Origin of the sequence: Gemella haemolysans (assembly GCF_012273215.1) — a bacterium.
GTDB lineage: Bacteria > Bacillota > Bacilli > Staphylococcales > Gemellaceae > Gemella > Gemella haemolysans_A.
In genome coordinates, this window is sequence record NZ_CP050965.1 from 1,149,537 (window position 1) to 1,207,207 (window position 57,671).

Here is a 57,671-nt window from a genome sequence, read left to right on the forward strand (position 1 = left end):
ACAACTACAGAGAAGTTGTTCTTAACAAATGGAATATTTCCAAAGAAGTACCCTACCGATACAAATAATGTACACCAACAAAGACCTCCGAAGAAATCAATAATTCTAAACTTAGAATATTTCATCTTACCAGCTCCTACGATAAATGGAACTATTGTACGAATAATCGGGAAGAATCTAGCTAAGAAAATAGACTTTCCTCCATGTTTTGCCACGAAGTTTTCGGCGTCTTTTATGTTTTCATCAGACACAAACTTTTTAAACCATACTCTACTCTTCAAGTAATCTGAGAAGTTTCTTCCGATAAAATAGTTACAATTATCTCCAATAACAGCAGCACTTATACATAAGAATAATAGTAAAAAGATATTATTGCCTGTTGCTGCCCATAGAGCTCCACTAGCAAATAATAATGAATCACCTGGTAAAAACGGCATGAAAACAACACCAGTTTCGATAAAGATAATTAGAAATATTATCCCATACATCCACCATGGTCCATGTTGCATCATTAATTCACCAAGATGCTTGTCAATATGCAATACAAAATCAATTAAAAATTTAATTGTTTCCAATGTAATCCTCCTAAAATAAATATGTTCTATGAGATTATACCATAGAGAACATAACCTGTCTATTAATCATACAATCTAGAAATTAATCTCTTATAAATTTTTTCATTTCAGCAATGTAGTCAGCATTACTTTCATGTTTTCTAAGATGATTAAGCACTCCAATTGTTGGTTCACTAACATCCTCAAGTTTTCTACGAGTTTGCCATAGTATTTTTACTTCATCTTCTGTTAATAATAAATCTTCTTTTCTTGTAGAACTCTTCAAGAAATCAATAGCTGGATAAACTCTTCTTGAAGCTAATTCTGGTGATAATACTATCTCCATATTCCCAGTTCCTTTGAACTCTTCAAATATTAAGTCATCCATTCTAGAACCAGTATTAATCAAAGCAGTTGCTATAATAGTTAAACTTCCTCCACCTTCAACGTTTCTCGCTGCACCAAAGAATGCTTTTGGTTTGTGAAGGCTCGATGGATCTACCCCTCCGCTTAAGACTTTACCACTACTTGGTTCAACAATATTATAAGCACGAGCAAGTCTTGTAATACTATCCATAAGTATAATTACATCTTGACCAAGTTCTACACGACGTTTAGCATGCTCAATAACCAATTCTGCCACTTTGATATGATTTTCAGAAGTTTCATCAAATGTTGAACTTACAACATCTGCTCCTCTTACAGATCTCTCCATATCAGTAACTTCTTCTGGTCTTTCGTCAATTAAAAGAATAATTAACTTCTTATCAGGATAATTTTTTCTAATAGAATTTGCTATATCCTTTAGTAATGTTGTTTTTCCAACTTTAGGTGGTGCAACAATCAATCCTCGTTGACCGAATCCAATCGGTGCTACCAAATCAACAAATCTTGTAGAAAGTTTTTCTTTAGTAGTCTCTAAAACAATTTTTTGATTTGGATAAATCGGTGTTAAAGCTTGGAAATGTGCTCTACCTTTTGCAACCTCTGCATCAACATCATTGACCTTATCTACCTGTAATATACCTGCAAATCTTTCACCTTCACGTGGTTTACGAACTTTCCCAAATACTTCATCACCTTTTTTAAGTTCAAAACGGCGAATTTGAGAAGCGGAAATATAAATATCTGTTTCTCCTTTTTTATAATCAACAGTTCTTAAGAAACCAAAACCATTTTCTGGGTGAATATCATCTAAAATACCAGAAGCATAGTAATGCTCTTCACTTACTGATTGTTTTTCTAAAATCGCTAATACTAACTCTTTTTTATTTAATGTATAATATCTTGGAACACCAAGTTCTTTAGCCAAAGCTGTAAGTTCTTTAGTATTCATACTTTTATACATTTCATCAAATTTTACGTTACTCATTTTTTTCCTTTCTCCATGTATCACATAGAAAATCATTAAACATCTAAATTAATCGTTGATCTAATTAAACATTATCTTTAAAGTACATCAAGAACCTGAATAAATAACTCACACTAAATGTTATTTTCAAGTTCTTGTTATTTAATATTAATTTTTTTAACAACAATTTATCTCTTACTAAGTACTACCACTGCAGATAAGATAAATGCAGCTCCGATTATATCTATTAGACCAAATGTTGTTCCTAATAATAAGAATGAGAAAACTATTGCTGCTATTGGCTCAAAACATCCGATAATACTTCCTGTAACAGCTCCAATCATTCTTACCCCTTCTAAATACAGTGAAAATGACATTATTGTTCCTACAATAATAACACCAGTTATGCATAAGAAGTCCATAAATGTAAAATTGGAAGGTATATAATTGCTACCTGTACCAAAATACACTACAGATCCTGCAATTAAAAGTCCCCAGGTCATTATCGGCATTACTCCATATTTCTTTGTTAAATTTACTGATGAAATATTATAACTAGCTAGTCCAAAAGCAGAAAATATTCCCCAGAATAATCCCAAAGTGGAGATATTTAATTTACTGAAATCTAAATGCGTAGCCATAAGAACAGTTCCAAATAATGAGGATACTATTGCAACGACTTCACGAGGCAACGGCCATCTTCGACTTATAATACAATAATAAGTCATAATCATTACTGGCCCAGTAAACTGAATAACAGTTGCCATACCTGCATTAGTATACTTAATCGCTAAAAAAAATGTACCTTGACAAATAAGTAATCCTAAAAATGAAAAATTTAATAATCTCAAAATATCTTTTTTATCCGAAAATACATTCATCAGACTTTTCTTATCTTTTAAGAATAAAATAATCACTAGAACTATACCTGAATAAAATAGTCTATTGGAAATTACCCAAGTTGAATCTATCTTAGAAATATTAAGTAAATACTCACCTAACACTCCAGATAATCCCCAACATGTAGCTCCTAACAGAGTAAGAATAGCACCTTTTTTCATAGTACTTTTTTCCATAATTACACACTCCTAATGATCAAACAACTTTAGACTTGAACTTACAATTTTGTTAGATTTTTCTACTACTTCATTATAATTCTCATCCTTAGATAATAAGATACTAGTAAATAGTGTTATCATATTATTTTGAGCTACCATCATGTTTCCACATGTATAAAATTTAGCATCAAGTTTATTGGTAACATAACCAAATGGTGAGTACCAAAAACCATAACCAACTTTATAATTTTCATCAAAAAATTTCTTCGCAACATTCTCAGGATACCCCTTTATTATTGGCATCGGATAAAGAAAGCTAAGAGATTTAATTGCCTTTTGAGAATCTTCAACTTTTGCATTTAAAACTGAGAATACATCAAGTTTTTTCCCCATCAATGTTTTATCATCATATACTCTAAATTCACTTTCAAATTGAGATTCAAAATTCTCTTTATATTCATGAATGATTTCTTCTTCATCAAACATAATTGAGTAATCATTGTTAAATAGATTCTCTTTTTTTAAGTATAAATGTGCTTTTAAATCTTTATCTGTATAATCTAATGAAATTAATGGATTTGTCGTGATGAATAAACTCTTTTTAGATTCAAACGCTATGAAATATCTATTTCTACTTAACAGGTATTTAGTTATTGCACCTAGTGAAGTATTATTTTCTAATAGTATTAAATTTTTTCTTGATAGTACAATACGTTTAAGTTCTTCTTTCTCAATTTGAAGAAGAGCTTTTCTAATGTTTTCTTGCCAAAGTTCCGGATAAATCTCTCTAACTATCGATATTTTAGGATCGTTAGAAATCTCATTATCATTATCAAGCTTGCTTAAAAATGAGATTCTCTCCGTCCATAATTCCGAAAACTCTTTTTCTTCCTTCATATTAAAGAACAATGTTATAAAAACTTCTTCACCTTTAAAAACAGCAAGTATTCCAGGAACTACAAATGATGTATCACTAAAATCTACCCATTCCTGACTGTTTTTATTATTACCGTCTGAAATACCACCATAGATTCCAAAATACTCATCATCATGTTCATCAATTTCTAAAACTGTTACCTGAGCTCTCAACTCTTCAAACCCAGATAAAATACTACTGTTATCAAAACTAGTTAGAAAATCATTAGAATCAAGTAACCATGTTGCTTCATAACCTATACCGATTATAGAAGTTTTAGTATCTGGTGTTCTTATTATAAATCTTTCACCTTTTTTTGGCGAAAACAGACTGATAAACTGATCTTCACTAAATGTTTTCTTTAGTTTGAATTTTACAACAAGTTTATCATCAAGAACCGTATCACTAAAATCATAATCTATAATTCTCTGATAATCATTCATACTTATTACCTATCCTTTTTTTTCTCCTCATTTTGAAGTCTTTCTACACGTTCTTTAATTTCTAATTTTTTTTGTCTTTGTTTTATTAATCTATTTACCTCTTCTTCTGACTTATAACTTGCTTCTTTATCAGTAAAAATAAATAAATTTTTGTGATTATTCAAAATTGAAAGTATCGTTTTATTTTCTGACTCTTCATTTTCAAATAACTCTGCTATATATTTTCTCTTATCGCTACCTAAAACTACAACAAATAAGTTTCTAGCAGACATTAAGTTTTCATATCCAATACTAATTAATTTGTTACCTTTGATTTCCATTCCAGCTTGTTGTAATTGAGATTTTTCTTCTTCTGAAAATTCAACAATATGAAGGTTTTTATTTACCTCATCAGCAAAACGATAATCAAGTATTCCCCCATCAGATCCTAAAAAAACTACTGCAACATCAATTGGATTTTCTTCTAATACTTCTTTATAATTATTTAAATCTTCATCACATTCATTACTATTTAATGCCTGCGGATAATAAATGTTTTTAGCTTCTACATCTAACTTTTTAAATAACTCATGTCTAGCATATCTATATAATCCAAATTTCTCTTCAATATCAATATCAGCAAATTCACGTTGACCTAACATTATAACATGTTTATAGCGATACTTCCCTGTTTGGTTGTCATCAATCATTCTATTCGTAAATTGTGTATTAATAATATTTTCAGGTAAGCAAATAACTGCTCCATCCTCAAGATTTTTTTCAAATTCATCATACATTCTATTTAGAACTGCTGTTTCACTGTTACAAACTATATATTTCATGTTTTCACCTCCATATAGTAATTATTCAAATTACTTTCTATTATATCATATTTATCCCTTACTAACAACGTCATAGATTTTACTCAACTTCTATCAGTTTAGAGAGTACATAAGAATAAACATATGTTTTAATATTTTTTAATTGATAATATTCCGCTACCGCTTCTTTATATATTCTTAGTTGCTCCTTGTGTCTTTCACGTAAAATATCTTCCCCAGTTTTACTAGTCACATAGTCAGTCTTATAATCAACGATAATAGCTTCATCATCAGATATTTTAATAAATAAATCGACTACCCCTTGAAGTATTACATCTATCTCACTATCGCTTTCACTGTATAGTTCTTTAGCTTTTTTCGCAGTGGTAAATGCTATTTCAGTTTGACAAAATTGGCAATTAGAAATAATATTCATTAATTCATTATTAATAAAGTTACTTATTCTTTCTATATCATCTTTATTATTTATATTATCAAACTCTTCTTCTGTTAATATTCTATTCTCTTTAATATTTTTTATTAAACTATCTGTTTTCTTCAAATTATTTAAGTAAACTTCTACATCATTAATTTCAACACCCGATCTCACATCATTAACTATCTTTTCAAAAAGTTTATGAACAATATTCCCCCTAAGTATTGCCTTACTTGTAGATGTTGAGCTCTTCAATGTAGTTAACTCGAGATAGCCTCTTTTTTCTTTCTTAAAGCCAGAATTACTTTCACCGTTAATTTTTTTCAATGCGCTATATGATGTTTTTGTTGGAAATACCTTATGTTTAATAGTATTCTCCTGGATTTCTTCATTGTCTTGTTGTTTTAATTCAAACCTTTCATAAAAATCTGCTAAGTCAAAGTCTAAACCATTTTCCTGTTCTTGAATCAATGGAATAACTTCATGAGCTTCAAATTTTGCCTCACGCTCATTTTCAAAACTAAATCCTTCTTCATAATCACTCAGTAAGTTATTTAGTATAGTTTCAAAGTTATCATCTTCTAAAATAGCTTGGGAAAGTGATTTATCTCTTGCCTTCTCATTATTTAATTCTATTCCACTTGGACTTACAAGATACAGTGTGTTTTTAGCTCGAGTTAGGGCTACATACAGGTTACGAATTTCTTCTTCTCTTTCTCGTAGTTTTATCAAAATACTATTTAACTTATATAATTCGTTTAATTCTGTTAGTCTAGAATTGTTTAGACCGAAATTTTGAGCTATAGTCTCAACATTAAGACTTAACCCAAAAGTCTCTGTGAATAACCCTTCTCCAGTATAACCACTTTTACTAAATGAAGTGTCAAGATCAGCAACAAATACTTCTTTATATTCTAATCCCTTAGAAATATGAATCGTTGATAAGGTAACACTATCGTTTGGTGTTCTTTTCTTAGTTTCAAATACCTCTTCATTTTTTATATTTTTCAACTGCCTAATTAAACCAGATAGTTTATTATCAATTTTCTGATATTCATTTACAACATCTACAAAATTCTCAAAATAATCAATCTCTTCATCATTTACACCTATTGTAACTAAATAATTTTTAAAATCAGTATCTAAAGATATACATTCTATTAAAGTCGGTAAAGAGTTATTCAAACTAAAATTCAACCATTTTTTTAATAGATTTGTAGTCTGACTATCTTTTTTATTTTCACTATTTGTTAACTTCTCAAAAAGATTTTTTCCTTTTTGTAATGATACTCTCAATAATTCATCATTACTATAATCAAAAATCTCAGTATGCAAAATGGCTAATAGACTAGCATCCCTATTAGTGTTATCTAAAAATCTAAGAATATTATATAAAATATTAAAACAATTTGATTCAGTAAAACCAACTTTTTCCTTGAAAAATAATGGTATATTGTACTTGCTAAATATTTCTTTAAAACTAGACATTTTTGTACTATTTCTAACTAAAACAGCATAGTCACTATATTTCTTTCCATTCTTTATCCCTTGCAAAATTTCATATGCAATATTTTCTATAGATTGTTCCCTATAATTTTTTTTATTTTCTACTATTTCTCCTGTATAGTAGTTCACCTTACCATTTATTAACTTAGTTGGCATAATTTCTGTATCTTGGCGCTCTTTTGCTTCTGGATAATAAAGGGCGCTATCTTCATCATAGCTCACACCAGCATTCTTATTTCCCATCAATCTATTGAATACAAAATTACTAGATTTCAATATATTCTCATCACTTCTGAAGTTCTCTTTTAATACTACACAAATACCTTCAGAATCATCTTCAAATGAATATTCCTCATTTACACTATAGTTATCAATTTCCAATTTTCTATAACTATTATACTTTTGTTCAAAAAGATCTGGATTAGAACCCCTAAAACCATAAATTGCTTGCTTAACATCTCCTACTCTAAAGAAGTTCACACCTTCTCCTCTAATCAGGTTTAGAATATATTCTTGCAAATTATTATTATCTTGATATTCATCAACATATATTTCATAAAAATATTCTCTATAATAATTTGCCGCTTCACTTGGGATAATCTCACCATTTTCTTCTTTAGTTAAAGCCTTAATAGCAAGATGATTTAGATCAGAAAAATCTAAGAAATTGTTTTCTCTTTTTCTTTTAATAAAATCATTATGTAAATTCTTAAGAACTTTTGTAATAGTTCTTGATAACTCACTCATTTTATCTATAGTTTTAAAATAATTAATGTAATCATTAAGGTCAGTTTGTATACTTGCTAATGTCGCCGTGTCATAAACACTATCTTCTACTTTTATTTGTTCATTGAGTTTCTCAATAATAACTTCAATTTCCTCAAGATTCTCTTGATTACTCTTTAAGGTTTTTTCATCTTGTTGAAGATATTTTATGATCTTTTCTTTCTTGTCATCTTCTAAATTAACAAGAGAAAGAAAATCTATATCGTTCTGTTTTTTAGAACTTTCTAGATATTTTTTAATATACAAACAAAAATCAGATGCTATTTTTATATTTTCTACTGTAGTTAATTCATCAACTCTATTAAATTTATCAAGAATTTCTTTATTATTAATAGCAAGTTTATCTTCATATAGAGAATTAAATTTTCCAAAATCTTCTTCTAAATATTTTTGAAAATTAGGTATATTTAAAAGCTTATAGTATATATCAATAATAAAAGAACTTATATTTTGTTTAGAGTCAAAAACTGTAAACAATAAATCTGTACTACTAGAATCATCTTTAACCAATTCTTCTAGTACATTTCCTATTGTTTCACTCAATAGTCCTTTACTATTTGCTAATATACCAAAATTAGGTGATAAATATTTAATTTGATTATCAATTTTTTCCTCTACGAGATAATAGAATTTTTTCAATACATTTAGACAAAAGCTGTCAATAGTACTAACATAAGCATCATTCATCAGCATTCTTTGCTTTCTAAGGAATAATAAATCTTCTTCCTTATTTGTAGAAAGCAATCTTTCACTAATTTTATCTTCTATTCTTACTATCATATTTTTAGCAGCAGCAGTGGTAAATGTTAGGACTAATAATCTATCAATATCCCATCTTTTTGTCGCTACTTTTCTTGCTATTCTTTCAGAAAGAACCTCTGTCTTACCACTCCCAGCTGCGGCCGCAACAAGAACATCCGCTCCTGTAATAGCGATAGCTTGCCACTGCGGTGGTGTTGGTGGATACTTCCTAGAAGCGGCTATATTATCAATCTTCTCAATATTTATCATACAAATTTCCTCTAATTTCATATTAATAATCACTTTATATTTTAACATACTTTAAGCATTATGGTATAATGTTTTAAGATAGTAAGACATTTATTTAAAATTATATTTTTATACTGTTTCTACACAGTTGTAATTATAAAATAATATTATAAATAAACATTACTTTTTCTTAAATTTTTATAATAGGTGAAATAGATGAATCGAAAAATTTTGGCACTAGCTCCTATTCTAGTAGCTAGTTCGATAATTAAACAAAATAAAAAACTAAAAGTAACTAAAACTACACTTGATTTTAATAATCTTCCCTATTCTTTTGATAATTTTAAAATTGCTCAAGTGAGTGATATTCACTGTGATAAAGTTGGATTAAGTGACCTAGCATTCTTAAGTAAAATCAGAAAATTCTCACCAGATATTATTGTAATTACTGGAGATATTCTCGATAGTTATAAAAACGACATGGATGTAGCCTATAATATCCTAAGTCAACTTTCTATAATCGCTCCTTGTTATTTTATATCTGGTAATCATGAACTTAGATTACCTAAAGAATATGCTGAGTTAAAAATTATGTTATCAAAACTTAAAATTACTCACTTACACAACGAAAGTATTCTTCTTAATCGTAATCAAGATTTTATAAATCTAGTTGGTGTAGAAGATTATAATTTTTTCAAAAATGAAGATAATTTAAATCACCGTGCGAACTTCAAGAAAACATTAGACAATCTATATTCTTCAGAATATTTTAACATCTTGTTATCACATCGTCCCGAGAAATTTCCAATCTATGTAGAAGCTAAATATGATTTGATTTTTTCAGGGCATGCTCACGGTGGACAATGGAGAATTCCATTTATAGGAGGCATTTTCTCACCTAGTCAAGGATTCTTTCCAGAATACACAAGTGGTTGTTACACAAAAGATAGTTCGACATTAATTGTTTCTCGTGGTCTAGGAAATAGCTCGTTTCCTATAAGAATAAACAATAGAATTGAATTAGTATTAGCTACATTAAAAAAAAGAGAGATTCAAAAATCGTGATTTTTTAAAATCCGATTTTGAATCTTTTATTTTATTTATTAGAAATATAATTTCTCAAATTTTTCTATTTTTTCTTTAAAGTCTTGAAGCGCCAATTCAATTGCATCAGGTTTAGACATATCTACACCAGCATTTTTTAATACTTCTATTGGATAATCAGAGTTTCCTTTTGAAAGGAATTCATCTATATAAACTTTAGCATTTTTACTATCTTCTAGTATTAATTTTGATAATGCTTGTGCTGCAGAATAACCAGTAGCATATTGATATACGTAGTAATTGTAGTAGAAGTGTGGAACTCTTGACCACTCATATTTTATATCTTCATCGTAAGTAAATACATCACCATAGTATTTTTTCACCACATTGAAATATTCAGTATTTAAATATTCTGCTGTTATAGCCCCTCCGTTTTGAAGTTGTTGGTTTATTTTGTGTTCGAACTCTGCAAATTGAGTTTGTCTATATACTGTTCCAACAAATCCACTTAACGCTTGGTTAAGGACACGCAGCATTCCATTTTTGTTACCTTCTTTTTCAAATTTGTTATATAGATATTCTGTTAATAATGCTTCATTACAAGTTGATGCTACTTCTGCAACAAAGATTGAATAACTTCCGTAAACGTATGGTTGGTTTTTTCTAGTGTAGTACGAGTGCATTGAATGCCCTAATTCATGTATAAGTGTATACACATCATTTAATGTTCCATCAAAATTTAATAGAATAAATGGTTTTGTAGTATATCCACCCCATGAATACGCCCCTGAACGTTTTCCTTTATTAGGATAAATATCTATCCAACGTTCTGTAAATGCTTTACTCATATCATTAACATATTCTTCACCCATTGGTTTTACAGCTTCAAGTACTATATCACGAGCTTCTTCAAATGTAAATTTAATTGGCTCTCCTTTTACCATTGATACTGATCTATCATATAATCTAAAATCTTCAAGTCCTTTGGCTCTCTTATGTAACTTATAATATCTTTGCAGTGCTGGAATTTTTTCATTAACTACAGATACTAAATTATCATACACTTCCTCTGGTATTAAGTTGTTAGATAATGCATTATTCCTTGTTGATGTATATTTATAGACATCAGCATAATATTTTTTTCGTTTTAAATTTCCACCTAATGTAGATGCCAACGTATTATTATGTTTTTTGAAATAGTTATATAGAGAATGGAATGTATTTTTTCTAAGAACTCTATCTGTACTTTCCATATAAGTACCATATGTTCCATGCGTTAAAGTATGTTTATTTCCATCTTTATCTTCAACTGGCTCAAATTCAACATCTGCATTATTTAATGCTGAAAAAGTTTCATCACTAGCATTTAGTGCTTCTCCAGCCATTGCTATTATTTTTTCTTGTTCTGGATCTAGAGTATGACGACGTTTTTTATTAATTTTTTCTAATTCAAATCTATAAACTTTTAACTCATCTAATTCTTCTACGTATCCTAATAGTACATCCTCATCAATTGAAAGAAGTTCAGGTTTTAAAAATGACCACTCTGCATAAAACTTAGAATTTAAATTCATCGTTTTAGCATATAATTCACCATATTCAGCATTTGTACTATCTTGGTCTTTTCTAAGAAATGCATAAATTGTTAATTGTTCGACTTTTAACATCATATCTTCTTCAGCTTTAAAAACTTCTAGAAGAGCTTTAGCACCCTCTTTAACCTTACCTTTATAACTTTGTATTTGTGGTATTAATTCTTCCACTTCTTTAAATTGATTCCAAAAATCTTCATTTGTTTTAAAAATTGATTCTAAATCCCATGTATTCTCAACTTTTTGATCTTTTCTTAATAGTTCAACCATATTATTTCTCCTTATGTCTAATACATAATCTTAATTATATCACATATTTCAGCAATTTGGTAATATATATTTTTAAAACTATGTTGAATTTTCAGAAAATAGAAACATTATTTTGTTTTTATTAGATGATCATAATTCTCATGTCCTATATAAATCTCACTATTTTTATAGAATCCATAACTTTCATATAGTTTTCTTGCTCTAATATTCGATTGAGCAACATTTAAACTTAATAAAGTATTACTACTATTAACAAAGCTTGTTAATAGTTTATTCCCAACACCTTCTCCTCTATACTCAGAAAAAACATACAATGTATCTAAATAATACTCTTTTTCCAATACTTCATCATAATCAAATATAATGTCATCTTGTTTTAAATTAAATTTTTTAACGACTTCATTAAACCAGAAATTTTTCATCTTTTCTACTTCATTATAGTGATAAGAAAATGAGAATCCTTTTATTTTACCTTCCTTCTCACAAACTATACAGTTTTTATAACTAAATCTATCATTTTCTGACATAAATACAAATTTTAGAATATCTTGAATTTTTACTGAAGAATAATTCTTTAATATGTCGATTTCTAAAGATTCAATAAATTCCTGTAGTCCTTCTAATACCTTTATATCATCTTTTGTTGCTTTTCTAATCATTACATGTATCCTTCCATGACTTAGTAATTATTAAAGAATCATCTACTATTCAACTTCCCCAACATTAGCATATCTAGCAAATGAAGGCTCATAGTTTCTCACGTTAAATCCTAATTCTTCTAATATTACAGCTACATAAGATGCACGAACTCCAGTAGTACAATATGTAATTTGAAGTTTATTCTTATCTAAACCTTTTTCATTTACATATTTTTCTAATTCTTCTCTAGATTTTACAAATCCTTCTTCATCAACTAAAGAATTAAATGGTAAAGAGATTGCACCAGGAATATGCCCCGCTTTATTTTCACCATAAATTACGCGACCATTATATTCAACTTCTAATCTAGTGTCTAAAATCTGCACATCAGTATTTTCAAGTTTTGATAATAATTCATCTGTAAATATAGCTTTATCGTTTTGAGTTGCTTCACTACGAACTACATCGCTAACATCAATTCGGTCAGATTCTGGTTCATAATTTTTATTAAATCCTAGCTTTTCAACTTGTTTAAAACCACCGTCAACAAATTTAACATTATCAAATCCTGCATAATTAAATGTATAAACTACACGTGCTTCATCTCCAAATCCTTGTTCTGGCATTGTAAAACCATAAACTAACACTTCAGAATCAGCATTAATACCCAGTTTAGAAAAAATTTGTTCATAGTTATCTTTTGATAATAATTTACCTAGATTCTCCCCTCCAAATTCATCTAATAAACTTATATCAGTCCAATCAACAACCGTTGCTTTATCATACATTAAAGCACCTTCTTCAAGCATTCCACCACGTGCATCGATAACTACTAAATTCTCATTAGTTCTATTATTTAATAAATACTCAGCATCAACTAGTTTTTCAAAATCAAATTGTGTCATAAGTACCCTCCTCTAAAATTTAATTTTCAATTTATTATAACATAATTATTATTGAAAAAATATAATTTAATTCGTTATCAAATCGATGTGAATGGGGTTGACCAAAAGTCCTAAAATTTAACAAAGTGTATATGATAACTCATAGACGCAATGGTTTATCGATATCTAAATTCGCTTTATAAAAGCTTTTTAGATATCTAATAACCTGTGCGGAGGTGATTCGACAAAATTGATTTCTACGAAATCACGATTTTTGAGTCACTCCCATTTCCCCAAATATTTTTTACACTTTATAAACCGTAAACATTTTTATTTACAAACTCAGAACACTATGATATAATAAATCGGAATTGTTTTGAATTAAATAATTAAGGAGAAAATAGTATGAACAAGAAAAAAATGATTATTACTAGTGCCTGTGGTTCACTTGTAATCGGACTATCAGCCTTCGCTGGTTACGAATACGGAAAACAGCAAACATTTCAAACAACATCACTAGTACAAAATACAGCACAAGCAAAGAAAATTAATTACTCAGACAAAGTTAGTTCTGTTGTCGTTAGTGAAATCACTGACGATGGATACGTGACACTTCACGGAGATCACAGTCACTATGAAAAAGGATTAGTACCTTATAACGCTAAAATTCTTGATTCATTAGTTTATAAAAATAAGGATTATAAATTGAAAGATGAAGATATTCAATATGAACTTGCAGAAGGTTATGTTATAAAAGTTAATGGTAAATATTACTACTATCCAAAAGAAGGTATAAACCAAAGTAATATTGTCGATGAGAAAACTGCTAAAGAAATTTCAGCTCATGCACATCACCATCATCATGGAGAAGCTAGTGAATCTAAAGAGAGTGGAGATCACTACACATTTAATCCTAAAGATATCGTAAGTGAAACTGCAGATGGTTATGTAGTACGTCATGGAGATCATTTCCACTATATTAAGAAAAGTGAACTATCAAGATCTCAATTATCACAAGCAAGCAAAGTAGAAACTAACAGTTCATTACCAGCATCGACTGCAGGAATAACAACTCCAACAAGTGATGGATATATCTTTAAAGGTGAAAATGATATAATAGGAAAAAACAGTTTTGGATTTATAGTTAAACACGGTAGTCACCAACACATAATACCTTATTCTCAATTAGTAGGTACAAAATGGGAATACTTAGTAAATAACACTAAAGCTCCAGCAGCTACTACAAATACAACAGCTGTGAATATTCCAAAAAACAATACAACAAATAACGAAAAACATGAATCACATAAAAATTCATCAAGTACAGAAGATAATTATACATTTAATCCAAAAGATATTGTAAGTGAAGATGAAAATGGTTATACAGTACGTCATGGTGATCACTTCCACTATATTCCTAAAAACAAAGTAGAAAAACCTGCTGAAGTAGTTAAACCAATACCGGTTGTTCCTACTCCTATTTTACCAAATTTAAATAATGTGGATAAACCTGTAGAGAATGTTAAACCAACTCCAGTTATTCCTACTCCTTCCTTACCTGAAGTGAATAAAGTGGAAAAACCAGTGGAGAATGTTAAACCAACTCCAGTTATTCCTACTCCTTCTTTACCTGAAGTGAATAAAGTAGAAAAAACAGCGGAGAATGTTAAACCAACTCCAGTTATTCCTGCGCCTTCTTCACCTGAAGTGAATAAAGAAGATAATAAAAAAGATAACGTTACAGAAGTAAAACCTAGTGTTTTATCATTCGCTGGAGTTCAATTTAAAACTAGTGATGGTTTTGTATTAGATGAAAATACAGTAGGTACTCCTACATCATTAGGATTAGTCATTGATCACAATGGGCACCAACACTTTGTTTATTATAAACAATTAGTAAATTCTAAATTTGAAAAACTAATTCCTCAAAAATATTTAGAACAAGCTAAAAAAGAATATAAAGAATTAGAAGATAAAGTAACTGAAAAAATAAACTACTTAGCAAGTAAAAATAATATCGATAAAAATACTATTAAATATATCTCTACAGCAAAAGGAGATGCTCTTTCTTACAATGGAACAACTACACTATTAGAAGAAATAAATTCTGAAAACAATAATGTTGTAACTCCACCAAAAGAAACTCCAAAAGTGGAAGATAAAGTAGAAAATAAACAACCCGAAAATAACAATGAAACTTATTCTGAGGAAGTTACTAAAAAAATTAACCATTTAGCAAAAATATTAGGTATCGATCCTAAGTTAATTAAATTAGTAGAAACTGAAAATGGACAAGCATTAACTTACCCTCATGGTGATCACAGCCATACCGTATTACTAAATGCAATTCACGTTGACGAAACTGAAGTAAATATTACGGATGAAATTCAAAAACAAATTAATTATATCGCTGAGGTTTATGGAGTACCAAAAGAAGCTGTTAAAGTTACAAAAGACTTCTTTGTATTTAACGAACCTGCTCATGCATATGACCCAACTCATATTCACCCATACTTAATACCTCGTGATAAATTCCATATTCCTGAGGTTACAGGTGACGATGAAGTTGATTTCGAAAATGAATTACTTGCATTATCAAAACGTACAGGAATTCCTGCTGATAAAATTAAACGAGATGGCGATAAATTTGTAATCCCTCATGGAGATCACGATCATTTCGTTAAAATACTATCTAAAGGAGCAGATATTTACTATAAAAATAGAATTCCTAACATAACTGGAACTTATGTTGCTGGTGATTTCGATAAAGAAGCTGTATTTAAACATATTGATGAACTAAAAGCAAATAATATCGCTAAACACAGTAATGATAAAAAACAAGCAAATCGTGTTAATCGTGCATTAGATCAGTTACGCGCAACAATTGAAGAATTACCAACTAACTCTACTAAAGGTTACCTAGAAATGTTAGATAACTTTGATAAAAAATATATTCAAGAAGAAGCTAATGCTGATACTTCTAAAAATGATGAATTTATTAAAAAATATAATACTCTATTAAATCGTATTAAAGATAACGATATTGAAAAGTACAATCTTTCAAAAGTAGAATTAACTAATGAATTAAACATAGCTAGTGAAAACAAAGATGTTAATACTTTAAACAAAATCAATCACTTATTAGATGAATTACAAAAATTCGAAGACCGTGAAAGTATTACTACAGTAAGTTACATAAAATATTTCTTAGAAAACATTGATAGTGACAAGATTGATAATAAACTACGTGAGGAACTTTCTTCACTTGTAAAAGATTCTTACGAATCTCAAGCATTTATAACTAGAACACCAATGAGAACACTTGTTACAAGATTAATTAATGCGAAAAATGCACTACATTACGCTCTTGAACACAATACAAGTACTAAGGCTGAATTCGGTGAAAACTATAATAAACTTAATAAAAAAGATGAAGATGGTATAACGCTTCGTTCATCAGCAGATCAATTCGCTAAAGAAGCAAATGACCCATCATTCCCACTTGAATTTTCTAACGCAAATTATGATAAAGCTGATTTCGAAAAATATGCAGGTAAAAAAGATGAAACTAATAATTCATCATCAGATAATGAGAGTAATAAAGTAGAAAATAACTCTACAACTAATGAAAATAATAAGGTAGATAGTACACCAAGTGGTGAAACTAATACACCTAAAGATGAGAATACAACAAGTACTGAAAACAACACACCTAAAGATGAAAACACAACAGGTACTGAAAACAATACACCTAAAGATGAGAATACAACAAGTACTGAAAACAGCACATCTGAAGACGAAAGTACAACAGAAACTAAAAAAGTTGAACTTACTCCAGAAGAATCTGCAAAATTAAACTTACTTGCTGGTCTATTTAGACTTTCTCCAGATAGTATGAATGTAATAGAAACACCATATGGAAAAGCTGTAAACTTCAACCTTGGTGGAAAAAATGAAACAATATTAATTAACGATATAGATAAGTTATTAGCTGCCCTAGTTTCAAGTGCTAAACCAAAAGAAACTCCAGAAACAAATAACGAAAATAGTACGACTCTTAACGCAGAAAAAGAAGTTTCAAATTCTGAAAACAACACAACTTCAAATGACAATAAACACAATACTAACGAAGAAACAACAACATCAAAATCAGAAAATACTACAGAGAAAATAACCGAGGAAAAATAAATTAATTTCTAAAAACACTTGACAACAAAGCTTATCATAGAGTAAAATTAATTTAAATAAATATATATAATTTGATTATAGACATGTTTTAATCTAAAAACTTTTCCAGAGAGAGTACATTTGCTGAAAGTGCTTATTGTTTATTTTAAAATTCTACTATAAATAATATCAATAATAATTTTTTTAAGAATCTTTAAGATTGAATTTGGGTGGAACCACGGTATAGAAATTAATCGTCCCTTACGTCTTTGACGTAAGGGATTTTTTATTTTATACTTAATTCAATTTAAAAATAATATACAAAAGGAGAATATAAATATGTTAGATATTAAATTATTTAGAGCAAATCCTGAAATGGTAAAAGCAAAATTAGCTGCTAGAAACTTAGAGACTGATGTAGTTGACTTACTTATCGACTTAGATAAAAAACGTCGTGAACTTCTTGTTCAAGTGGAAGACCTAAAAGCACTTCGTAACAAAAAAAGTGAAGAGATTGCAATCTTAAAAAGAAAACGTGAAGATGCTTCAGATGTAATCGCTGAAATGAAACACGTTTCTGATGAAATAACAACACGCGATATTGAAGTTAAGCAAATTGCTGAAGAAATTAACGAAAAAATCATTAGAATCCCTAACTTAATTTCTGATGAAACTCCAATTGGAGAAAATGAAGATGAAAATATTGAAGTTCGCCGTATTGGTCAAGTTAGAGAATTTGATTTCGAACCAAAAGCTCACTGGGATCTAGTTGAAGAATTAGATATTGCTGACTTTGAACGTGCTGCAAAGATTTCTGGTAGTAGATTTGTGTTCTACAAAAAAGCTGGGGCAATGCTTGAACGTGCATTAATCAACTTTATGATTGATACTCACGTAGTTGAACACGGTTATGAAGAATTTATGGTACCTCAATTAGTAAACAGAACTGCTTTATTCGGTACTGGTCAATTCCCTAAATTCGTTGAAGATGTTTATACTGTTGAATCTGAAGGACTAACTCTTATCCCAACAGCAGAAGTTCCATTAACTAACTACTACAACGGTGAAATCTTAACAGAAGATATGTTACCAAAAGGTGTTACAGCATTCAGTATCTGCTTCAGATCAGAAGCAGGAAGTGCTGGTCGTGATACTCGTGGTCTTATCCGCCTTCACCAATTCAACAAAGTTGAAATGGTACGTTTTGCAAAACCTGAAAATTCTTATGAACAATTAGAAATCATGACTGGTCATGCTGAAAGCATCCTTAAAAAATTAAACTTACCATATCGTGTTATCACTCTATGTTCTGGAGATACTGGATTCTCAAGCGCTAAAACATATGATATAGAAGTATGGTTACCAAGCTATAATGCATATAAAGAAATCAGTTCATGTTCAAACTGTACAGATTTCCAAGCTCGTCGTGCTAATATGAGATTTAAACGTGAAGACACAGGTAAAATTGAATTTGTTCACACTCTAAACGGTTCTGGATTAGCTGTTGGACGTTGTTTAGCTGCAATTATTGAAAACTATCAAAATGAAGATGGTTCAATCACAGTACCAGAAGTTTTACGTCCATACATGCGTGGAATTACAAAAATCGAAAGAGATTAATTTTATTTTAAACTAAAAAATTCCAAGAGATTTATATAAATCCTCTTGGAATTTTTTAATAGCCTAATACATTAAAAATAGTGGATCAAGTTTCCCTTATAAATCCACTACTTTTAATTCTTGTAATATAGAGTTATATATCTATTTGAGTTTTTTCAAATTTGTCTAGAGCTTGTAAATATCCATCTGTTCCTGTTACATGCCATGCTAGACTAACATCTCTGAAATTATTCAGCCAATTTAACACTTTTCTTAATTTAACTGGATTATTAGCTAACATAGTTTGTGCCTTATTTTCTAATTCTGTTAGTCTACTATTAACAACAGCTTCATCAATATTACCATTTACTTTAGGTATTTCTATATAGGGTATTTTATTTTGATTATATAATCTCCATCCTGGACTCTTAATTGGATAATAATGATTATGATCCCCATGATTTACTATCATTTGTCCATCTTGTACTTGAATATGTTCAACAGTTGTATTCATACTACTTGCTAACGCCGTTATTTCTTTTTCAAAATCACCCTCCAAGTCTGAACTCATCACCGGAACAGTTATATCATTGAGTAAAAGACGCTTAACTGAACCGTTATAATTAAATACTAACGCATTATTATCAACTGAAATGTCACTAACATTTATCCCATAGAATAGAGCAATATAATTCTTTTTACTATCTAATGTTGCTTTATCTATAGTTGTTGTAGTTTCTGCTTTCTTAGCTAAAAACTCTTTTGCTTCTTCTAATTGCTTAGCTGATAATTCTGATTTTTTGACAAAGTGATTGTGATCTCCATGTTTTACAATATAGCCATCCCCTTCTTCACTCACTATATTGTTAACATCAAAGACAAATTTATGTTCTTCAACTTCATTATTATTATTATTTTCTTCTGAAGGATGCTCTGCTTCAGCATTAGAGTGTTCTGTAACTGAATCTTCTTTGTTAGTTATCTCAGCAGTTGGTGTTACTAAATTATCTTTAACTTGTTTTCTTATTTCGTTTAATTGTTTTTCTAATTCAATTTGTTTATTTCTACTTTGATCTACACTGTAAGACATATCAAGATAAATAATACGTGCTTTTTGTTTTAACTCATCAGCAACTTCTGGTGCTATTTTTTTCTCATCTTTTAGTTTCAATATCTCTTCTTGTAGTTTTTCTGCTTGTTCTGTAATATAATCAGCAGTTAAAGTATAATTCTCTTTTATATCCCCACCTTCAACTTTTTCAAAATTATTCATTATTCCTTTTGGAATATTTCCACCACTAGGAATTTCTAATTCTTCTTTCGGAATAGTATTGTGACTTATATCTAGATATTCTAACGTTTTATTTTTTTCTCTTAACGTTAATGATGCTACATAATTGTTTGACATTGTTAAGTATTTTAATGCTGTAAGATTATTAACATTTTCCATTGTTCTAATAACATTATTGCTAACTGTTAGATTAATCAGCTTTTCTTGTTTATTAGTTGGAAATTCACTTATCTTATTACCAGTAGCATCTAAATTTTCAAGTGCAGATAGTTTATGAACATTATTAATATCCTCTAGTTTATTATTTTTGATTTCTAAACTAGTAATTGTTTTGTTCTCAAAATCTAAACTATCAATTTTATTATTATTAACTTCTACACTTTCTAAAATTTTAGCATTTTTCAAATGAGATAATGTTGTTATTTTATTATCATTGGCTACTAATTTTTTCAATTTAGGTAGGTTAGATACAACACTTAAATCTCTTATATTAGTATTATTCACCGTCAACTGTTCTAAATTATCATTTTTAAGAGTCGCTAACTCTAAACCTCCATTACTAGATAAGAATAGACGCTCTAATTCATTTTTATTACTTAATGCATCTAACTTTGTAATATTATTATTTTCAAGACTAACTGCTCTTAGATGATTTAAATCTTTTAGAGCTGATATATCCTTAATTTTATTATTATCTAAATTTAACGACTCTAAATTAGTAAGATTTTTTAATACATCGATATTTTCAATGTTATTTCCTGCCGCAGAGACTAATTTTAAGTTTGGATAATCTTTTAAGAACGAAATATCCTGAATGTCATTTTCAGAAAAATCAATTCCTTCTAATGTTGGTATATTTTTTATAAATGAATAATCTTTAATACCTGTTCTTGACACGTATAATTGTTTTAATTTTTTAAATTTATAAACAGGTGTAATATCGTCGATAGATGTATACCCTATTCCAAGAACTTCTATATTCGGCATAAGTTCTAAACCATTTCGTTTAAGTGGATCTTTGTTTTGACCAATATTTAAATACTTAACAGTTTTTAACCACTCTTTCATTTTTTCTACATTTGATTCATGTGCAGGAAAATCAGTGTCTGCAGAAGCATGTTGAATATCATGGATAATATCATCATCAAACCCTAATTTTTTCAGCGTCTCAGCTCCTGAATTATTATGTGGATCTGCTAGAGGTTTAGATATGTCTATATCTTTAACTAATATAGTATGGCTATGATCTCCATGTGGATACACTAATGCTTTCCCTTCTGCTGTCTCTATTAATTTTATAGAACTTTTATCTATATTTAATTGTTTAGCAACATAGTCAATTTTTGCTTCAATTTCTTTTTCTTCAGTATTTTTTTCTTCTCTATGATTGTCATTTTCTACAGTATTTTCTGAAGAATTATTCGCTGTTTCAGTTTTATCAGTAGTAGAATTATTGCTTGTATTATTATTTATAGAATTGCTTTCTACATTAGCAGTACTATTCGAACTATTTGTCTTCGCACCTTCTTTGACGTTTATATCTTTTAATAACTCCGTTTTTCCATTGTAAGAAATTGCATCCCCATTTGGAGTAATAACATAGCTAAATTTATCTTTTCCTATATTATTCTTTTGAGAAAGATAATTAATTTTGTCATTAACTTCTTTTTCCAATTCAGCATACTCTTCTTTAGCCTTATTCAGATACTGATAAGGAATAAGTTTTTCCCACTTAGAATTTACCAATTGTTTATAAAATATAAAGTGTTGATGACCACTATGAGCCACAAGAAGACCTGTTGAAGTAGCCGTGGTTACACTATCATTGGATAATACAAACCCATCACTAGTTTTAAATTGAACTCCAGCGAATGATAAAACACTAGGTTTTACTTCTGTAACGTTATCTTTTTTATTATCTTCTTTATTCACTTCAGGTAAAGAAGGAGTAGGAATAACTGGAGTTGGTTTAACATTCTCCACAGGTTTATCCACATTATTTAAATTTGGTAAAACAGGATTAGGAACAACCGGAGTTGGTTTAACTACCTCAGCAGGTTTTTCTACTTTGTTTTTAGGAATATAGTGGAAGTGATCACCATGACGTACTGTATAACCATTTTCATCTTCACTTACAATATCTTTTGGATTAAATGTATAATTATCTTCTGTACTTGATGAATCTTTATGTAGCTCTTGTTTTTCGTTATTTGTTGTATTGTTTTTTGGAATATTCACAGCTGTTGTATTTGTAGTAGCTGCTGGAGCTTTAGTGTTATTTACTAAGTATTCCCATTTTGTACCTACTAATTGAGAATAAGGTATTATGTGTTGGTGACTACCGTGTTTAACTATAAATCCAAAACTGTTTTTTCCTATTATATCATTTTCACCTTTAAAGATATATCCATCACTTGTTGGAGTTGTTATTCCTACAGTCGATGCTGGTAATGAACTGTTAGTTTCTACTTTGCTTGCTTGTGATAATTGAGATCTTGATAGTTCACTTTTCTTAATATAGTGGAAATGATCTCCATGACGTACTACATAACCATCTGCAGTTTCACTTACAATATCTTTAGGATTAAATGTGTAGTGATCTCCACTCTCTTTAGATTCACTAGTTTCTCCATGATGATGGTGATGTGCATGAGCTGAAATTTCTTTAGCAGTTTTCTCATCGACAATATTACTTTGGTTTATACCTTCTTTTGGATAGTAGTAATATTTACCATTAACTTTTATAACATAACCTTCCGCAAGTTCATATTGAATATCTTCATCTTTCAATTTATAATCCTTATTTTTATAAACTAATGAATCAAGAATTTTAGCGTTATAAGGTACTAATCCTTTTTCATAGTGACTGTGATCTCCGTGAAGTGTCACGTATCCATCGTCAGTGATTTCACTAACGACAATAGAACTAACTTTGTCTGAGTAATTAATTTTCTTTGCTTGTGCTGTATTTTGTACTAGTGATGTTGTTTGGAATGTTTGTTGTTTTCCGTATTCATAACCAGCGAAGGCTGATAGTCCGATTACAAGTGAACCACAGGCACTAGTAATAATAATATTCTTTTTATTCATACATATTCTCCTTAAATATTTAATTCGCAACAATTCCGTTTTATTATAACATAGTGTTTCGGATTTGTAAATAGGAATCTTTACGGTTAATATGCGTAATTACTCTCAACTAAAAAATTTATACTTCTATAAAATTAAAAATAAAGAGTAACAATCAATTTCTAAATCGTTACTCTTTATAGTATCTTAATTATTCTTTTGTTCTCTTCTTATTAATATTGCTGCTAAGATTAACATAACTCCAACTACTTCTAAAGCTAAAGTTTTTATACCAGTTTTTGGTAATGAAGAGACTTTATTCACATTATCTATTTTTTTAGTTAATGTTTCTGGTAATTCTTCCTTCTTAACATCTACAGCTCTTTCGGGAATAATCACCTGTGCTCTTTCTTCAAGATTTTTTGCACCAATTTTTATTCGTTCTACAATTGTAAATTTACTAAAATGGTTAATATTAAACTGTAATTCTCCTTCTGAATATTTACTATTAACTTTTTCAAGAGAGATATCATTCGTAATATGATAAACTTCTAATTCAGTATTATCCTTCTTAGTTATTGCTATTTTTACCGTTCGTTCCTCGTTACTGTCTACCTTTTTATCATCTTTTTCAAAGTGGATTTCGAACGTTTCTATAACTTTATAATCATTACCTAACTTATTTTCAATAGATTTATTTAACTTATTATCATTTAAAGATTCAACATATAATTTATCAGCTGAGATACTTCCTTTTTTATATTCTACTCTTAGATCATGGCCTGATAAATTTGCAACTAACAAATCTTTATTAGGAGTCTTGTTTACATCATGATATTTTTCATTATCCGACATTGCTGGGAACTTATTATCATCATCTTGTTTTACTGGAGTTTTATCTTCTTTCGGTTCTACCAATGGTTTTCTGTCTGGTTCAATAGATGGTTTTTTATCTGGCATAACTGATGGTTTTTCTATTGGCTTTTTTTCTGGTTTCACAGGTGGTTTTCTTACCGGTTTTTCCGCTGGTTTACCTTCCGGTTTCACAGGTGGTTTTCTAACTGGTTTATCAGTCGGCTTCACCGGTGGTTTATTTCCTGATTTTTCTGGTATATTCTCTGGTGGAATAGGTTCAACATCTGGTCGAACACCGTTCTCATCAATTATTACTTTATTATCAGCTGAAATATTAGTATTTGCTGCTGCATTTGTCGTATCAATTTCCCCAGCACTTAACCCAATAATAATACTTGTAACACCGACTATTACTTTTCTAATAGAATATCTATATCTATTTCTCTTCACTTCTATTCTCCTAAAATGATTATAAAATCTATTTAAACTTTCTAACTATTATATTATACATTACCATTTTCATCAAGTAAAAGTCATAAAAAAAGTTTGATTAGAATTCAAATTACTAATCAAACTTTTTTTATTTTTATCTAGATAAAAATGAGAAAAATCCACTTATAATAGCAACATTAAAGAAGTCAATAAATAATGCTCCTACTATTGGCATTACAAAGAATGCTATATGTGAGTGTTTATATTTATCACAAACACTTTGCATATTCGCAATACCGTTTGGTGTTGCTCCAAGTCCAAATCCAACGTGTCCTGCAGATAATACAGCAGCATCATAATTTCCACCCATTACTCTAAATGTAACGAAGTAGATAAATACCCATGCTAATACTGCTTGAGCTAATAATAAAGCAGCAAGTTGTCCTGCGACACTACTTAGTTCCCATAGTTTTAAACTTATCATAGCCATTCCTAAGAATAGATTTAATGAAACATCCTCTAAAATATGAATTTCTTCATAGTGTAAATCAAACTTGCTTGTATGGTCTGTTACATTTCTTAAAATTGCCGCTACAATCATCGGCCCAATATAGTTCGGGAAGTTTAAAAAATGATTTAAAAATGTTGATACATAACTACCGATAAACATTGAAAGTAAAATTAAGAAAAATGCTTTAGCGAAATTCTCACCATCTAATTTCTTAACATCATTATTGAATAAAAATTCATCGTTATGTACTTTTTCATTTTCAACTTCTTCAGCTAATACTTTTAACTTTTTACCATTAATTAGTCTGTTTGCTAATGGTCCTCCAAGACTAGATCCTGCAATCAAACCAAAAGTTGCTGCCGCAATAGCAACACTCTTGGCACCTGTGTGGCCCAATTCCTCAACGATTGGTGCCATCGCAGCCGCAGTCCCATGTCCACCTGTCATTGCAGTCGAACCTGTTAATAATGCTATTAGCGGATCTATTCCAGTTGCATATCCAATTCCTACCGCTACAATGTTTTGAAGAACTACTAAAATTATTGCCATTAATAAGAACATAACAACTTTTCTTCCACCAACTTTTAGTAATCTCCAACTTGCATTAAATCCTATACTTGTAAAGAATACTGTCATAAAGAAACTTTGTAAAGTATTATCAAACTCAAAAATTACTAAGTTTGTTTGTCTTAAGACTAAATTTAATATTGCAAATAAGAATCCTCCGATAACTGGCGATGGTATACAATATGTTTCAAAGAATTTAACTCTACTTCTCAGAAATCTTCCAATAATTAATATTACAACAGCCAATCCTACTGTTTGTATCATATCCATTTTTATATTAAACATATTATCATCCTTTCTATATTTACGTTATATTTTCTAACATATTGTTATAAACTTTATATTTAGAAAGTACATTTTATAAATTTTAATTTTTGAAAAATTTTCAATGTAAATTTGCAAAGTATTATAATTTAATATATTAATATTACACTTTATTTTAATTTTTTTCAAGATTACGTTAGATTTTATTACATTTTAATAACTAACAGTTTTAAAATAAATAAACAGAACGATTAGTTTTAAACAATTTTTAAAATTATTTTTTACAAATTCATTCTGTTTATTATTTTTCAGATTTAATAGTAATCTGAATATAGTTAGAATTAATATGAAGCTAGTATTCTTTTAAACCGCGCTTCATAATTAGAATATTGGTTTTAAAAATTCTGACCAAGTCTCATAATTTTCTTCTGATTTTGCTTCTTCTGCTGACATCCACTTGATAACAAGTGTATCATCTTCTTTTACTTCCACTTTAGTTTTATCAACTTTACACTCATAGATAACACCTACATGGACTTGACCTACTTCTGTTTTATCATCATTTATCAACCCTATAAAGTGTAGATTATTTAATGCCTCTTCTTCAGAAACTCCTACTTCTTCATTCAACTCTCTAGCAGCGTTGATTTTTAACATTTCAAAAATTGTTTTTCCTTCAACCTCGTTCATATGTCCACCAATACCAACAGAAGCTTTACCGTGAAGTCTTGCTTCACCTCCACCTACTAGGCGTTTATATACTAATACATCATTAGTATTCGAATCTTTTAATAGTACGTACCCGATTAATTGTTTATAACTTGGATCTTCTTCCATATCTCCACGACGTTTTACTTCATATAATTCGAATGTATCAATAATTTTTTTTGTTTTTTCATCATTTTTTTCTATAAAACCATAGAAATGATTTTCCTCATTATTAAATAATTCTTTTCTATTTACAACTAAAATTTGTTCATCCCACTTGCTCATCATTTTTTATCCTTTCTCTTTATTTTGCTTGGTATGTTCCTTCTCTTAATTCTTTAGCTATTTTCGCTATTTTTCTAAATCTATGATTAAGACCCGATTTCGATAATTTTCCATCTTCAATCATTTCTGCTATTTCTTTTAATGGATACTCTGGATACTTAAGTCTTGCTTCAGCAACAACTCGAAGTTTCTCATCGATATTATCTAACCCTATTCTTTCCTCAATTATATTAATATCCTCAACCTGCTTCGCAGAGGCATTAACAGTCTTATTCATATTCGCCATGTCGCAATTTTGCATTCTATTTACAGAGTTATTTATATCTCTAACAATTCTTTCATCTTCAAATTGGAACAAAGCTTGAAAAGCTCCTACCAAATTAATAAATTCAGCTATTTTCTCAGATTCCTTAATATAAACAATGAATCCTTTTTTTCTTTCAAGGCTTCTTGCATTCAATTTATAACTATTTAATAGTTCATTTAATTCTCTATTGTGTTCCTCATAAGATGAGAAAATCTCCATATGATAACTAGATGTACGAGGGTTATTTATCGAACCACCTGCTAAAAATGCACCACGTAAATACGCTCGTTTTTTCTCATCCGTATCTATTAATTCTTTAGCAATATCTATTCTCATTGTGTAATTATCATTTAGAATGTAAAGATCAGTCAATATTTCTTTCACATTTTGATCTAAACGACAAATATATACATTATTTTTCTTTAACTTTAATTTTTTACGTACAGAAATATTCACATGTACATCATAAAAATACTTAATTAAAGAAAACATTCTTCGTGCTATTGAGGCATTCTCAGTTTGAAAACTTAAGCTTAACCTACCATTCGATATATTTAATACACCGTTCATTTTTATAAGAGCAGATAACTCAGATAAAAATTCTCTATCTTTTGTTATCTCTATTAAAGTCAACTCTTTTTTCATATCTGAAGCGTATGACATAAATTCCCTCCTATCTTCATTTTTCTATAACCTATATATTTTATCATGATAATAGTAAATTAACAAATTATTTGAGTTGAAAATATAGTTAACATAGTACATTTGCAAATGAATATGAGGCAAAAAAGAGTTAACATACAATGTACATTAACTCATCTTTTCTAATATTCTATTTTTATTAGACTCATTTACCTCTATACGTTCTTTTATACCTTGTTTATCAAAGAAAAGTACTTCGTCAGAGACTTGACATAAAAATTCATAATCGTGGGTAATTATAAATATCACTACATCATCTTTAGCTATTTGCTGGATCAAATAACTTAGTTCTATCATATTTACATAATCTAGTCCACTCGTTGGTTCATCAAATACTAAGATTTTTTTATTAGACAATAAAGCAGATGCTATCGCTACCCTTTGTTTTTCTCCTCCAGATAATGTATTAGGATGACGATTTAAAAATTTCCTAATATTTAATTTATCTACTACTTCATCAAATAACTCTAAATTCTCACTACCTAACTTAATCTCCTTTTCAACAAGGTTAGTAAATAATTGATAATTCACATCTTGCATTACTTGGAATGTACTACGTATTAAATCTTTTTTATTAAGATTTTTTCCATTAAGTGTAACTTTATGTTTAGATTTATGTAGTCCACTTAGAGCATTAGCAAAAGTAGTCTTTCCGCATCCATTAGCACCAATTATAGAATAAATTTTTGATGAAGAAAAACTCTCATTTTTTAAATAAACTTGATGATTATGGACTTCATAATCTAGTTGCTCAATATATAAATAATTCTCTTTATTCTTTCTAGGTTCTTTCCTACCAAGCTCTACTTTTGATAAATCTATTTGTCTAGTTTGACACGCTCTACTATCAAAATCAGAAAGCTGTTCTTTTGTAACTTCGTGAACTAGTCTACCATCTTTAATAATATACATTCTATCGATTAAATTCTTTAAATAGTAAATTCTATGCTCAGCTACAATTATTGTCTTTCCTTTATTTTTCAATGCTTCTATTATTGAAGATATTAGTTTTATAGATTTTAAATCTAGATTACTAGTAATTTCATCAAGAACATAAACATCAGCATCAAGCATCATACTTGCCATAAAAGCCAGTTTTTGTTTTTCGCCACCACTTAATTCTAAGACGTTTCTATCCAATAGATAATCAGCAGCAAACTCATTTACTACTTCATCAATTCTATTTTGAATTTCAGGTTTAGAATAACCATAATTTTCCATACTAAAAGCTAGTTCGCTAGTAGAGTCTAAATTGAAAAACTGATTCTTAGGATTTTGAAATACACTTCCTACTACTTTAGAGAAATCTTTTAATCTATCTCCTATACTTAGATGTGCAACTTTAAATTCTCCACTAAAACCACCATCAAAAAATTCAGGAGCTAGACCATTTAATACCCTCATAATTGTTGTTTTTCCACAGCCACTTGCTCCCGTAAACAGAATACATTCACCTTTTTTAATTTCTAGTGACAAATCTTCAATATTTAATTTTTTAGATTCAACATATTTGTAATTAAAATTTTTAAATGTTATCAACTTATCACCTCATAAACATAATAAAACAAAAAATTATAGTAACAGCTACCATGACCAAATAATCAATCTTGTTAAATTTTAATTCAATATAACTAGTTGGTTTTTCTTCATTATCTATACCACGGCACAAACACGAAACAGAAAGTTCATTAGCAATATTTGTACTTATAATTACATAAGGAACAAATATATATTCAAAAAATTTAAATGGATGAAGTAAGTAGTAACCTCTACTTACTCCAATCCCCTTCATTTTTAACGAATTCTTTATTAGTTTGTAGTCAGTAAGTAATACAGGGAAAAATCTGTATAAAACTGCAAGAACTATTATCATTTTCTTTGGTAATCTAATACTTCTTAAAAAACATATCAATTCAGATACTTTTGAACTACTAACTAACGCCATACCCGCACATAATGGGAAATATAACGTTTTAAACATTAGTGCAGTTAGTAATAAAAAGCTATCAACAACTTGAAGCGTTACGGTATGAGCAAAGAAAACTTCATATGCTGTAAAGAAAAGATATATCCCGAAAAATCTAATCATTCTTTTAAAGTTAGAACTTATACCTAAGTATATTGAAAAACAAAGTGCAATAACTAAATGCATGCTAATTGACATCATTTTAAACATTAAAATATTAGCAATGATCAATATAAAAATCTTAGTTCTTATATCTAACTTCAACATACTATATACCTGCTTTATTGAAATTCTTGAAATATAATTTTCTTCCAAGGTATGTTCCAATAATTGAGAAAATAATCGTAAAGATAACTATAAAAATAAATGTCTTCATATCAGAAGAACTCATAACTAAGTTAATTTTTTCTTGAGAATAATTTCTATTTTGAAGATGTTTTACATATGCATCTTTCATAAAGAACATTGGTAATATTAATCCGATATTTCCTAAATTAAAGAATAAGTATGATAAATATTCATTTCCATATCTAAATGCAATCTCCGCTAAAACAGCCGCTCCAATTAGAACAACACCACCTACAACAGAGTGCCCTGATACAGTCATAAAAATACCAATAATTGCTATCATTATAAATATAGCCATATTTTTATTGATTTTATTAAAAATTAAACTATATACACTTCCACAAACTAGAGCAGCTGTAATAGAAGTATAGGTAGCAAAATAGACTTTTCCGCCAAATATCAAGGATGTTAAAAGTGTAGAAATTCCAATTCCCACAGCCATTACAAGAATTAATAAAATAGTATAAAGTCCTAAAGTAATTAAATCTTTAATCTGTAAATTTTTATTTTCTTCTTTATTTATATATTTTAATTCTGTCATCTATTACCCCACTATAATTTCTTCAGTGCATCTAGAGCATTGTTATAGTTTGGCTCTTCACCGATTTCCTCTAACACTTCTTTATAGCGAATAACTCCTTGTTCATCAAGAACAAATACAGCTCGTGATAATAAACCTAATTCTTCAATTAATAATCCATTGTTGTTTTCAAAATCACGATATTTATAGTCAGAAACAGTAATTGCATTGTTAATTTCTTTATCAGCACAGAATCTTCCTAATGCAAATGGTAAGTCTTTTGATACTGTGATTACTACTGTATCAGTTAAATCCCCTACTGCTTTATTAAAGTTAATAGTTTGTAAAGCACATACTCCTGTGTCTACTGATGGGAATGTGTTGACAATTACTTTTTTCCCTTTATAATCTGATAATTCAAACTCTGATAATGTTTTAGTAACAGCTCTAAAATTCGGGAAAACTTCCCCTAAGTTTAGCTTGTCTTCAATAGTAACTGGTGTTCCTTTAAAGCTTATTGTTTTCTTCATAATTAATACCTCTTTTTATTATAATTTATATTGATAAAACTATCTACAACTAATGATAACATATTTCAATTAGAGTTAAAAGTTTTTTACATAATTTAATATGATTTTAAGCGTTTTTTATGTAGTTTTGTTATTATTTTATGATATAATAGAATGGAATATTGTTTGAAAGGATTATTTTTATGTCAAAAGAAGAAAAAGATATAGTAGTTAAAAATGATACTACAGACACGACTGAAGAAAAAGATAACTCTACATCTTTTTTTGGTCGTTTTAAAAAACAAGTTAAGACTCTTAATTTTAAAAATAATGAATCTAAGGAAAATAGTAATTCCCATATTGATGAATCCGCTATTGAAAAAGAACTTCGAGAAAAAGAAAAAGAAGTAAAAAAACAAGAACAAGAATTAAAAAAACGAGCTTTAGAGCTAGAAAAAGCTAAAAAACAATTTGAAGAACAACAACGTAAAATAGAAGAAGAGAAGAAGAAAAATGAACTTGCTCGTGCTGAAAAAGAAAGACTTGAAAAAGAACGTATTGCTCGTGAAAAAGAATTAGAACGTCAACGCATCGAAAAAGAAAAAGCTGAAAAACGTGAACAAGAACGTCTTGAAAAAGAACGTATCGCTCGTGAAAAAGAATTAGAACGTCAACGCATCGAAAAAGAAAAAGCTGAAAAACGTGAACAAGAACGTCTTGAAAAAGAACGTATCGCTCGTGAAAAAGAATTAGAACGTCAACGCATCGAAAAAGAAAAAGCTGAAAAACGTGAACAAGAACGTCTTGAAAAAGAACGTATCGCTCGCGAAAAAGAATTAGAGCGTCAACGTATAGAAAAAGAAAAAGCTGAACAAAGAGAAAAAGAGCGCCTTGAAAAAGAACGTATCGAAAAAGAACAAGAAGAAAAAAGAAAAAGAGAATTTAGACGAAAAGAAAAAGAATTTAAGTTATCAGAAGATAAGAAAAAATTAGAGCTATTACAAAAAGAAAATGAGATGAGAGAACACGAAAACACTCTTCTATCATTACAAACTTCATTAATTTCTCTAGAAGATAAAATAGAAGAAAAGAAACTTACTATCTCTACTCTAAAAAATAGAAAAACTGATAAAGAGAAAATAATGCTAGAAGAAAAAAGACTTAGTGTTTTAAATTCTCAAAGACAAGTTGTGTTAAAAGATATTACAACTGAAAAAAAAGCCATAGAAAAAATTCAAAAAAATCTTGATATTGAATATAAACTAGATGGTCTTAAAAAGGAAATTCACAGTATCAAAAAAGAAGTTGTTAATGAAGATGAAACAGCATTTAAAGTTAAATATATTGACAATAAATCTAAAAATATATTCGTGGTATCTCTTCTAAGTATTAAAGCTTTCATTTCTAAATCTATTTTAAGAAATAAAGTTGAGAATTATGATAAAATACAAAAAGTATCCAAAAATATTAAGGTTAGAATCGCAACTTCAATAATTTTAGCATTATTATTATCAATTTGTTTCTTAGTTACTCTGAAATTCATTTCTTCTGCAAAAGAGCACTATGTAGGATTCGGTGAAACTAACAATAGTGCCGTCGATACTACAGACGAATTGAAAAAACAAAAAGAAGCTGAGGAAAAAGAAAAAATTCTTAAAGCGCAAGAACAAGCCAACGCCGTTCGTATAGATTCAGAAGCGCAAGATGAAGAAATAACTGCAAAATTAGCTGGAACATTCTCATCTTACTCATTCGACGTAGACCGTGAAGTTACAGTTAATAAAAAAATTCATGCATTTAAATCAGCTAGTTGGTCTGAACCTGGAGATGTAATTGAACCTGGAACAAAACTAACAGTAGATAAAATAGTCTCTCCAGCTGGATACATCATGTATCATATTTCATCAGGTAACTTACAAGGGCAATATATTACAGCAAATGAAAAATTTGTTTCTGTAGATAAGAAAAATGATCAACTTGAAAACTTTATCTCTCGTCCAGTAGCAATTAAATTCTTGACTACACAAAATATTTATTCAGACGAGTCTCTAAGCAGCGTCAGATCAACTTATGGTAATGGAGCCCAATTAAATATTACTGGTATTGGTATTTCTAAAAATAATAGATTAATATATCATGTAGCTGATGGATCTTTTGTACCTGTTAATCCAGTTCGTGTAACTGAAACAAACAGAGAAGCACCTAAACAAAAGAATAATGATAATAAAAATACTACTAATTCTCAAAATACCCAAAATCAAAACACTCAAAAAAGAACAACTAGATAATAAACTAATCCACCTTGATTAACCAAGGTGGATTTTCTCATAAAAAAAGAGAACATAGCATTTAGCTATATTCTCTTTTTTTATTATCTAATTTCTGCCCCGTTAGGGATTTCAGAATTAATTTCTACTACTCGTAAAATACCATCTTTTTCAGCTGATAGTATCATACCTTCACTTAATTCACCACATAATTTAACAGGTTTTAAATTAGCTACTACAGCTACTTTTTTACCAACTAATTCTGCTGGATCATAATATTTAGCAATACCAGAAACTATTTGTCTTTGGTGATTACCTAAGTCTAATTTGAATTTTAATAGTTTAGAACTTTTCTTAACTTTTTCACATTCTAATACTTCCGCAACTCTTAATGAAGTCTCAAAGAATTTATCGATTGTAATTTCTTCAGCAAGTTCTACATAAGTATCATCCTGTTCTTCTTTTGATTCAGTTTCTAAGTTTTCTAAAGCCTTAGGAGACATTTGATTTTTAATATACTCTACCTCTACTTCTTTATCAAATCTTGGGAAAATTGGAGTTGGTTTTTCTACAACTTTAACCGTTCCATCAAATACTCCAAATGTTTTAGCTGATTCAAATACTAATAATTCTTCTTTAACACCTAATTGTTTAGCAATTTCAACAGGAGCTTTTGTTAAAGCTGGCGCTATTAAAATTGTAGCAATACGAAGACTTTCTGCTAAATAGTTCATTACCTTATCTAATTCAGGTTGATTAGCTTCATCTTTCGCTAGAATCCATGGTGTAGTTTGATCGATATATTTATTAGTTCTAGAAATAAATTTCCATACTGATTCTAATGCTTTAGAGAACTGCATATTCTCCATATATTCTTCATATTCTGCAATAACTTCTTTTGATAAAGCTATTAATTCTTTATCAAATTCTGTAGTTGGTTCCACAAATTTTGGAATAATTCCACCACAGTATTTGTTAATCATTGAAATAGTTCTATTTAATAAGTTTCCTAAATCATTTGATAAATCTGAGTTGATTCTATCAATAAAACTTTCAGGAGTGAAGATACCATCTTGTCCAAATGGAACCTCACGTAATAAATAGTAACGAGCTGAATCTAAACCATAACGTTCTATCAACATATATGGATCAACTACATTACCTTTAGATTTACTCATTTTACCATCTTTCATTAATAACCAACCATGAGCAAAAATTTTCTTAGGTAGAGGTAAATCTAATGCCATTAGAAGTATTGGCCAATAAATCACGTGGAAACGTACGATTTCTTTCCCAACAACTTGCACATCTGCAGGCCAATATTTATTAAATAATTCTTCACTATCTCCAGTCGCATATCCTAAAGCTGTAATGTAGTTAACTAAAGCGTCAATCCAAACATATACAACATGTTTTGGATTAGATTTTACTTTTACTCCCCAATCGAAAGTTGTACGAGTAACTGCTAAATCTTCCAATCCTGGCTTAATAAAGTTGTTAAGCATTTCATTTTTTCTGCTTTCAGGTAAAATGAATTCAGGATGCTCATCATAGTATTTCACTAATCTGTCAGCATATTTACTCATTTTGAAGAAATAACATTCTTCACTTACTAATTTAACTTCATTTCCACTTGGTGCGATACCACCAATCATATTCCCCTCTTCATCTCTGAATACTTCTTGAAGTTGTGTTTCTGTGAAATATTCTTCATCACTAATTGAATACCAACCTTTATATTCTCCAAGGTAAATATCACCTTTTTCAACTAATCTATCAAAAATTTCAGAAACAGCTCTCTCATGATAATCATCTGTAGTACGAATAAACTTACTATAGTTGATATCCATTGCTTCCCATAATTTTTTAATATCTTTAATCATTTCATCAACATAAGCTTGTTCTGAAATACCTTTTTCTTGAGCCTTTTGTTGGATTTTTTGACCGTGTTCATCTGTACCTGTTAAAAAGTATGTATCATATCCACTTAATTTTTTATATCTAGTTAATGCATCACAAGCAACCGTTGTGTACGCATGTCCTATGTGTAAGTTACCACTTGGGTAATAAATAGGAGTTGTAACATAAAATGTTTTTTTAGTCATCTTACAACCATCCTCTCTTTCATTTCAATTTTTTAGTTAATATACATTACTATTGTACCATATAACTCGAGTTAATGCATTTTTTTTTATCATTTTTTTCAAATTTCAAAATACTTTTATATAAAAAAGACATCACTCCTTAAGTAAAAAAAATTAAAAGCAAGATTCGTTATAAATCTCGCTTTTGAATTACTCAACTATTAAGTTTCAAATTAATTCACGAACTAATTTCTTCATAATAAACTTAATGCTACTATGATATAGTATATATTATATGATTTCATAAATTATCTTTGACACCATGGAGTTATTTTTTCTACTTTTTTGCTAATTTAGCAATCTCCACTATTGTATCAGCCGCTTTTGACATATGTTCTAAGCAACTAAATTCATATTGTCCATGGAAGTTTTCTCCCCCAACGAAAATATTAGGAGTCGGAATACCCATGTAAGAAATTTTAGAACCATCAGTTCCTCCACGTATTGGAATAATTAATGGTGTTACACCAACATTTTTGATAGCTTGTTCAGCTACATCAACGCAACGTTTATCTTCTTTTATTACATCACCCATATTATAATATTGATCGTAAAGTTCATATTCAACAACATCGCCATATTTTTCATTAATCTTAGTAGCAACTTCTTCTGCGAATTTTTTACGTGCAAGGAATTTTTCTCTATCGTGGTCACGAATAATATAAACCATTTCCGCTTCTTCAATTCTCGCTTGCATATTGTGTAGTAAGTAGAATCCTTCATACCCTTCTGTATGCTCAGGAACTTCTTTTTCTGGGAATAATGAAGCTAGTTCAGCAGCAATCATATTAGCATTTTTCATTTTTCCTTTTGCAGTACCTGGATGTACACTTACTCCTGTAATTTTATATGTAATTTGCGCAGCATTAAAGCTTTCATATTGAAGCTCTCCTAGAACTCCACCATCCATAGTATAAGCATAATCCGTAGCGAATCCTTTTGCATCAAAATGATCAGCACCACGTCCAATTTCTTCATCTGGACCGAATGCGATACGAATATCTCCATGTTCTATTTCAGGATGTTCACTTAGGTATTTAATAGCTTCTACTATTTCAGTAATTCCTGCTTTATCATCAGCACCTAGTAAAGTTGTACCATCTGTAGTAATTAATGTAAGACCTTTATAGTTACTTAAATTAGGAAACTCTTCTTTAGTCATTACAATATTTAATTCTTTATTTAAAACTATATCTTCTCCATCGTAGTTTTCAATAACTTGTGGATTTATTCCTTCTACATTAAAATCAGCTGTATCTACATGTGAAATAAAACCTATTTTGTCATAAGGCTTATCAGTATTAGCTGGTAATGTCGCTGTTAAGAACCAATTTTCTTCATTTAGGACTATATCGCTAAGATTTAGTTCTTCTAGTTGACCTTTTAACATACGTAAGAAATCTTTTTGCTCTGGAGTAGACGGGATTGTTGTACTAGCCGCATTAGATCTAGATTTAAAATTAACATATCCTAAAAAACGTTCTAACATAGTTTCATATTTCATTATTCTTCACCTCATTTGTATTTTATTTTATTATAATATACTTTTTAACAAAATGTAAAGGTTATACTACACTATTTTTTATATAAATATATATGTATCTTTTTTCTAATATTATAAACAATCTTCTTAATAATATTGTTTTTTTATGTTACAATTACATATGTATTCTAATTTTATATTAGACATTAGTAAAATTAAATTTTAAGGAGAACTTTTTCATGCAAGAAGTTATGAATTATAAAGATACTAGGATTGAAAACTTCCATACTATATATCCTAACCATATGAACAGACATGACACATTATTCGGTGGACAAACTCTATACTGGCTTGACGATGTACAAGGTTTAGTAATACGTAGATATACACACCTACCCTTCTTTACAGCAAGTATTGACACATATCAATTTTTAGATGTTGTACATAGACACGAAGCATTAATTATCAATAGTTATATTTCTAGAGTTGGTACTAGAAGTGTGGAGATTTTTGCAGAACTAAGTGCATTTAATCATGAAACTAGACATACTCGTCTAGTTGGAATCTGTTTCTCAACATTCGCTATTAATAGAGACACTGTCCTTGAGAAACCTTTACCAAAAGTAGAATATACTGACGAAATTTCAAAATTTGTTAGCTCTTCATACGCAGATAGACAAAGCGGAAAATTATCAGCTAGACAATTCTGTAAAGAATATCTAAAATATTATAATAAATAGCAAAAAAGGAAGCGAGATTTTTTCTCACTTCCTTTTTTCACTAATTTATTAATCGATTGAGTAAAGTAATTCTAATACTTTTTCTTCAAATTTAACTAATTTTTCTTCAGCAACTTTCTTATCTGCATCTTTAACGTAGATGTAAAGTTTTACTTTTGGCTCAGTTCCACTTGGACGTAAAGTATACCAAGATTCATCTGAATAACTGAATTTAACAGCATCTGTTTTTTCGATTTCAATATCTTTTTCTTCACCAGTTGCTACAGTTTTTTCTTTTTGCACTAAGTAGTCAGTAATAGCTACTACTTCACTTCCAGCAATTTCACGAGCAAAGATTTCACGATATTTTTCCATCATACGTTTAATTCTTTGAGCACCTGCCGCTCCTTCTAAAACGATTGAGATAGTTTTATCTAGGTAATAACCATATTTTTCATAGAATCCATCCAGCACATCTACTAATGTTTTACCTTGTGTTTTGTAGAATGCTGCTGCTTCTACTAATAACATAGCGATAGTAACACCATCTTTATCACGTAAGAATGTACCAACGTTGTATCCGATACTTTCTTCATATCCCATCACATAGTTTTTCTCACCTGTAATATCCCATTCATTTGGTAATGCACAGATGTTTTTGAAACCAGTTAGAACGTCAATTACTTCTACTCCGTATTCTTTACACAGTGGTTCTACCATTTTTGAAGTTACGATAGATTTAACTAATACTGGGTTTTCTGGAAGTTTGTTTTGTTTAGCAAGATTTTCAATAACATATTGAACTAATACCGCTCCAGCTTGGTTACCATTTAGAGAAACTACTTCACCATTGTGAATTACTTCTACAGCAAGACGATCACAGTCGGGGTCAGTTGCTATAATTACATCAGCGTTAACTTCTTTAGCTAGTCTTTCACCATATTCAAATGCTGCAGTGTCCTCTGGGTTTGGATATTCAATTGTTGGGAAAGTTCCATCTGGATCTTTTTGCTCTTCGACAACATGAACATTTTCAAATCCACGGCGTGCAAGAACTGTTGTTACAGCTTTGTATCCTGCACCATTTAATGGTGTATAAACTACAGAAATATTTTTGTCGATATTTTCATCATTAATTGCACAGTTTAAAGATTCTCTATAGAATTCTTCATCAATTTCTTGACCAATGTAAACTAATAATCCTTTTTCTTGAGCTTCTTCTTCTGTTAAAGTAACATAGTTATCAAAGATATCCATTGAGTTAATGTATTCTAAAACTTTATCACTTATATCAGATTTAATTTGAGACCCTTCTTGCCAGTATACTTTATATCCATTATATTCTTTAGGATTGTGACTTGCTGTAATGTTAATACCACTAGCTGTTCCTAAGTAACGAACTGCAAATGATAATTCTGGAGTTGGACGCAAATCTTCGAATAGGTATGCTTTAACTCCGTTACTAGCCATTACTAATGCTGCTAGTTTAGCAAATTCTTTTGAGAAAAGACGTGGATCGTGTGCAATAGCAATACCTTTTTCTTGTAATCCATTGTCGATAATAGTTTGCGCTAACGCTTTTGTAGCACGAGCGATAATGAATCTATTCATTCTATTTGAACCCATACCTACTTTACCACGTAATCCCGCAGTTCCGAATTCTAATTCTTTATAAAATCTATCTTCTTTTTCTACTTCATCATCAGCTACATTTTTTAATTGAAGTTTTTCTTCTTCAGTTAAAGCTGAACTGTTTAACCATTTTTCATATAATTCTTGATAGTTACTCATATAATATTACCTCTAAATTATCTCTTAAATTTAAATTTTATGCTAGACCTAAAGCAATTTCCATCATTTTAGTAAACGCTGTTTGTCTTTCTTCAGGAGTAGTTTCTTCTCCTGTTACTAAAGAGTCACTTACTGTTAAGATTGTTAAAGCATTAACTCCTGCTGCGGTTGCGTTAGCGTATAATGCAGTACTTTCCATTTCAACAGCTAAAACTCCCATTTTAATCCAGTTTTCCATAGCTTTTTCATCAGCATTATAGAAAATCTCACTACATAAAATATTCCCAACGTGTACTTGTTGTCCCATTTCTTGAGCTTTATTGTATGCTTTTAATAATAGATCAAATGAAGCTGTTAAGCTATAGTTTCCTGGGATATTGTATTGGTGCATGTAATTTGAATTTGTAGAAGACCCCATACCTAAGATTACATCGTATAATTTTACTTCTGGTTGTAATGCTCCACAAGTTCCAATTCTAATTAAGTTTTTCACTCCAAATGTATGAATTAATTCATAAGAATAAATACCGATACTAGCTGGTCCCATACCAGTTCCCATTACAGAAATCTTTTTACCTTTGTATGTTCCAGTATATCCTAGCATACCACGCACTTCATTAAAACAAACGGCATCTTCTAAGAAAGTTTCAGCAATAAATTTTGCTCTTAAAGGATCTCCCGGTAAAAGAATCGTTTCAGCGATTTCTACTCCATTTGGTTTAATATGTGGTGTTTGTTTATGTGACATCAGTTAGTCCCCCTGTAAATATATTAATAACTTTATTATACCTTTTTTTCTTATCTTAAACAAGTTATATTAGAAAAATAATTATCTATATTTTCCAACGAATATTCTGAAAACAATAACTCTTACATGATGTTTTCAACAATAATTTCATAATATATAGTAAATATATATAAATATAAACTTTACTTAAAATACAACAATATTTATTCTTTTCAAAAAAAAATTAACACATATTTTTACAGCTTATTAAAGAATTATTAATGGTATTTTGTAATATACAACAATATTTATTGAAAAATAATTAGATAAAAATTGGATATTAATAGTAATTTAATCAATTTTGTTATATAATTAATGTTATAAAAAATAAATTAGAAAGAGGTTTTTTTATGTTACAATTAGCTGTCTTTTTCCCAGTAATTGCGATGTTTTTCATACCTTTCTTAAGAAAAAACTTCAAAAATATTCATACTGGAAAATTTGTTATAATTGTACCATTAATTCTGTTTGGATATTTTGTATCAAATATAAAATATATCTATTCAGGTGGGACAATATATAAAAAATTGGCATTTGTTTCTAATGCAGGACTTGATATTAACCTTAATCTTGACGGTTTATCACTTCTTTTCTCATTACTAATTACAGGAATTGGTACCTTAGTAATCTTATATTCATGTTACTATATGAGTATTTCAGATGAAAAACTACATAAATTTTATATATTTCTATTAATATTCATGTCAGCAATGCTAGGAGTAGTATTATCTGATAATATGCTTAGTATGTACATGTTTTGGGAGTTGACTTCTGTATCTTCTTTCCTACTTATTAGTTATTGGCATGAAAATGATGCTTCAAGAAAAGGTGCTTTAAAATCATTAATAATTACTGTTTTTGGTGGTGTATTAATGCTAGCAGGTATCTTCATTCTAAATAGTATCACTGGTAGTTTTAACGTTAGTGAAATAATTGACTTCACTAATAATCATGGTTACAACAGTAAATATATTATCGCTATGATTCTTATTTTATTTGGTGCATTCACTAAATCAGCTCAATTTCCATTTCATATTTGGTTACCTGATGCAATGGCTGCTCCAACTCCAATTAGTAGTTATCTTCACTCTGCGACAATGGTTAAAGCCGGTATTTATTTATTACTTAGAATTGGAATTGTATTCTCATTCACACCAGCTTTCGGAAATGTCTTAATTGTTTTTGGTACTATTACTATGTTATTAGGATCAATATCTGCAATTTTTTTAAAAGATCTAAAAGGGATTTTAGCATATTCAACAATCAGTCAGCTTGGTATGATGACACTTATGATTGGTGTTGCAAACTTAGGTCTATATAATGATAATCATTATATTTATACTTTTGCATTTTATGCTGTATGTTTCCATATTATTAATCACGCAGCATTTAAAGCTAGCTTGTTTATGATAACTGGTATAATAGATCACTCATTCCATACTAGAGATATTAAACAACTAAGAGGAGTAAGAATGTATATGCCTCTTGGATTTATATTAAGTATAATAGCTGGATTCTCTATGGCAGGAATTCCACCATTAAGTGGATTCTACTCAAAAGAATATTTCTTAACAGCTGTATATGGTTTATTAAATTCTAGTATGTTATACATGATAATTGTTATAGCTGTTGTAATCAGTGCTCTAGGAACAGCAGTATATTCATTAATATTAGCTTTCAAACCATTCCTAGGTACTTTCGATAGTAAAGTACTTGGAGACAAAAAACTTCATTTACCAAAAAATGGAATGTTTATTTCTCCAATAATACTTGTAATCTTCGTTATTATTAACACGTTTATTAAAGATTACATTGTAATTCCAGCTCAACAAGCTGCTCTTGCTGTAAAAACAACAAATAATGAGGTAATAACTCATGTTCATCATGATAGTTTCATATCATCTGAGCTTCTTACTTCTATTTTTGTTATAATCGCAAGCTTTGTAATTTATAAAGTTTTTGCTAGTGGAAATAGTATTTATTCAATGAATCCTAGCATTATTTCTATTCACGGTGCATATAATAATTTAGGTATATTATTACATAAAGTTAGTGGTAGACTTCACGATGCATTCATCACTAATCAACTAAGAAGAAATATGAGTTATATATTCTGTGGCCTATCAGCTACCATTATCAGTGGTTATTTTGCAATTGGTAGACCTATGATAATAAATAACTTCTCTACTATTCATTATATGAATATATTCATTGGACTATGTATTGTCCTTTGTTGTGTTGCTCTAACAAGAGTTTACAATAGATTAGTACTTATAATCCTTTCATCTGGTGTTGGATTTATGATGACTGGTTTATATGTAACTTTCAGAGCACCTGATTTAGCAATGACACAATTCGTCATCGAATCAATTTCTACAATTATCTTCTTAATAGCTTTCATTCTATTAACTGATAAAACAAGACAAGTAGAAAAAAATAGTTTCAAACTTACAAACGCAATTATTGCAACACTGACTGGTGTTAGTTTTATAATTGTAGGACTTGTATCTTATGCATACAAAAATCCATCAGAAATCAGCCAATTTTATTTCGATAACGTTGTAGCATCTGGTGGAGGAAACATAGTAAATGTTATTATCGTTGATTTCAGGGGATTTGATACCTTGTTTGAAATAACAGTTATGACGATGGTAGCTCTAATAATTTATGCTATGTTCAAAATTATTAAAAGAGGAGGACCAAAAGATGAAAACTAATGATGTAATTTTAAAATCATTATCTGCAATTATTTCAGGTTGTATATTTCTACTTTCACTTAGTTTATACTTCGGTGGGCACTTCCTTCCAGGTGGTGGTTTCGTAGGTGGACTCCTTTGTACAATGGCTCTTGCTTTATCTATGTTCACATATGGAATAGACAAAGTTACTAAACTACTTCCAATAAATTACGTTTATGTAACAGCAATCGGCTTACTTTTCTCTATCGGAACAGCTTTTAGTGGAGTTGTTGTTGGAAAAAATTTCTTTAAACATCACTTCACTCATATCCATGTTCCAATTATGGGAGAGATGGAATTACATACAGCTGCGATTTTCGACTTAGGTGTTTACTTCGTAGTTGTTGGTGTATTAATGTCAGTAATATTAGCTTTTGGAAAGGATGGTAAATAATGGAATTTTATATGATTATCTTATGCGGTATTCTTGTTGGTTTTGGTGTTTACCTTATGCTTTCTAAGAGTATGATGCGAATAATTATCGGTGTTGGTCTTTTTGGACATGCTGCTAACCTAATTATTCTTATCGCAGGTGGTCTATATGATGGTGATATCCCCATTATCTCAGAATTAGGAAAAAATTATATAGACCCAATACCAGCAGCACTTATTCTTACTGCTATCGTTATTGGTTTTGCAGTAACTTGTTTATTAATTTCAATTTATATCGCTAACTACAAACTAAAAGGAAGCGATAATGTAATTGATCTTGAAGACGTTGAAAATATGAAGGAGGAGAGAAATAATGCATAGTAATTTACCTGTTATTCCAATATTTATACCCCTTCTATTTGCTGCAATAACAGTATTATTTAGAAAAAGAATAGCCATGCAACGTTTACTAACAACATTAGCTACTCTGTTAGTCTTAGCATTTTCAATCTACAACATCTATCTTGTAGATAAACATAAAATACTAATATTAGAAATGGGTAACTGGGCTAGTCCTTTCGGTATTACATTGACTTTAGATGGACTAAACAGTGTTTTAGTTACAACTTCATCATTAGTATTTTTAGCAACTCTATTATACTCATTTAAAACAATAGATAAAATACGTGAACTTAGCTTCTTCTATCCAGGTTTCTTATTAATAATGGTAGGTATTAACGGAGCATTCACTACAGGAGATATTTTTAACCTTTTTGTTTTCTACGAAATCTTACTTATGTCTTCTTACTTACTATTGTTAGTAGGTATAAATAAAGAACAACTTAAATCTTCTATTAGTTATGTACTAATGAACGTTTTTGCTGGTAGTTTATTTGTTATTAGTATCGGTTATCTTTACACAATTGTTGGTAGTTTGAATATGGCATACATATCACAAACAATTTCTTCTATGTCAGATCGCAGAGGATTATACCTTGTCGGCGCAGTAATGATATTCGTGTTCTGTATGAAAGGAGCATTATTCCCACTATTCACTTGGATGAATAGATCATATGTAGCACCTCCAATTGCTGTCTCAATTATCTTTGGGGCGCTATTAACAAAAGTTGGACTATACTCGATTATTAGAACTTATGGACTATTCTACTACGAGTCAAACTTCATTAAATCATACTTATTAATTTTAGGTGCTATATCTATAATAGCCGGATGTATTGGGGCAATTTACCAAAAAGATTTAAAACAAATAGTAGTATTTAACATTGTAATTTCTCTAGGAGTAATGGTTTGTGGAACAGCTACATTAAATACATTTGGTGTTAAAGGTGCTTTATTCTACGCTGTTAACGACATACTGCTTAAAGCTGCTTTATTCATAATCGTAGGCTTAATAATTTACGTTAGCGGTGTTAAATATATTCAAAAATGTGGATTAATTAACAAATATCCTCTTCTAGGATGGACATACTTTATTGTTGTCTTATCATTAGCAGGAGTACCACCATTTAGCGGATTTTATGGTAAAGCTTTAATAATTAAAGGATTAGTAGCAAACAACAATACATTTATTGCAATACTTGTTGCTTTATCTGGATTAGTTGTGTTTTACTCATTAATTAAAGTTTTCTTAAATGTCTTTTACGATAATATAAATAAGAGTTTAATTTTAAAACCTCTTCCTAAAGGTGTACAAATCCCTCTTATCGCTATCGTAGCAATTGCATTAATTATTGGAGTTAGCACTAACCTATTAGATGGATTCTTCGATAAAGGTATACAAATGGTACTTAATCCTCATCATTATATCGATTTAGTACTTAAGAAAGGAGCATAATTATGGCACTACAATTTTTAATTAACATATTAGTTGGTGTAATATGGATGTTCTTTTCAGGAAGTTATAATTCTGAATATTTTGCAGTTGGATTTTTCTGGGGGATGGTATTATTATTCATCTTCAGAAAAACATTTGTTAAAAATATTTTAGGAGAACAACTATACTACATTTATGTATACAAATGGATAAAATTAATCTTAATGTTTTTAGTTGAATTGCTAAAAGCAGATGTGAATGTTTTAAAATTAATGTTCAAAAAAGATCTTGATGTTAATCCTGTCATTTTTGAATATCCTCTTGAAGTAAAAAAAGCTTGGCAAATTACCCTTTTAGCCAACATGATTACTTTAACACCTGGTACTCTTACGGTGAATATTAGTCATGATAATAAGGTCTTACATATTCACTGTTTAGATACTGATAATATTCCTGGTGAAATTGAAGGTATAAAAAATAGCTTTGAAAAAGCAATATTGGAGGTTGATTTAGATGGATAAAATTGTAGAGTATTCTATTTTATTGGGGATTTTCGCTAGTATTGCTATGATATTTTTCCTACTAATTTATATCGTTAAAAAGCCTAGTATCTTTGATAAATTAATAGCAAGCGACCTTCTTGCTATGCCTCTTATGTGCTTAATAGTTTTAGTAAGTATGTACTATAAAACTTTTTCATATATTTCACTTATACTTATAATAGCTATTATCTGTTTAGTTGGTACTGTAGTTACTGCTAGATTCTTAGCTAAAAAGGAGGTTTTCAGTGATGATACTAAATAATATTTTAGATATTGTTATTATACTTCTAATTTTAGTTTCTATTATAGCTATGTTAGCAACTGTGATTGGATTCATTAGGTTACCTGATGAACTAACTAAAATTCACGCCGCTGGTGTTACTGGTTCATTTGCTGTTGAATTAGTACTTATTGCTGGATTTGTTTATTTCTATAGATATTTACACGTCCTTGAGTTTAAATTCTTTTTAGCAATTGGATTCTTATTCTTAGCCGCTCCAGTTTCAGCTCATATGATTTCTATAAGTGCAATAATATATAATAAGCATGTTTATTCTAAGAACGAGAAAGATGAAGCTAAAAAAGTTCTAGAAGATATTGAAAAATTAAATAAATAATAGTAATATCAATTACTAATATACATATTGATTCATAAATTCAAAAACTCTATATGTCATAAAACCTGAAAGAATAACTCGAAAATAAGATTTTTTACAATCAATTTTCGAGTTGTTTTTTAATATTCTTAATTTCTCTTTTAAATAACGCTTTACATGATATTAATTACTTAATAAAACGCTTAAAACAACCCTAGACCTTGACTTATTTTACTTTATATAGTAATATTCATATAGATTATAATACAAGGAGTCATTTTTTTATGAGAAAATATTTTGGAACAGACGGTATTCGTGGTATCGCAGGAGAATCACTAACTGCCGATTTAAGTTTTAAAGTAGGTAAAGCTCTTGGTAAATTACTTACTGAAAAAAAAGAACATCCAAAAGTAATAATAGGTAGAGATACTAGAATTTCATGTGACATGATTGAACAAGCTTTAACAGCAGGACTAACTAGTACTGGTGTTAATGTTATGACGGTAGGAACTATCCCTACTCCAGCTATTGCATATCTTACTAAAACAATTGAAACAGATAGCGGAATTATGATTTCTGCTTCTCACAATCCATACCAAGACAATGGAATTAAAATTTTTGGACCTGATGGATTCAAACTTACAGACGATCAAGAATTAGAAATTGAACACCTAATCGACAATTCAGACGAAATAAAAAATGCTAGTTTTGAAAAAATCGGAAAATTATATAGTGGAAATGAGCTAACACAAAAATATGTTCAACACATAAAACAATCTATTTCTGGAGATTTATCAGGAATTAAAATTGCTCTTGACTGCGCTAATGGAGCCACGACAGGTGTAGCTCCATTCATCTTCGGTGATTTAGAAGCAGATATTGAAACTATCGGATGTAACCCGAATGGTATCAATATCAACGACAATGTTGGTTCAACAAAAATCAATACAATTGCAAACTTTGTTAAAGAAAATAATGTAGATGTAGGTTTTGCATTCGATGGTGATGGTGATAGAGTGCTTGCTGTTGATTCAAAAGGTAATATCGTTGATGGTGATAAAATAATGTTCATCTTAGCAAAACACCTAAAAGAACAAGGTGAACTGAAAGATAACATGGTAGTATCAACAGTAATGAGTAATATCGGATTCTACAAAGCAATCGAAGAAAATGGATTACAATCGGTAAAAACTGCCGTAGGAGATAGATATGTTGTTGAAGAAATGAGAAATAACGACTACTCACTTGGAGGAGAACAATCTGGTCATATTATTCTTATGAACTATGCGACAACTGGTGATGGTATTCTTACAGCTGTTAAACTGGCTGATATAATTAAATCTTCTGGAAAATCATTAGAAGAACTAGCCAATGAAGTTAGTATTTATCCACAAAAACTAGTCAATATAAAAGTAGTGGATAAAAAATCTGCTATGGAAGATGCAGAAATTCTTGCTGAATGTGAAAAAGTAGAAAAAGAATTAGAAGGAAATGGACGTATCTTATTACGAGCTTCTGGTACCGAAAATTTAATTCGTGTAATGGTAGAAGCTAGTAGCGATGAACTAACAGATAAATATTGCGAACAAGTTGCAAAAATCGTTCGTGAAAAATTTGAAGTAAAATAAATCATAAAAAGAAGTTAGGATTAAAAACTAACTTCTTTTTATATTTTGTATTCTTAAAAGATACAACTGTAATTCCAATAAACCTATAAAATCAATTTACATATTAAAATATCTCACCTTTTTTCTACACATTATCTCAAACATTTTTTTATATTTTTAGTTTTTAAAGCGAAAAATAATAACTTAATATTATATTGATTTTTCTTAAATGACAAATTAGCGTTATTAAAACTCCTACAAATGCCTATTATATTTACATCTTTACAGTAAAATATTTAATACTATTTTTTACTATAATAATAGCATTAGTTGTATTTAATATATAAATAATAATATAAACTATTATCAAAATTTTAATCTTTTTATATAAATCGAGTTTTATTAATATTTTACCAAAATATAACTGAATTATTTTAAAGAAAATTATATTTTCCTCTTGTTTTTTGTATATACTTCTGTTATACTTATAAATGAAGTAATTGTTATATTACTTCAATATGTTCTTTTATTATAAGTCTCCCTAGCTTATAATAAAGACTTTTCATATTTACTCCCTTATTTCTACCTTACAATATTTTTTGTAAGGTAGGTTTTTTTATTTTCATTTTCTGAAATTACAATTAATTTCCACTGTTTTTTCATAAAGTACATATTTTTTTCTCAATACAACAAAATTGTCTTGACTTATTTTCTTTCCTAAGGTAAACTTTAATGTGTAGAGAAAATAAAATAAAGGAGGGACAAGTATGATTAAAATAGAAAATTTAAATGTTACCTATAACCAAACTCCTGCCCTTTCTAATATTAATTTAGAAATTAAAGGGCCTGGTATTACAGGTATAATAGGGCCTAACGGTGCTGGTAAATCTACCTTAATAAAAGCCGTTTTGAATATAATACCTTCTACTGGTATTTCAAAAATTGATGATAAGATTGCAAAGGATAATCTTGATAATGTTGCCTATGTAGAACAAAAAATAAATATAGATTATAATTTTCCAATAAAGGTAAGAGAATGTGTTTCTCTTGGTTTATATTCAAAAATTGGTATTCTTAAAAAATTAAAAAAATCTGATTGGCAAAAAGTTGATGATGCTTTAAAATTAGTTGGTTTAGAAAAATTCTCTAACCGTCAAATCAGTGAACTATCAGGGGGGCAATTCCAACGTGTATTAATAGCTCGTTGTCTTGTACAAGAGGCAAAGTATATATTTTTAGACGAACCCTTTGTTGGTATTGACTCAGTAAGTGAAGAAATAATCATGGAGACATTACGAAATCTTCGAAATATGGGCCATACGATATTAATAGTGCACCATGACTTAAGAAAAGTACATTCTTATTTTGACAATGTTCTTCTTTTAAATAAAGAAATCATTGCTTATGGTAATACTAAAGAAACTTTCACTAGAGAAAATCTAACAAATGCTTATGGTACCGACCTATTCTTTATGGGAGGTGGCGAAAATGATTAAAGAATTTATTGATGGACTTTATAATTTCCATTTCTTACAAAATGCTCTTATTACTGCAATTGTAATAGGTATTGTAGCAGGGGCTGTAGGATGCTTTATAGTTCTTAGAGGAATGTCACTTATGGGAGATGCTATCTCTCACGCAGTACTTCCTGGAGTAGCCCTATCATTTATTCTAGGAATAGATTTTTTCATAGGAGCAATCGTATTCGGGTTATTAGCATCAATTATCATAACATTTATTAAAGGTAATTCTATAATTAAAAGTGATACCGCTATAGGTATTACATTCAGTTCATTCTTAGCATTAGGAGTTATCTTAATCAGTGTTGCGAAAAGTTCAACAGACTTATTCCATATCTTATTCGGGAACATCCTGGCGGTGCAAGATGTAGATATGTATATTACTATTGGAGTTGGAGTTTTTGTATTATTAGTTATCACACTATTCTTCAAAGAATTACTTCTAACTTCATTTGACGAATTATTAGCAAAAGCAATGGGAATGAAAGTTAATTTCTATCACTATTTACTTATGATACTTTTAACTTTAGTATCTGTAACAGCAATGCAAAGTGTTGGTACAATTCTAATTGTAGCAATGCTAATTACACCTGCTGCTACTGCATATTTATATGCTAATAGTTTAAAAACAATGATATTCTTATCATCTACAATCGGTGCATGTTGTTCAGTTCTAGGATTATTTATAGGATACTCATTCAATATAGCAGCAGGATCTAGCATCGTATTAACATCAGCTATTGTTTTTGCAATAAGTTTCTTCATTGCACCAAAACAACGCTTTGTTAAACATAAAAAAAATAATTAAGGTAATAATATACAAAGAATAAACTAGTTTTTATATAAAAATAATTTAATATAATAACCCCTTTAAATAAACTTGTTAAAATATAAAAATACTTCCAAAGTGAGTTTATTTAAAGGTGTTATCAAAAAAGTTTTAATTGATAATGATTATTATTAGTTATGTAAATCTATTTTATTCTCTGTCTTACAAAAAAAAATAATAAAGGAGGCCTATAATATGAAAAAATTAGGTTTAAAAAAATTAAGTTTTCTAGCCCTTATTTTTACTTTAGCAGTTGGACTTTTCGCATGTTCTAGTGCTAAACAAAATTCAGGGTCTAATGATGCTACTAAATTAAAAGTAGTAGCAACTAACTCTATCATCGCTGATATTACTAAAAATATCGCTGGTGATAAAATTGATTTACACAGTATCGTACCTGTTGGACAAGATCCACACGAATACGAACCGCTTCCTGATGATGTTAAAAAAACATCTGAAGCTAATCTTATCTTCTACAACGGTATTAACTTAGAAACTGGTGGTAACGCTTGGTTTACAAAATTAGTTCAAAATGCTAAAAAAGAAGAAAACAAAGATTACTACGCAGTTAGTGAAGGTGTTGATGTAATTTACCTTGAAGGTCAAAGCGAAAAAGGTAAAGAAGACCCACACGCTTGGTTAAATCTTGAAAATGGTATGATCTATGCTAAAAACATTGCAAAACAATTAGAAGCTAAAGATCCTAAAAACAAAGATTTCTACGAAGCAAATCTTAAAACTTACTTAGAAAAACTTTCTAAATTAGACAAAGAAGCTAAAGATAAATTCAACAACATTCCTAAAGAGAAAAAAACTATAGTAACTAGTGAAGGATGCTTCAAATACTTCTCTAAAGCATACAACGTACCATCTGCTTACATTTGGGAAATCAATACTGAAGAAGAAGGAACTCCAGACCAAATCAAAACTCTAGTTGAAAAATTACGTAAAACTAAAGTACCTTCTCTATTTGTAGAAAGTAGTGTTGACGAACGTCCAATGCAAACAGTATCAAAAGATACTAACATTCCTATTTACGAAAAAATCTTCACTGATTCAATCGCTGAACCAGGACAAAACGGAGATAGCTACTACAGCATGATGAAATGGAACTTAGATAAAATTTCTGAAGGATTAGCTAAATAACTACTCCTAAAACAACTCCCTGTATAAATATACAAGGAGTTGTTATTTTTATTCCATCATAATTTTTTTAACATTTAAACCTTTTATCTTATTACTATAGTATAAAATAAAGATTTCATATATTAATACAAATGCTATAAAACTACCAATTACTGAAATTAAATCAAAGTTATATGTTGTTTCGCTATCTAATTTTTTAAATAAAACTTTTAGTAATGCTCTTATTAAAAAATACTGATAAACTGTTCCTATAGCAAAACCTATGTATGCTACTACTCTATAACCTGATAATATTATTCTTGAACATTCACTTTTTGAAAAGCCCATAATATTTAAAATAGATATATTTTTTATATTACTACTAGCAATCACTTCTAATGAAATTAATAATATAGATAACGATAATATCACACCTATTATCATCATCATAATTCTTATTGTTCCATCAACAAAATCTCTCATACCAAATGCCATTTGAATCATTGAAGAAAATGATAATGTAGCAAAAATAACAAAGAATAATAGGGTTTTATTACTAAATAATACTGTTGCTCTTAATTCTTTGAAAAAGTTTTTATATTGTCTAAATCTTCTTTTTCTAAATTTTTTATTTGTTGAATTTATTTGTTTAAGTAAGTTAATCGTTGGTACATTTAAATTAAACAGTACATAAACAATTGATATTACTAAAAACGATAGTGATGGTAATATAACCATTATTAATAAAAGTTGGGGATGAAAGTTCATTGTAAGCTCAGATAATATATTATCCGTATTTCTACTTTCATAAAATTTCGGCATAAACAAATGTGAACTTCCATAACCTAATAACGAACCTAAAAATACTAAAAGTCCAAAAACAGAAAACTTAGATGCTATAAAGTTATTACTATAACCTTGAGCTTTTAATATACCAATTTTATGTTTAGAATCATCAATAAATTGTTTTATATAAAATATTAACATTACCGCCGCACTTATTGATAAAACTGTTCCTGTTATAATTACTACAAACTTCGAAACAATAAGCTGGGCATCATAAAACTTCTTCTGTATTATATTAAATCCCGTAATATCTAGGCCTTTCAAATCTAAATATAAGTTAGAAAAAAGTGTAGTTATAAATACCGCACAGTAACTTACTATCACTACTGCAATTGCTTTTCTTAAATCTTTTAACTGAACTATCATATAATTACCACCCTATCTCTCTTACAGATTTAGGTGTATGGTTTTCTTCAATCGAAGTTACTTTACCACTACCTACATGAATTATCTTATTTGCAAGTTGAGCAATATTTTCATTATGAGTTACCATTATCATTGTAAAGTTAGATTTAGTTTTTAGTTTTAATAAGTACTCTAATATTTTTCTTCCTGTTTCCTCATCTAAAGCTCCTGTAGGTTCATCTAAAAATAGTACCGCTGGCTTCTTAGCTAGTGCTCTAGCAATTGAAACACGCTGTTGCTCCCCACCAGATAACTCATTTGGATATTTACTTAATTTATCTTCTAATCCTAATTCCCTTATAATCTCAACATACTCTTTATTATTTGCTAAACTAGCTCCTACTTTAACATTTTGTTCTACCGTTAAATTATTTAATAAATAATATTGTTGGAAAACAAAACCTATTTTATCTTTACGGAATTTTGTTAATTGTTTTTCTGAGTAACCACTTATAGACTCATTATCATATACAACTTCTCCAGAGTCTGACTTTTCTAAACCAGATAAGATATTTAATAGTGTAGATTTTCCTGAACCTGAAGCTCCAAGTATAACAACAAATTCATTTTTATCAATTTTTAAATCTATTCCTCTTAAGACTTCTTGACCATTATATTGTTTCTTAATATTCTTTGCTATAATCATTTAATCAATCTCCTTTAAATATTGTATTATTAAACTTTTAGTTACTTCAGTCATATATTCAATAATTTCAGTTGCTGTAAAATTATGTATTCCCGTAACTGTTAATGTTGCAATACCATGACTATATATAAATAAGTGCTCGTAAAGTTTTTTTGCATTTTCTATTGAAATTTTATACTCTTCATCTATAGACTGAATTACTGATTTATATTCGTAGTCTCGCATTGGAAGAAAATCTTTAAAACTTTCTACTTCTATTCCTTTTTTCATAAATAACCATTGAAATAATTTAGGTTCATTTTTTGAAAATAATATATACTCTACTCCTAATCGTTTAAATGGACTATCATCTTTTAATGCTAAATTAACTTTTTCTGAAAAAATATTTTCAGCAGCAATCTTTGCTTCATCTTCTAAATTTTTCATATTAGAAAACAAACTAAATATTACTTTAGTAGATGACTCCAATTTTTTAGCCAACTCTCTTGCAGTTAATGCTTCTATTCCATTTTCTCTTATAAAGTCTATAGTTACAGCTAAAACTTCTTCTTTTGTAAATTTAAATTTTGGTGCCATATTAAAACCTCCATCAATAGGTAACACTTGTTTCTCATTATAAATCATTTTGTATGAAATATCAATAGAAAAATTATTGAATTATTACATGAAATTGTATACAATAAAAGTAGAATAAATATTAGGAGTTATTTATGAATATTATTAAAAATTTACCTACGCCTATTGCTGGTTTAGCACTTGGTTCAGTAGCGTTAGGAAATCTATTACAACCATACAGTCCTAAATTACAATTATTATTTAGTCTTTTATCTTTTATAATAATTGTACTTTTAACTATTAAATTTGCACTAGGATTTGACAAATTAAAAAAAGAAATGGAAAATCCTGTAATTGCAACGGTTCTTGCAACTTATCCGATGAGTATTATGCTTTTAAGTTCATTTTCGAAAAAATTTATCGGTGCTTACAGTGTTCCCTTTTGGATAATTGGAATTCTTCTAGATTTATTTGTTGTTTGTTATGCAATTTATAATTTTGTTTTGAAAGAAAAACATATCAAAAATATTTATCCAACTTGGTTCATCACCTTCGTTGGACCAGCTGTTGTAACTGTAACAGCAATAAATTACAACTTAGAAACACTAGGATTAATTTACTTCTATTTTTCTTATATTAACTATTTAGTGTTATTACCTTTCGTTCTTTATAGAGTTTATAAATATAAGCATTATAACGATGGTGATTATCCTACTATAACAGTATTTTCTGCCCCTGGTGGATTATTACTGGCTAGTTATATGATAGGAGTTACACAAAAAAGCAACATAATTTTAGCAGTATTAATACCGCTTACAGTATTATTATTTATTTTTGTTTTAATTCAATTACCTTATTTACTAAAAAGAAAATTCTATCCTAGCTTTTCTGCTTTTACTTTCCCATTAGTAATTTGCGCGATAGCATTTCAAAAAACTGGAATTTATTATCAAATAGCTGAATTTTCTGTTTTGAATATTTTAATTCATCTAAGTGAATTACTGGCGATAATTATTGTAATTTATGTATGGTATGGGTTTATTAAGAATTTATCATATTCAAATAATTAATAGTATATACATTTGAAGGACACAGTTTGATCTGACCCCAAAAAGTTAGACTTAGGATAGCGTAATAGTTATAATGACTGTTACGCTATCTTTTTTATATTTATACAGTCATATGTTTTATTCTATATTGCTTAGGACTTAACCATCCTAGTTTCTCTTTTATTCTCTCTTCATTATAGTATTTTATATATTTTTCAATAGCTAATTTCAGTTCCCTATAACTATTATATGTTGTTCCATAGTATATCTCTTGTTTTAATATTCCGAAGAAATTCTCCATTATCGAATTATCCAAACAATTTGCTTTTCTAGACATACTTTGGTAAATACGTTCTTCTTTTAACCTTTTCGAGTATGCCTTCATTTGATAAGCCCATCCTTGATCAGAGTGGAAAGTTCTCCTATAAGGGGATTTAGCTGTGACTTTAATAGCTTTTTCTAGCGCATCCATTATATTTTTAGCTGATGGGCTCTCACTTATACTATAGCTTATTATCTCACCATTATACATATCCATAAATGGATCTAAATAAAGTTTCTTTACTACTAATTTACCTCTCTCATTAACTTCATAATATTTAAATTCAGTTGTGTCTGTAGTGATTTTTTGATGTGGAATATTAGTATTGAATCGTCTTCTAATTCTATTCTTAGCTGTTTTTCCAATTTTCCCTTTATATGAATTGTATTTTCTACTTTTTCTAGTGAATGATGTAACCTGTAAGTCTAATTTTTGTATAATTCTTTGAACTTTCTTTTTATTTATTATATATCCTAAATTACGTAACGCACCATATATACGTCTATAACCATAATCTTTGTTATTCTTTCTTATTTCTAATATTTTCTCTTCAATTTCTTTATCTGGATTAACTCTATCGAATCTCTTCTGCCAGTACATATATGTTGCTTTTGGCATTTTCGCATATAAAAGAAGGTCTTTAAGTATGAATTCTCCTCGGAGACTGCTTATAATTCTCGCCTTCTTTTCATTTCTGCTTCTTCCGCTAAACGCAGTCTCCTCGCTTCTTTTAAAAATGCATTTTCTATCCTTAGTTGTAGTAATTGATCTTCTAATTCTTTTACATATTCTTTAGATATATTATCATTTGTGGTTTGACTTGTTGTTTCCTTACTTAACTTTTTAGGTGATTTAGCCATTAAGATTTTCCGACCTTTCCTTCGCTCTCTCAATGCATCAGGACCAGCTACTCTAAAGCGATTAACCCAGTTACAAATAAGTGCTGGATTATTTATACCTTCTTGTAAAGCTAAGTCATTGTATGAGAGTTCACTTGTTAAGTATAATTCTACAACATATATCTTTTTTTCGAAAGGATATTCTTCATTTTTTCTTGAACGATATAATCCATCATCTCCATATTTCTTATATTTGGCAACCCAAATTTCAATATTATTATGAGATTTTATATCATACTTTTTCGCTAACGATCTTATGCTTATGTTTTCATTTATATACTCTAGTACGACTTTCTTTTTAAATTCAAAATTATATTTAGTCATAAAAATACCGACCTCCAAAAAGTTAGATTTTTTGGTCTAACTTTTTGGGGTCGGTACAGTTCAAAATTGTACTGTGTCCTTATTTTTATATATTTTTCTTTGGATGTCTGTCTATAACATCTTGATTATCAAGTAAAGCTTTTTCCCCTTTTTGAGTTAATTTATAACCTCTTATAGAGAAAAGTTTAGCCAACTCTTCCTCACTAAAATTTTCTTCAAGTGTTTTATCTAAATCAGCTTCTTTTAACTTAGATAGTCCTTTGACTCCTTTTTGTTTAAGAATATTTTTCTTAGCTGTAGAGTTAATATGATCTAATGAAGAAAATGCACTCTCGATTTCAACATACCCTTCATCTTCTAATTTTTTCAAGTTCTCAGGAGCATTTATACCATACGTATATTCGAAGTATTTAGGGAATCATGTTTTCGTAGTAAATGTCCCAAAGCTAATTCTCCATAGTAATATTATATCACCAGCAAGCAGATTATCTTTCAAAGTTACCATATTTCCTTTTGGAACTGGCTTTGCATCCAATAACCACTCGTCAATATTTCGTTCAGGAGAGATATATGGCATATTCTCGTGAAATTTATACATTTCTAATATCCTTTGATCCATCTACTCTACTACCTCTTGAAAGTTCTCGATAACATCTTTTAACTCTAATTCTAAGATATAACTAATACCTTTTTCTTGCATTGTTACTCCGTATAAAGTATCCATAGCTTCCATAGTTCCTCGTCTATGTGTGATAACTAAGAACTGATTATTCTCTGAATAAACTTTTAAGAATTTAGCAAATCTATTAACATTCTCTTCATCTAGCGCCGCTTCCACCTCATCAAGCACTACAAATGGAGGATTTTTAACCTGTAATATCGCAAATAATAAACTTATCGCA

The 57,671-nt window shown here is 29.1% G+C and carries 47 protein-coding genes (2 of these 47 cut by a window edge); 17 read left to right on the forward strand and 30 right to left on the reverse strand.

Going from position 1 to position 57,671, the window contains the following annotated elements; genetic code table 11:
• The 6 genes from FOC48_RS05430 to FOC48_RS05455 all read right to left on the reverse strand — a co-directional run.
• Window positions 1-575 carry the 5' portion of a VTT domain-containing protein gene (locus tag FOC48_RS05430; protein ID WP_003146970.1) on the reverse strand. It extends 70 nt beyond the left edge of the window, so only the first 575 of its 645 coding nucleotides appear in the window; it begins with the start codon at window positions 573-575; the stop codon falls past the left edge of the window.
• Between the two features lie 82 nt (window positions 576-657).
• Complete coding sequence (rho, locus tag FOC48_RS05435) at window positions 658-1,926, reverse strand: transcription termination factor Rho (RefSeq protein WP_003146972.1); 1,269 nt, start codon at window positions 1,924-1,926, stop codon at window positions 658-660.
• A 167-nt stretch (window positions 1,927-2,093) separates the two neighbouring features.
• The gene (locus tag FOC48_RS05440) at window positions 2,094-2,981 is read right to left on the reverse strand and encodes a DMT family transporter (protein WP_003146973.1); all 888 of its coding nucleotides are present in this window, start codon (window positions 2,979-2,981) and stop codon (window positions 2,094-2,096) included.
• Window positions 2,982-2,993: 12 nt separating this feature from the next.
• Window positions 2,994-4,322 (reverse strand): hypothetical protein, encoded by a 1,329-nt coding sequence (locus tag FOC48_RS05445; protein ID WP_003146974.1) that lies wholly within the window; start codon window positions 4,320-4,322, stop codon window positions 2,994-2,996.
• Window positions 4,323-4,327: 5 nt separating this feature from the next.
• Entirely contained in the window at window positions 4,328-5,143 is an 816-nt protein-coding gene (locus tag FOC48_RS05450) for a 6-phosphogluconolactonase (protein WP_003146975.1), read from the reverse strand.
• A gap of 79 nt (window positions 5,144-5,222) precedes the next feature.
• Window positions 5,223-8,861, reverse strand: coding sequence for a UvrD-helicase domain-containing protein (locus FOC48_RS05455; protein ID WP_003146976.1), 3,639 nt, complete (start codon window positions 8,859-8,861; stop codon window positions 5,223-5,225).
• A gap of 195 nt (window positions 8,862-9,056) precedes the next feature.
• On the opposite strand from FOC48_RS05455, the gene FOC48_RS05460 reads away from it, so the two are divergent.
• Window positions 9,057-9,905: a metallophosphoesterase gene (locus FOC48_RS05460; protein WP_003146977.1), complete on the forward strand. Its 849-nt coding sequence runs from the start codon at window positions 9,057-9,059 to the stop codon at window positions 9,903-9,905.
• Between the two features lie 38 nt (window positions 9,906-9,943).
• On the opposite strand, the gene pepF is transcribed toward FOC48_RS05460, so the two are convergent.
• The 3 genes from pepF to FOC48_RS05475 form a co-directional block, all read right to left on the reverse strand.
• Entirely contained in the window at window positions 9,944-11,746 is a 1,803-nt protein-coding gene (pepF, locus tag FOC48_RS05465) for an oligoendopeptidase F (RefSeq protein ID WP_003146978.1), read from the reverse strand.
• A 107-nt stretch (window positions 11,747-11,853) separates the two neighbouring features.
• The gene (locus FOC48_RS05470) at window positions 11,854-12,405 is read right to left on the reverse strand and encodes a GNAT family N-acetyltransferase (protein ID WP_003146979.1); all 552 of its coding nucleotides are present in this window, start codon (window positions 12,403-12,405) and stop codon (window positions 11,854-11,856) included.
• A 45-nt stretch (window positions 12,406-12,450) separates the two neighbouring features.
• The gene (locus FOC48_RS05475) at window positions 12,451-13,290 is read right to left on the reverse strand and encodes a sulfurtransferase (RefSeq protein ID WP_003146980.1); all 840 of its coding nucleotides are present in this window, start codon (window positions 13,288-13,290) and stop codon (window positions 12,451-12,453) included.
• Window positions 13,291-13,674: 384 nt separating this feature from the next.
• Here FOC48_RS05475 and FOC48_RS09965 point away from each other — a divergent pair, with 384 nt between their 5' ends.
• Both FOC48_RS09965 and serS read left to right on the forward strand, forming a co-directional pair.
• Complete coding sequence (locus FOC48_RS09965; protein WP_254263169.1) at window positions 13,675-17,457, forward strand: pneumococcal-type histidine triad protein; 3,783 nt, start codon at window positions 13,675-13,677, stop codon at window positions 17,455-17,457.
• Between the two features lie 318 nt (window positions 17,458-17,775).
• On the forward strand, window positions 17,776-19,056 hold the full coding sequence (gene serS, locus FOC48_RS05485; RefSeq protein ID WP_003146984.1) for a serine--tRNA ligase: 1,281 nt from the start codon (window positions 17,776-17,778) through the stop codon (window positions 19,054-19,056).
• Window positions 19,057-19,189: 133 nt separating this feature from the next.
• Here the strand turns inward: serS and FOC48_RS05490 are convergent, their stop codons facing one another.
• The 9 genes from FOC48_RS05490 to tpx all read right to left on the reverse strand — a co-directional run bounded on the left by FOC48_RS05490 (window position 19,190) and on the right by tpx (window position 31,390).
• Window positions 19,190-23,416 carry a pneumococcal-type histidine triad protein gene (locus FOC48_RS05490; RefSeq protein WP_003146985.1) on the reverse strand — a complete coding sequence of 1,409 codons (4,227 nt, stop codon included), beginning with the start codon at window positions 23,414-23,416 and terminating at the stop codon, window positions 19,190-19,192.
• A 186-nt stretch (window positions 23,417-23,602) separates the two neighbouring features.
• Window positions 23,603-24,700 carry a YSIRK-type signal peptide-containing protein gene (locus FOC48_RS05495; protein WP_003146986.1) on the reverse strand — a complete coding sequence of 366 codons (1,098 nt, stop codon included), beginning with the start codon at window positions 24,698-24,700 and terminating at the stop codon, window positions 23,603-23,605.
• A 136-nt stretch (window positions 24,701-24,836) separates the two neighbouring features.
• Entirely contained in the window at window positions 24,837-26,045 is a 1,209-nt protein-coding gene (gltS, locus tag FOC48_RS05500; protein ID WP_003146987.1) for a sodium/glutamate symporter, read from the reverse strand.
• Window positions 26,046-26,405: 360 nt separating this feature from the next.
• Window positions 26,406-27,017 (reverse strand): NUDIX domain-containing protein, encoded by a 612-nt coding sequence (locus tag FOC48_RS05505; RefSeq protein WP_035466987.1) that lies wholly within the window; start codon window positions 27,015-27,017, stop codon window positions 26,406-26,408.
• A 19-nt stretch (window positions 27,018-27,036) separates the two neighbouring features.
• The gene (gene whiA, locus FOC48_RS05510) at window positions 27,037-27,987 is read right to left on the reverse strand and encodes a DNA-binding protein WhiA (RefSeq protein WP_003146989.1); all 951 of its coding nucleotides are present in this window, start codon (window positions 27,985-27,987) and stop codon (window positions 27,037-27,039) included.
• A 147-nt stretch (window positions 27,988-28,134) separates the two neighbouring features.
• Window positions 28,135-29,565: an ABC transporter ATP-binding protein gene (locus FOC48_RS05515; RefSeq protein WP_003146990.1), complete on the reverse strand. Its 1,431-nt coding sequence runs from the start codon at window positions 29,563-29,565 to the stop codon at window positions 28,135-28,137.
• Between the two features lie 4 nt (window positions 29,566-29,569).
• Entirely contained in the window at window positions 29,570-30,259 is a 690-nt protein-coding gene (locus FOC48_RS05520) for an energy-coupling factor transporter transmembrane component T (protein ID WP_003146991.1), read from the reverse strand.
• A 1-nt stretch (window position 30,260) separates the two neighbouring features.
• Window positions 30,261-30,881, reverse strand: a complete 621-nt coding sequence (locus tag FOC48_RS05525) for an MptD family putative ECF transporter S component (RefSeq protein ID WP_003146992.1) — start codon at window positions 30,879-30,881, stop codon at window positions 30,261-30,263.
• Window positions 30,882-30,892: 11 nt separating this feature from the next.
• Window positions 30,893-31,390 (reverse strand): thiol peroxidase, encoded by a 498-nt coding sequence (gene tpx, locus FOC48_RS05530; protein WP_003146993.1) that lies wholly within the window; start codon window positions 31,388-31,390, stop codon window positions 30,893-30,895.
• A 182-nt stretch (window positions 31,391-31,572) separates the two neighbouring features.
• Between tpx and FOC48_RS05535 the strand changes: the two genes are divergently transcribed.
• Window positions 31,573-33,657, forward strand: coding sequence for a DUF5776 domain-containing protein (locus FOC48_RS05535; RefSeq protein ID WP_172497886.1), 2,085 nt, complete (start codon window positions 31,573-31,575; stop codon window positions 33,655-33,657).
• Between the two features lie 83 nt (window positions 33,658-33,740).
• Here the strand turns inward: FOC48_RS05535 and metG are convergent, their stop codons facing one another.
• Window positions 33,741-35,741 carry a methionine--tRNA ligase gene (gene metG / locus FOC48_RS05540; protein WP_035466989.1) on the reverse strand — a complete coding sequence of 667 codons (2,001 nt, stop codon included), beginning with the start codon at window positions 35,739-35,741 and terminating at the stop codon, window positions 33,741-33,743.
• A 316-nt stretch (window positions 35,742-36,057) separates the two neighbouring features.
• Window positions 36,058-37,284: a peptidase T gene (pepT, locus tag FOC48_RS05545; RefSeq protein ID WP_003146997.1), complete on the reverse strand. Its 1,227-nt coding sequence runs from the start codon at window positions 37,282-37,284 to the stop codon at window positions 36,058-36,060.
• 218 nt (window positions 37,285-37,502) lie between these two features.
• Here pepT and FOC48_RS05550 point away from each other — a divergent pair, with 218 nt between their 5' ends.
• Window positions 37,503-38,003, forward strand: coding sequence for an acyl-CoA thioesterase (locus tag FOC48_RS05550; protein ID WP_003146998.1), 501 nt, complete (start codon window positions 37,503-37,505; stop codon window positions 38,001-38,003).
• Between the two features lie 48 nt (window positions 38,004-38,051).
• Here FOC48_RS05550 and FOC48_RS05555 read toward each other — a convergent pair whose 3' ends face one another.
• Window positions 38,052-39,773 (reverse strand): phospho-sugar mutase, encoded by a 1,722-nt coding sequence (locus FOC48_RS05555; RefSeq protein WP_003146999.1) that lies wholly within the window; start codon window positions 39,771-39,773, stop codon window positions 38,052-38,054.
• Window positions 39,774-39,810: 37 nt separating this feature from the next.
• Window positions 39,811-40,521, reverse strand: coding sequence for a purine-nucleoside phosphorylase (gene deoD / locus FOC48_RS05560; RefSeq protein WP_003147000.1), 711 nt, complete (start codon window positions 40,519-40,521; stop codon window positions 39,811-39,813).
• A 389-nt stretch (window positions 40,522-40,910) separates the two neighbouring features.
• Here deoD and mbhE point away from each other — a divergent pair, with 389 nt between their 5' ends.
• The 11 genes from mbhE (at window position 40,911) to FOC48_RS05615 (ending at window position 51,744) form a co-directional block, all read left to right on the forward strand.
• Window positions 40,911-43,277, forward strand: coding sequence for a hydrogen gas-evolving membrane-bound hydrogenase subunit E (mbhE, locus tag FOC48_RS05565; RefSeq protein WP_003147001.1), 2,367 nt, complete (start codon window positions 40,911-40,913; stop codon window positions 43,275-43,277).
• Window positions 43,267-43,692 carry a Na(+)/H(+) antiporter subunit B gene (locus tag FOC48_RS05570; RefSeq protein ID WP_003147002.1) on the forward strand — a complete coding sequence of 142 codons (426 nt, stop codon included), beginning with the start codon at window positions 43,267-43,269 and terminating at the stop codon, window positions 43,690-43,692. The genes mbhE and FOC48_RS05570 overlap by 11 nt, the downstream gene beginning before the upstream one ends.
• Window positions 43,692-44,051: a Na(+)/H(+) antiporter subunit C gene (locus FOC48_RS05575; protein ID WP_003147003.1), complete on the forward strand. Its 360-nt coding sequence runs from the start codon at window positions 43,692-43,694 to the stop codon at window positions 44,049-44,051. The genes FOC48_RS05570 and FOC48_RS05575 overlap by 1 nt, the downstream gene beginning before the upstream one ends.
• Window positions 44,044-45,525: a proton-conducting transporter transmembrane domain-containing protein gene (locus FOC48_RS05580; RefSeq protein WP_003147004.1), complete on the forward strand. Its 1,482-nt coding sequence runs from the start codon at window positions 44,044-44,046 to the stop codon at window positions 45,523-45,525. Before FOC48_RS05575 ends, FOC48_RS05580 begins: the two co-directional genes overlap by 8 nt.
• 2 nt (window positions 45,526-45,527) lie before the next feature.
• Complete coding sequence (locus tag FOC48_RS05585) at window positions 45,528-46,025, forward strand: Na+/H+ antiporter subunit E (RefSeq protein WP_003147005.1); 498 nt, start codon at window positions 45,528-45,530, stop codon at window positions 46,023-46,025.
• Window positions 46,018-46,308 (forward strand): MrpF/PhaF family protein, encoded by a 291-nt coding sequence (locus tag FOC48_RS05590; RefSeq protein WP_003147006.1) that lies wholly within the window; start codon window positions 46,018-46,020, stop codon window positions 46,306-46,308. Before FOC48_RS05585 ends, FOC48_RS05590 begins: the two co-directional genes overlap by 8 nt.
• A complete protein-coding gene (locus FOC48_RS05595; protein ID WP_003147007.1) occupies window positions 46,295-46,663 on the forward strand; it encodes a cation:proton antiporter in 369 nt (122 codons plus the stop codon). Before FOC48_RS05590 ends, FOC48_RS05595 begins: the two co-directional genes overlap by 14 nt.
• A gap of 263 nt (window positions 46,664-46,926) precedes the next feature.
• The gene (gene glmM / locus FOC48_RS05600) at window positions 46,927-48,270 is read left to right on the forward strand and encodes a phosphoglucosamine mutase (protein ID WP_003147008.1); all 1,344 of its coding nucleotides are present in this window, start codon (window positions 46,927-46,929) and stop codon (window positions 48,268-48,270) included.
• 746 nt (window positions 48,271-49,016) lie between these two features.
• On the forward strand, window positions 49,017-49,745 hold the full coding sequence (locus FOC48_RS05605) for a metal ABC transporter ATP-binding protein (RefSeq protein WP_003147009.1): 729 nt from the start codon (window positions 49,017-49,019) through the stop codon (window positions 49,743-49,745).
• Complete coding sequence (locus FOC48_RS05610; protein WP_003147010.1) at window positions 49,738-50,577, forward strand: metal ABC transporter permease; 840 nt, start codon at window positions 49,738-49,740, stop codon at window positions 50,575-50,577. The genes FOC48_RS05605 and FOC48_RS05610 overlap by 8 nt, the downstream gene beginning before the upstream one ends.
• Window positions 50,578-50,793: 216 nt before the next feature.
• Window positions 50,794-51,744, forward strand: coding sequence for a metal ABC transporter substrate-binding protein (locus FOC48_RS05615; RefSeq protein ID WP_003147011.1), 951 nt, complete (start codon window positions 50,794-50,796; stop codon window positions 51,742-51,744).
• A 48-nt stretch (window positions 51,745-51,792) separates the two neighbouring features.
• On the opposite strand, the gene FOC48_RS05620 is transcribed toward FOC48_RS05615, so the two are convergent.
• Genes FOC48_RS05620 through FOC48_RS05630 form a run of 3 tightly spaced genes read right to left on the reverse strand, consistent with a single transcriptional unit; the run spans window position 51,793 to window position 54,196 of the window.
• Window positions 51,793-52,935 (reverse strand): FtsX-like permease family protein, encoded by a 1,143-nt coding sequence (locus FOC48_RS05620; RefSeq protein ID WP_003147012.1) that lies wholly within the window; start codon window positions 52,933-52,935, stop codon window positions 51,793-51,795.
• Between the two features lie 4 nt (window positions 52,936-52,939).
• On the reverse strand, window positions 52,940-53,620 hold the full coding sequence (locus tag FOC48_RS05625) for an ABC transporter ATP-binding protein (RefSeq protein WP_003147013.1): 681 nt from the start codon (window positions 53,618-53,620) through the stop codon (window positions 52,940-52,942).
• A complete protein-coding gene (locus FOC48_RS05630; protein WP_003147014.1) occupies window positions 53,621-54,196 on the reverse strand; it encodes a TetR/AcrR family transcriptional regulator in 576 nt (191 codons plus the stop codon). It lies immediately after the preceding gene.
• A gap of 134 nt (window positions 54,197-54,330) precedes the next feature.
• Here FOC48_RS05630 and FOC48_RS05635 point away from each other — a divergent pair, with 134 nt between their 5' ends.
• Complete coding sequence (locus FOC48_RS05635; RefSeq protein WP_003147015.1) at window positions 54,331-55,245, forward strand: TDT family transporter; 915 nt, start codon at window positions 54,331-54,333, stop codon at window positions 55,243-55,245.
• A 100-nt stretch (window positions 55,246-55,345) separates the two neighbouring features.
• On the opposite strand, the gene FOC48_RS09775 is transcribed toward FOC48_RS05635, so the two are convergent.
• The 5 genes from FOC48_RS09775 to smc all read right to left on the reverse strand — a co-directional run.
• Entirely contained in the window at window positions 55,346-56,323 is a 978-nt protein-coding gene (locus tag FOC48_RS09775) for an IS3 family transposase (RefSeq protein WP_331271073.1), read from the reverse strand.
• Window positions 56,215-56,769, reverse strand: a complete 555-nt coding sequence (locus FOC48_RS09970; RefSeq protein ID WP_003148112.1) for a helix-turn-helix domain-containing protein — start codon at window positions 56,767-56,769, stop codon at window positions 56,215-56,217. Before FOC48_RS09970 ends, FOC48_RS09775 begins: the two co-directional genes overlap by 109 nt.
• Window positions 56,770-56,854: 85 nt before the next feature.
• Entirely contained in the window at window positions 56,855-57,139 is a 285-nt protein-coding gene (locus FOC48_RS05650; RefSeq protein WP_003147018.1) for a hypothetical protein, read from the reverse strand.
• A gap of 48 nt (window positions 57,140-57,187) precedes the next feature.
• Window positions 57,188-57,388: a hypothetical protein gene (locus FOC48_RS05655; RefSeq protein ID WP_003147019.1), complete on the reverse strand. Its 201-nt coding sequence runs from the start codon at window positions 57,386-57,388 to the stop codon at window positions 57,188-57,190.
• Window positions 57,389-57,671, reverse strand: the 3' portion of a protein-coding gene (gene smc, locus FOC48_RS05660) for a chromosome segregation protein SMC (RefSeq protein WP_003147020.1). It continues 3,272 nt past the right edge of the window; the window shows 283 of its 3,555 coding nt (coding positions 3,273-3,555); its start codon lies off the right edge, out of view; its stop codon occupies window positions 57,389-57,391.

Bases quoted from the DNA above. Each gene is read 5' to 3' on its own strand.
- rho (WP_003146972.1), bottom strand. From the start codon at position 1,926: ATGAGTAACGTAAAATTTGATGAAATGTATAAAAGTATGAATACTAAA.
- FOC48_RS05580 (WP_003147004.1), top strand. From the start codon at position 44,044: ATGCATAGTAATTTACCTGTTATTCCAATATTTATACCCCTTCTATTT.
- pepF (WP_003146978.1), bottom strand. From the start codon at position 11,746: ATGGTTGAACTATTAAGAAAAGATCAAAAAGTTGAGAATACATGGGAT.
- FOC48_RS05490 (WP_003146985.1), bottom strand. From the start codon at position 23,416: ATGAATAAAAAGAATATTATTATTACTAGTGCCTGTGGTTCACTTGTA.
- FOC48_RS05460 (WP_003146977.1), top strand. From the start codon at position 9,057: ATGAATCGAAAAATTTTGGCACTAGCTCCTATTCTAGTAGCTAGTTCG.
- FOC48_RS05440 (WP_003146973.1), bottom strand. From the start codon at position 2,981: ATGGAAAAAAGTACTATGAAAAAAGGTGCTATTCTTACTCTGTTAGGA.
- serS (WP_003146984.1), top strand. From the start codon at position 17,776: ATGTTAGATATTAAATTATTTAGAGCAAATCCTGAAATGGTAAAAGCA.
- glmM (WP_003147008.1), top strand. From the start codon at position 46,927: ATGAGAAAATATTTTGGAACAGACGGTATTCGTGGTATCGCAGGAGAA.
- FOC48_RS05450 (WP_003146975.1), bottom strand. From the start codon at position 5,143: ATGAAATATATAGTTTGTAACAGTGAAACAGCAGTTCTAAATAGAATG.
- FOC48_RS05590 (WP_003147006.1), top strand. From the start codon at position 46,018: ATGGATAAAATTGTAGAGTATTCTATTTTATTGGGGATTTTCGCTAGT.
- whiA (WP_003146989.1), bottom strand. From the start codon at position 27,987: ATGTCATACGCTTCAGATATGAAAAAAGAGTTGACTTTAATAGAGATA.
- FOC48_RS05445 (WP_003146974.1), bottom strand. From the start codon at position 4,322: ATGAATGATTATCAGAGAATTATAGATTATGATTTTAGTGATACGGTT.
- FOC48_RS05505 (WP_035466987.1), bottom strand. From the start codon at position 27,017: ATGAGCAAGTGGGATGAACAAATTTTAGTTGTAAATAGAAAAGAATTA.
- FOC48_RS05525 (WP_003146992.1), bottom strand. From the start codon at position 30,881: ATGACAGAATTAAAATATATAAATAAAGAAGAAAATAAAAATTTACAG.
- FOC48_RS05575 (WP_003147003.1), top strand. From the start codon at position 43,692: ATGGAATTTTATATGATTATCTTATGCGGTATTCTTGTTGGTTTTGGT.
- FOC48_RS09970 (WP_003148112.1), bottom strand. From the start codon at position 56,769: ATGACTAAATATAATTTTGAATTTAAAAAGAAAGTCGTACTAGAGTAT.
- FOC48_RS05655 (WP_003147019.1), bottom strand. From the start codon at position 57,388: ATGGATCAAAGGATATTAGAAATGTATAAATTTCACGAGAATATGCCA.
- FOC48_RS09965 (WP_254263169.1), top strand. From the start codon at position 13,675: ATGAACAAGAAAAAAATGATTATTACTAGTGCCTGTGGTTCACTTGTA.
- FOC48_RS05550 (WP_003146998.1), top strand. From the start codon at position 37,503: ATGCAAGAAGTTATGAATTATAAAGATACTAGGATTGAAAACTTCCAT.
- mbhE (WP_003147001.1), top strand. From the start codon at position 40,911: ATGTTACAATTAGCTGTCTTTTTCCCAGTAATTGCGATGTTTTTCATA.
- FOC48_RS05555 (WP_003146999.1), bottom strand. From the start codon at position 39,773: ATGAGTAACTATCAAGAATTATATGAAAAATGGTTAAACAGTTCAGCT.
- gltS (WP_003146987.1), bottom strand. From the start codon at position 26,045: ATGTTTAATATAAAAATGGATATGATACAAACAGTAGGATTGGCTGTT.
- FOC48_RS05535 (WP_172497886.1), top strand. From the start codon at position 31,573: ATGTCAAAAGAAGAAAAAGATATAGTAGTTAAAAATGATACTACAGAC.
- FOC48_RS05625 (WP_003147013.1), bottom strand. From the start codon at position 53,620: ATGATTATAGCAAAGAATATTAAGAAACAATATAATGGTCAAGAAGTC.
- FOC48_RS05570 (WP_003147002.1), top strand. From the start codon at position 43,267: ATGAAAACTAATGATGTAATTTTAAAATCATTATCTGCAATTATTTCA.
- FOC48_RS05620 (WP_003147012.1), bottom strand. From the start codon at position 52,935: ATGATAGTTCAGTTAAAAGATTTAAGAAAAGCAATTGCAGTAGTGATA.
- FOC48_RS05610 (WP_003147010.1), top strand. From the start codon at position 49,738: ATGATTAAAGAATTTATTGATGGACTTTATAATTTCCATTTCTTACAA.
- metG (WP_035466989.1), bottom strand. From the start codon at position 35,741: ATGACTAAAAAAACATTTTATGTTACAACTCCTATTTATTACCCAAGT.
- FOC48_RS05635 (WP_003147015.1), top strand. From the start codon at position 54,331: ATGAATATTATTAAAAATTTACCTACGCCTATTGCTGGTTTAGCACTT.
- FOC48_RS05470 (WP_003146979.1), bottom strand. From the start codon at position 12,405: ATGATTAGAAAAGCAACAAAAGATGATATAAAGGTATTAGAAGGACTA.
- FOC48_RS05455 (WP_003146976.1), bottom strand. From the start codon at position 8,861: ATGATAAATATTGAGAAGATTGATAATATAGCCGCTTCTAGGAAGTAT.
- FOC48_RS05595 (WP_003147007.1), top strand. From the start codon at position 46,295: ATGATACTAAATAATATTTTAGATATTGTTATTATACTTCTAATTTTA.
- FOC48_RS05520 (WP_003146991.1), bottom strand. From the start codon at position 30,259: ATGTTGAAGTTAGATATAAGAACTAAGATTTTTATATTGATCATTGCT.
- FOC48_RS05630 (WP_003147014.1), bottom strand. From the start codon at position 54,196: ATGGCACCAAAATTTAAATTTACAAAAGAAGAAGTTTTAGCTGTAACT.
- pepT (WP_003146997.1), bottom strand. From the start codon at position 37,284: ATGAAATATGAAACTATGTTAGAACGTTTTTTAGGATATGTTAATTTT.
- FOC48_RS05585 (WP_003147005.1), top strand. From the start codon at position 45,528: ATGGCACTACAATTTTTAATTAACATATTAGTTGGTGTAATATGGATG.
- deoD (WP_003147000.1), bottom strand. From the start codon at position 40,521: ATGTCACATAAACAAACACCACATATTAAACCAAATGGAGTAGAAATC.
- FOC48_RS05615 (WP_003147011.1), top strand. From the start codon at position 50,794: ATGAAAAAATTAGGTTTAAAAAAATTAAGTTTTCTAGCCCTTATTTTT.
- FOC48_RS05605 (WP_003147009.1), top strand. From the start codon at position 49,017: ATGATTAAAATAGAAAATTTAAATGTTACCTATAACCAAACTCCTGCC.
- tpx (WP_003146993.1), bottom strand. From the start codon at position 31,390: ATGAAGAAAACAATAAGCTTTAAAGGAACACCAGTTACTATTGAAGAC.
- FOC48_RS05475 (WP_003146980.1), bottom strand. From the start codon at position 13,290: ATGACACAATTTGATTTTGAAAAACTAGTTGATGCTGAGTATTTATTA.